Below are 54,396 nucleotides of genomic sequence, written 5' to 3'. Positions count from 1 at the left end.
ACTGGACGCCCGGAGTCGAGCGTGCGCAGGTCGAGCGCCAGATCGCCGGTTCGCATTGCCTGGGCGCCTATCTGGCCGATGGCACGCAAGTGGGCTTCGCGCGGGTCATTTCCGACCGCGCGAGCTTCGCCTGGCTGGCCGATGTATGGGTGGACGAAAGCGTGCGCGGACAGGGGCTGGGGCGCCGGATGGTCAGTTGGTTCCTCGATAACCCGGACTATGCGGACATTCGCCGCTTCATGCTGGCCACCAAGGACGCGCACGGCGTCTATGCGCGGCTCGGCTTTACCCCGCTGGTGCGGCCGGACCGGCTGATGGAGAAGCTGTCGGGGCCGTTCGCCGCGATCCTGGAGGCGGGTTCGTGAGCCTGCTGCGGCCCGATCTTGCCGTCATCGCCGCCAATGTCGCCCCCGGATCGCGCGTGCTGGACGTGGGCTGCGGCGACGGCACGCTGATGCTGGCCTTGCGCAACAAGGGCTGCGACGCGCGCGGCATGGAACTCGATTCCGCCAATGTCGGCCTTTGCGTGGGCAAGGGCCTTTCGGTGATCCAGGGCGATGCCGACAGGGACCTTGCCTTCTATCCTGACCAGTCGGTGGACTATGCGATCCTGTCGCAGACCCTGCAGACGACCATGCGACCCGACAGGGTGCTGGAGGAACTCCTGCGGATCGGCCGCCGCGCCTTCGTCAGCTTTCCGAATTTCGCGCACTGGCGCGTGCGGCTCTCGCTGCTCTGGGGCGGGCGAATGCCGGTGACGCGCCTGCTGCCGGTCGCCTGGTACGAGACGCCGAACATCCACCACCTGACGGTCGACGATTTCCGGGAACTGGTGCGCTCGCGCGGGATCACGGTGGAGGGCGCGTGGTTCCTCTCGGGCGACCAGACCTGCAGTCCGGCAGCGGCCAATTTCCGCGCCGAGCATGCGGTGTTCCTGCTGACGCGCTAGGCCGGGGGGCGTTTCGACCGCCGGTCCCGGCCGCGGTCACTTCCGCGGCGCGGTTGCCGCCGCCCCGGTCAGCCGCCCATCGTCAGCCCGCAGTAGATGCCGAGCTTGTTGCCGTCCGGATCGCGCATATAGGCGCCGAAGGCGTTCCGGGCCTGGGGCTTGGGTTCCGGCTGGCCCTCGCTGGTGCCGCCATTGGCAAGGCCCGCTGCGTGCCAGGCGCGGACGGCGTCTTCGTCGGGCGCCTCGAAGATGATCGTTCCGCCATTGGCATGGGTGGCTGGCTGGCCATCGCGGGCGGGGCCGAGGAGAAATTTGAAGCCGTCGAGGTCCCACAGCACGATCGGATATTCGCTGGACGCGGCGCAGGGCGCGACGCCCAGAGCGGCGAACGTCGCATCATAGAAGGCACGGGCCTTGCCGAGATCGTTGGTGCCGAGGCGCAGGCTCTTCAGGATCATCTTCTTCCTCCTCCGGTTGTCGCACCGAGCCGGGTCGGTGCCGCCAGTTGGGCCTTTTTACCCTGAACTGGCCGTCCGGCCGGCCGCGTCACGATGGGCGCGGTGCAGCGAACGCCAAGGGTGTGGATCGCGGCCCGCGCCCGGTCAATCGCGGCTTCTCCGCCGCCACGATGATTGCGGGCGATGCGGCGAAGGCGGGACTTATCCACGCGTTTCGCCCCCCTCTCCGGGCGGGGCCTGTGCTTCGGGTGGACGCTCGCGGGCAGGTTTGGCATTCGAAATCGCCATGTGGCACATCTTCCAGTTTCCGCTCTGCCCCTTCAGCCGCAAGGTCCGGCTGCTCATGGCCGAAAAGGGCATCGCCTACGAACTCCAGACCGCGCGTCCCTGGGAAGGCGAGGACCGGCTGTTCGAGATGAACCCGGCAGGCCGCACGCCGGTGGTCAAGGAAACCGAACGCGGCACCGTGGTCGTCGACAGCCGCGCCATCTGCGAATATTTCGAGGAAACCGTCGATCGTAACCCGCAGATCAGCGGCACGGCCGTCCAGCGCGCGGAAATCCGCCGCCTGATCGCGATGTTCGACGAGAATTTCTACAACGACGTGTCCGGCCCGCTGCTGCATGAGCGGATGAAGAAGCGTCTCGTGCTGCGCCAGTCGCCCGACGCCAAGATCCTGCGCGAATCGATGAAGCTGGCGCACGACTATCTCGACTACATCGATTACCTGATCGACAACCGCCCCTGGCTGGCCGGTGCGACCATGACGCTGGCGGACCTGGCCGCCGCAGCGCAGATCTCGGTGGCGGATTACCTGGGCGGGCTCGACTGGTCGAGCCACGAACAGGCGCGCGGCTGGTATCTGGTGATGAAGTCGCGCCCCTCGTTCCGGCCGCTGCTGAGCGAGCGCATGGAAGTGATCCAGCCGCCCAGCCATTATGCCGAAGTGGATGCCTGAGGCTTTTTGCTACCGTCGTCCCGGTTCAAGTGCGGGACGACGGTAGAATTATCCCTCAGGACGCGGCGCGGTAGCTTTCCAGAATGTCGCGGCGCAGGGCTGCGCCGCTGTCAGTGCGGGAATAGAACATGTGCCCGCCGGGATAGACGTGCAGGCGCACGCGGTCCGGGCGGCCGAACTGCGGCATCTGCGCCATGATCAGCCGCGAGCCGAAGTAGGGGCACGAAAGGTCGTCCCAGCCGTGGACGATGTCGACGGTCATCTTCGGGTCGATGGAGATCGCCTGGCGCAAGTCCTTGACCGGGTTGTCGCTGTCGTCGCGGGTCCAGGCCTCGTTCACTTCGTAGGACAGCGCATTGTAGCGCGCGTCGATCTTCCAGCCGACCTGCCGGGTCACGAAATCGACCATGGCCGAGGTCGTCGGCGCGATCAGCGTGGTCAGCAGCGGGTCGCTGTACTGCGGACGGGCGCTGGCCGGGAAAGGATCGTAAGCGGTGTAGTTGGAATCGTAGACCGACCCCACGAGGCCCTGATCGCGGCGGATTTCGCGCAAATACGTCGCGATGTCGACGCGGCCGTCCATGCGGCGCACCAGCGCGGGGTCGAGGCCGGTCAGTTCCGCGACTTTGGCGGAAAGGCGGTCGGTGGCTTCCTTGTCCTGCGGGCCGGCGAGGAAGTCCTGCACGTATTGCGTGCGGATATACTGCTCGACCGGGGCCATGGTGGCCTCGCTCAGGTTGCCCTGGCGCTCGAAGTGGCCGGCGACCATGGCCGGCAGGTTGATCATCCAGGGCAGGGGCGAGAGCGCATCGTCCTCGCCGATGGCCGGCGGATCGAGATAGGGCGAAACCAGCGTCATGCCCGAAATGCCCACGCCCATCTGCGTCTGGAGATTGTAGGCCAGGCGCGGCACGCGGTAGCCGCCGTAGCTTTCGCCGGCGAGATACTTGCGGCTGGTCAGGCGGCCGTTCTGGTTCAGCCAGTCATAGACCACGCGGCTGAGGTACTTGATGTCGTTCTCGGAGGTGTAGAACGCCTTCTTGGTCGCTTCGGCATCGACGCGGCTGCGCGAGAAGCCGGTGCCGATCGGGTCGATGAAGACCAGGTCGGTGAAGTCGAGCCACGAATTGGGGTTGTCGTGCAGCACGGCGGGGTCGGACGGCGCATCTCCCTGCGCGCCGAACTGCACGCGCTTGGGGCCGATGGCGCCGAGGTTCAGATAGACCGAGGCTGCGCCGGGGCCACCGTTGAAGGCGAAGGTGACGGGCCGCGCGGTGGGGGCGCCGGGCACGGTATAGGCGGTGTAGACCACCTCGCCGATGGTCTTGCCCTTCTCGTCCTTGATCGGCAGCGCGCCGACGGTGGCCACGTAGTTGACGGTCTTGCCGCCGATCACCGCGCTCTGCTTGATCGACTTGGCCGCGGGCAGCAGCGGGATTTCGTCGCCCTCCGCGTCCTTCTTCGCTTCGGCGCTGTCGGCAGGCTTGTCGGCAGCGAAGGCCGGGACGGAACAGGCGGCGAGCACCATGGCCAGGCAGGCCAGCGAAACTTTGCGCATGGAAGGAACGACCCCTTTTATCGATGCGTCCGAACGGACGTCAGGGGCGATCAGTAGAACCTTGAAATAGTATACGACAAGGGTCCGAGCCGGAAAAATGTGGTGCCTGGCCCGTCCTGCCTTCCGGAGATCGGGCCATGGGAATGGTCCATCGGAAGGCAGGGCAGGTCAGGCGTTCGGACGGCTCGGGGGTGCCGCCCGAATTCTTCAAGGCAGCATCGAACCCGTATCGATGAAGCGCTGGTGCCAGGATAGCGCCTCGCCCGGCAGCGAGGGCGACTGCAAGCCGTAGGAGCCCTTCAGCGCGCGGGCGTAGTAGTCTTCCAGCAGCGGGCGATAGTCCGGGTGCGCGCAGTTGGCGATGATGACATGCGCGCGCTCCTTGGGGCTTAGGCCGCGCAGATCGGCCAGGCCCTGCTCGGTGACGATCACCTGCACGTCCTGGTTGATGTGATCGACGTGGCTGGCCTGCGGCACGATGGCCGAGATCTTGCCGCCCTTGGCGGTGGAGGGCGTCATGAAGATCGAGATATAGGCATTGCGCGCAAAGTCGCCCGAACCGCCGATGCCGTTCTGGATGCGCGAACCCATGACGTGGGTGGAGTTCACCGCGCCGTAGATGTCCGCCTCGATCAGTCCGTTCATGGCGATGCAGCCCAGGCGGCGGATCAGTTCGGGGTGGTTCGAGATTTCCTGCGGGCGCAGGATCATCTTGTCGCGGTAGCGGTGCATGTCGGCATTGACGCGCGCGGCGGCCTCGGGGCTGAGCGAGAAGGCAGTGGCGGAGGCCATGCGCAGCTTGCCGGAATCGAGCAGGTCCAGCATGCCGTCCTGGATCACTTCGGTATAGGAGGTCAGGCTGTCGAACGGCGAGTCGACCAGGCCGGTCAGCACGGCATTGGCGATATTGCCCACGCCCGACTGGATCGGCAGCAGCGCCGAGGGCAGGCGGCCCAGCTTCACTTCGTGGTTCAGGAATTCCAGGATGTGGCCGGCGATGGCCTTGGCTTTCTCGTCCGGCGGGCTGAAAGGCGCGTTGCGGTCCGGCCGGTCGGTTTCGACGACGGCGACGACCTTGGCGGGATCGACCTTGAGGTAAGGCTCGCCGATGCGGTCATCGGGCTTCACCAGCGGGATCGGTACGCGGCTCGGCGGCAGGGCAGTGCCGTAGTAGATGTCGTGCATGCCTTCCAGCGCCTCGTTCTGCCACGAATTCACTTCGAGGATCACCTTGGAAGCGCGGTCCAACCAGGTCTTGTTGTTGCCGACCGAGGAGGAGGGGATCAGGCTGCCGTCGGCGCGGATGCCCGAGACTTCGATCACCGCCGTGTCGAGCGGACCGAGAAAACCCTGCCAGGCCATCGGTGCCACCTGCGAAAGGTGCATGTCGAAGTAGTTCATCTCGCCCTTGTTGATGCGTTCGCGGGCGATGGGATCGGAGTTGTAGGGCAGGCGGAACTCGATGCCGTCCGCTTTCGCCAGCGCGCCGTCGAGTTCGGGGCCGGTCGATGCGCCGGTCCACATGCGTACCTTGAAAGCGCGGCCGGCGGCGTGCTCGGCCTCGATCTGCGCGGCCAGAGCCAGCGGCACGGCCTTGGGATAGCCCGATCCGGTGAAACCGCTCATGCCCACGGCGGTGCCGCTTTCGATCAGGCGCGCGGCCTCTTCTGCGGGCATGACCTTTGAACGAAGCTCAACACTCTCGATGCGCATGGCAACCTCATCCTTTCTGACTGACCTTTGCTGCGCCAGTCGGCCTCCGGGGGCGGCGAATCCAGTGCAAAGTCCAACCAGACGGTTGCGGCGGATGCATGACAAAATGGCCCTGCGGCCGATGCTCCGCGCCCTTTTCCGGCCTTATCGCGAGGCCATTTCTATCACCGTTCGGGCGATCGCCACCAGTTCCGCCTCGCGGTTGACGCCGCACTTCTGGAAGATGGTGCGCAACTGCGCGACGACGGTCTGGACGCTGACCTTGCGCATCTGCGCCACGGTCTGGCGCGAATGGCCCTGGGCCAGCAACATCACGACTTCCGCTTCGGCCGTGGTCAGGTGCAACGCCTCGGCCAGTCTCCGCGCAGGGACGTGGCTGGCAGCAAGCGGTGCGCGCAAGGTGACCAGCACCCGCGGGGCGAAGCCGAAGGACCAGTCCTGCCGCGGCAGGGTGCGCACGTCGATGAGGATCAGGCTGTCCTCGCTCCGCAGCCACAGATCGGCGGGGCCGGTGTCCAGACCGGCGAGCGCGGCGGCGATCCGGGCCTGGAGCCGCTGGTCGATATCCTGCCGCACCGCGTGGAGCGCGGCGGAGCGGACCTGGAGCGTCCAGGGCCCGAGCAGGGCCTGCGCGGCCGATGTCATGCCGCAGACCTTGCCGACCGCGTCGAGCAGGATGGCCGCGCTGCTCATCGATTCGAGGGAGCCCTTCAACAGCGCGGCGCCCTGGTGCTCGATCGCGTCCTGCAGCCGGATCGCATCGAGCACGGTTGGTCCGATCCGGCGGAATACTTCGCGCTGGGCCTCGGTCGTATGCCCTTCGGCCTGGCCATGGAGCGCGGCAAGCCCGAAAAGCACGCCGGGGCGCTGGCTGAGCACCATCTGCACCCCGAATTCGGCATCGTGGCGGCGCACGTAATCGAGGTAGGCCTCGTTCGTCGAAATGGCGCGTGCTGCGGTGTAATGAACTTCCCAAGTCAGTTCGAGCGGCGCGCGCGTGGTGGCGACCCGGTAGTTAACGTCAGGCCGATATCCCCCGATCGTGTCGAATTCCGTCAGGAATGTGGGATTGGCGTCCGTCACCCAATTGAATGCGGCGTGCCGTTCGCCCAGCGCCAGCAATTGCGCGCGGGCCGAGCCGGTGTGGCTGGCGAGCGCTTTCAGCGCCGTGTCCCAGCCATTGGCCTCGAACGGCGCGCGCGCGAAAAGGCCAGCCAGATCGTCCGCGCGCGTCTCGTCCCTGTCCCTGCCCACGAATCCGTCATGGAACGGCCGGGCGTGCTTAACAAGTCCTGTTATCGAACGCAGCTTCCGGGCGGCTACCATGAACATGGTATGCCCTTGATCCGAAACGGGTCCACAACCGAATCGCGACCCGAGGGATCGGCGACAAGCCATCCTGAGATAACTGCCCGAGACCTGCACCGCAGGTCTCGGGCTTTTCTTTTCGCGGGGAAGGGCGCGAGGCCGCCAGATCGGCCGGCCGCGTGGATGGACGGGTGGCAGCGCGGCTCGGGATCGGCATGCCGTGTTCGGCCGAAGCCTTCAGGCAGCCTTTGGCAGCCAGCTCGACATCTGGAGCTGTTTTACGCCCGGAAGCCGGCTACTTGCCCCACTTTCGCTGCACTTTCCCATAGCGCGTCTTGCGGGTTCCCGGCTTGCCTTCGTTGCTGCGGCCGACGATCGGTGCTTTCTTGTGCTCGTCGGGGATGCCCAGTTCGCTGGCTTCCATCTTCCTGATCTCGTCGCGCAGGCGGCCGGCTTCCTCGAATTCGAGGTCGGCAGCGGCAGCGCGCATCTTCTTTTCGAGGTCCTCGATATAGGCGCGCAAGTTGTGGCCTACGAGGTTGTTCTGGCCCTCTGCGTCGATGTCCACCAGCACGCCGTCGCGGCTGGCGGTGTCTGCCACGATGTCGGCGATGCGGCGCTTGATCGTCTGGGGAGTGATGCCGTGCTGGGTGTTGTATTCTTCCTGGCGGGTGCGGCGGCGGTCGGTTTCCGCGATGGCACGCTCCATCGATCCGGTCATGCGGTCGGCATAGAGGATCACCCGGCCATCCACGTTGCGCGCGGCGCGGCCGATGGTCTGGATCAGCGAGGTTTCGCTGCGCAGGAAGCCTTCCTTGTCGGCATCGAGAATGCAGACCAGCCCGCATTCGGGAATGTCGAGCCCCTCGCGCAGGAGATTGATGCCCACCAGCACGTCGTAGACGCCCATCCGCAGATCGCGGATCAGTTCGATGCGCTCCAGCGTCTCGACATCGCTGTGCATGTAGCGCACGCGCACGCCGGCCTCGTGCATGAACTCGGTGAGATCCTCGGCCATGCGCTTGGTAAGGGTGGTGACGAGGGTGCGATAGCCCTTCTCGGCGGTGGCCTTGCACTCGACGATGCAGTCCTGCACCTGATCCTCGACCGGGCGGATCTCCACCGGCGGGTCGATCAGGCCGGTGGGGCGGATCACCTGTTCGGCGAAGACGCCGCCGGACTGGTCCATTTCCCAATGGCCGGGCGTGGCGGAGACGGCAATCGTCTGCGGCCGCATCGCGTCCCACTCGTTGAAGCGCAGCGGGCGGTTGTCGATGCAGCTCGGCAGGCGGAAGCCGTATTCGGCCAGCGTGATCTTGCGGCGGTGATCGCCTTTCGACATCGCGCCGATCTGGGGCACCGTCTGGTGGCTTTCGTCCACGAACAGCAGCGCGTTGTCCGGCAGGTATTCGAACAATGTCGGCGGCGGCTCGCCCGGCAGGCGGCCGGTGAGGAAGCGGGAATAGTTCTCGATCCCCGCGCAGCTGCCGGTGGCGGCGATCATCTCAAGGTCGAAATTGGTCCGCTGTTCCAGCCGCTGGGCTTCGAGCAGGCGGCCTTCTGCTTCCAGTTCCTTCAGGCGCTCGGTCAGTTCGAAGCGGATCGCTTCGCTGGCCTGCTTCATCGTCGGGCCGGGCGTCACATAGTGCGAATTCGCATAGACCCGCACCTTTTCGAGCGCGGAGCCCTTCTTGCCGGTGAGCGGATCGAACTCTGCGATTTCCTCGATCTCGTCCCCGAAGAACGAGATGCGCCAGGCGGTGTCCTCCAGGTGCGAGGGGAACAGTTCCAGATTGTCGCCGCGCACGCGGAAGGTGCCGCGGGTGAAGGCGGCGTCGTTGCGCTTGTACTGCAGCGCGACGAGCTTGCGGATGATCTCGCGCTGGTCCTGCGTGTCGCCGGTCTTCAGGTCGAAGATCATCGCGGAGTACGTCTCGACCGAACCGATGCCGTAGAGGCACGAGACCGAGGCGACGATGATCACGTCGTCCCGCTCCAGCAGCGCCCGCGTGGCCGAGTGGCGCATGCGGTCGATCGCCTCGTTCACCGAGCTTTCCTTCTCGATGTACGTGTCGGACCGGGCGACGTAGGCTTCGGGCTGGTAGTAGTCGTAGTAGGAAACGAAGTATTCCACCGCGTTCTCGGGGAAGAAGTCCTTCATCTCGGCATAGAGCTGGGCGGCCAGGATCTTGTTCGGCGCCAGGATCAGCGCCGGGCGCTGCAATTCCTCGATCACCTTGGCCATCGTGAAGGTCTTGCCCGATCCGGTGACGCCCAGCAGCACTTGCGTCTTCTCGCCGTCGCCCGCCGTGGAAACGAGATCGGCGATGGCCGTCGGCTGGTCGCCGTTCGGTTCGTATTCGGAAACGACCTTGAAGGGCCGGCCGGGCATCGACTTGTCGGGTCGCTGCGGCTTGTGGGGGACGAACGTGCCCGAGGTGTCCGGTTCCTCAAGGCCCCGGCGAATGATCAGCTCTGCCATGGCAGAACATATGGGGTATGTGCCACGGGCCCGCAATGGGAGTCGGGTTCTATGCGGATCCGACCCGGAAGTCGGGCGAAAACGGCGGTTCGGCTGTTTTTGTACGGCACCGGCGCGCGCCCCCGCCCTGAACCCCCTCCGGTATGGTGGCGGCGAAGGGCCGGTGATACGTCTTGCGTCACGAAACGGTGCGAAGGAAGGTGCTGATATGAAGCCATTCATGACCCTTGCAGCGATGGGCCTGGCGTTTCTGGCGGCCGGCTGCGGATCGAAGGAGAAGTCCGGCGAGGCGGCGGGCGCACCGGGCAAGTCGCAGGAAGAAGTACGACAGGAAGCCGCCAAGCTCGACAAACCGCGCCCCGGACAGTATGCGCAGACCAGCGAAGTGAAGCAGATCGACGTTCCAGGGCTGCCCAAGCAGATGGCAGACCAGATGAAGTCGACGCTTCAGAAGTCTCAGGTCAGCAACTTCTGCCTGACGTCCGCCGAAGCCGAAAAGGGCTATCGCGACATGTTCCACGATGTGGGGCAGGGCCGGGAATGCACTTATTCGCGCTTCGACGTTGATGGCGGGAAGCTGGATGCCCAAATGGAATGTGCGTCGAAGGAAGGCGGCAAGGCCGTTCTGACGCTCGACGGCACGGTGGCCGAGGACAACTCGGACATCACCGTGAAGATGGATATGAGCGGTGGGCCCCAGATGGGCTCTCAGCCCGGTGGGCAGATGAAGATGACGATGCATGTCACCACGAAACGCATCGGAGATTGTCAGGGATAAGGCCCCGTTTCGGCAGGGCCCGACCGTACAGGAGTTAGAAGGGTAAAGTGAACGGTCAGGCCCCGCGCCAACTCGACATGATGCGCAGCGCCATCGTGCGCCGCGCTGCGCTTGCGCGCGAGCCGCATCCGGAGGGTGTCCGCAAGCCGTCGCTGCGGCTGTTCTTTGCCGAACTGGCCTCGCTGCGCCGGGGCGGCAAGAAGCTGCTCGGGATCGAGACCGCGCTTCACCCGCAGCCCGTCATGCTCCTGCCCGGTTTCGGCGCTCATCCCAACCGGATGAAGCCGATGGCCGAGGCGCTGACACAGGCTGGGCACGAAGTTCACGAATGGGGCCTCGGTTTCAACTTCGGCCCCAACCAGCACAATTTCGAGTTCCTGATGCGCCGGGTCGGCGCGCTGGCCCGGCGGCACCGCGCCCCGATCACCCTGGTCGGCTGGAGCCTCGGCGGGCTGTTCGCGCGCGAAATCGCCCGCCGGCAACCCGCAAGCGTGGGCAAAGTGGTGACGATGGGCACGCCGTTTTCCGGTGATCCCAGGGCCAACAATGCCTGGCGCGCCTATCAGGTGGTGACCGGGCACTCGGTGGACGCGCCGCCGATCGACTGCGACTTCGCCGAGAAGCCGCCGGTGCCGACAGTGGCGCTGTGGAGCCCGCGCGACGGGGTGATCCACCCGCGCTCGGCCTGCGGCTGGCCGCATGAACGCGACCGGGCCGTGCCGATCCGCTGCTCGCACCTGGGTTTCGCCAGCGATCCGCGAGTCATCGCCGAAGTGCTCCGGCAACTCGACATCGAGGACTGAGCGGGTCGACGCTGGCTTGCGAATGCCCCGATGCGGGCTTCCGTTCAGGCCATCACGTCGTCGCGCGCCTTGGCCACTGGCGCTCTTGCGCCGAGGGAGCACCCGGCGCTTGCCGCGATCATCATCACCACGGCCAGCCATTGCAGCGCCGTCAGCCGCTCGTCCAGCACCAGGAACCCCACTATGGCGCCGAGCGCGGGGGCCATGCTGCTCAGAAGGCCGACGATTCGGCTGGAGAGCTGCCCCATCGCGCGCATCTCCAGCATGTAGGGCAGGGCGCTCGACAGGATCGCGACGACAATGCCCAGGCCGAGCGCGTGGAGCGGCAGGCTTGCGGGTGCCGAGGCGATCCCGAACGGCACGGTGACGAGACAGGCCACGGTCATGCCGATCGAGACCGCCGTCGTGCTGCCCACTTCGGCGGCGCGCTTTCCGCAGAGAATATAGAGTGCCCAGCAAGCCGCGGCGGCCAGGGCGAAGCCGATTCCCGCCAGGTCGAGCGGCTGCGCCCGGCCGGGCCAGGGTATCAGCAAGGCCAGTCCGCCAAGCGCCAGGGCGAGCCAGAGGAAGTCGCGCAGCGACCGCGAGGTCGCCAGGACCACGGCCAGCGGTCCGCAGATCTCGATGGCGACGGCGATGCCGATGGGGATGCGGCGGAAGGCCCAATAGATCATCAGGTTCATGCCGCCGAGCACGAGGCCATAGACCAGCAGCCAGCGAAGCTGCCGCCCGGTCACGCGGCTGCGCCAGGGGCGGGCCAGGGCCAGCAGGATCACGGCCGAAATCGTCGTGCGCAGGGCCGCGACGCCTTCCGGCCCCACGACCGGAAACAGGCTCTTGGCAAAGGCGGCGCCCAGATTGATCGAGGCTTGCGCCACGACGATGGAGAGGCCGGCAAGAAGTACGGTGCGGTCGGTCGTCGCGGTCATGCCCCGCGCGATGCCTGCACTGGCGACGCGGGGCAAGCCGATAGTGGGGAGGGCAGGATTTCCGCTGCTCTCTTTGTGGTGTTGCCTATCGCTGCTCCGGTGGATCCGCCCGAACTTGAGGCGCAGACCCGTGGACCGATCCCAGCCAGAAAAAGCCGTCGAAGCCTGCTATCGGCGCTTCTCCCGGAAAGGCTCCCAGTTGCATGAAGGGTGCGCGTTTCAGATCGACGTCGCTTTTGGCGGGATGGTTGCCGCACTCGATCGCGTCCTTGGGAATGGCCTGTCCAGGTTCGAAACGACTGCCGGGCTTGGCAATGCAGTTCCATGCGCTGCCGGCAGCGAAGCGCATTTCCAGGCTGACCACGCGGCCGGTCCGGGCGAGGCGTGCTGCCATCGGGTCGAAGCTCTTTGCGCCTTCGCCGTAAGGAACCGTTTCGGCATGAAACCCGCCGACCAGAACCAGGACGCGGTCATAGCTGCCGTTGCTCGCGGCATCGTGAATATTCTCCGCCTGGGCGGCCTCATGCGGACCTTGCCCCGCAAGATGGGCGACGCGCTTGCGCTGGGATTCGTCGCGCGGGCCGTTGAACGCCGCCACGTCGATCGGGCGGCCTGCATCCTTCAGCCGGTGAAGACGAACCAGCATGGCGAACATCGCCTCGCTGGCGACGCCATCCGTGCGGCCCTTCCATCCGAACTTCTGCAAGGCTTGCGCGAACTGGTTCGCAGGTAATCGCCAAGCGTCCTGCAAGGCGGCATCGGCGCCCGAGTCAAATTCGATGGCAAGGAGAACGCGCTGGTCTTGCGAGGCGAGCGCGCACGCCAGATCACCGACGAATGCCGGGCTTTCCTGCGTTCCATGAAGCTCCCCGAAGACGATATAACGCGGCTGCAGATTCGCGATTTCGGCCCAACCCTCCGGCACCGGGCAGGTCTCGGCAGCAGGTGTGATCGAGGGCGGTTCGCTTCGCCCGGGCGTTGCTCCGAGCGATAGGGCCAGGCAAGAAACCAGGATTGTCGGCATCGAAGGCATGCGTCATCCTCTTGCTCAGCCCGTCGGTGGCCGCCGACGATAGCTGAGCGCCTCCGCAACGTGGATACGTTTTACCTGTTCCTCCCCCGCCAGATCGCCGATCGTGCGCGCAACCCGAAGGATGCGCGTGTAACCTCGTGCAGAGAGATGCATCGCCTCGGCCGCTTGCATGAGGAGCTTGCGGCCGGCCTCGTCCGGCGTTGCGTATGTCTCCAGAAGGTCGCCGTCGAGTTCGGCGTTGGTGCGGTTGCCTGTTCCCGCCAAGCGCGCGGTCTGGACCGCCCGGGCCTGGCCGACCCTGGCGGCAACTTGCGCGCTGCTCTCGCTGGGCGGAGGAAGCGCAAGGTCTACCGCGCGCACCGGGTCCACCTCCACATGAAGATCGATACGGTCGAGCAGGGGGCCGGAGACCTTGCTCTGGTAGTCGGCCGCGCACTTGGGCACGCGGGAACAGGCGAGCGCGGGATCGCTGAGATAGCCGCAGCGACAGGGGTTCATGGCGGCGATCAACTGGACCCGGGCCGGATAAGTGACATGGGCATTGGCCCGCGCGACGGTGACTTCTCCGATCTCCAGGGGTTGGCGCAGCGAATCGAGCACGGCGCGCTGGAATTCCGGCAGTTCGTCCAGGAACAGCACGCCGAGATGGGCCATCGAGACTTCGCCGGGGCGCACTTTGAGGCCGCCGCCGGTCAAGGCCGCCATCGAGGCGGAGTGATGCGGCGATCGAAACGGCCGGGCACGGCTGATGCGGCCTTCCTCCAGAGTACCCGCGACGGAAGCGATCATCGAGACTTCGAGCGCCTCTGCGGCCGTAAGTTCGGGCAGGATTCCGGGCAGGCAGGCGGCGAGCAGCGACTTTCCCGCGCCCGGAGGGCCGCTCATCAGCAGGTTGTGCGACCCGGCCGCAGCGATCTCCAGCGCGCGGCGAGCGACCTCCTGCCCTTTGACCTGTTTCAGGTCCGGTCCGCGCTTGGGCGGATCGGCGCGGCCGGGCTCGGGCTGCGGCAGCACTTGCGTGCCCTTCAGGTGATTGAGCAGGCTGACCAGGTTGGGCGCGGCCACCACTGGAATGCCGTCGGCCCAGCGTGCCTCGCTGCCCTGCGCCGCCGGGCAGATCAATCCGAGGTCGCGCTCACTGGCGTGAAGCGCGGCCAGCAGGACGCCGGGAGAAGGGATCACCCRGCCATCGAGTGCGAGTTCGCCCACCGCCACGAAGTCGGCCAATTGCTCGCTGTYGACGATGCCCATGGCCGCCAGCAGGGACAGCGCGATGGGCAGATCGTAGTGCGAGCCTTCCTTGGGTAAATCGGCCGGGGACAGGTTGATGGTTATACGCTTGGGCGGCAGGGCCAGGCCCATGGCCGTCAAGGCCGCGCTCACGCGCTGGCGGCTTTCTCCCACCGCCTTGTCCGGCAGTCCGACCAGCGCGAAACCCGGCATTCCGGGCGCGACCTGGCACTGGACCTCAACCGCACGCGCTTCCAACCCCAAGTAGGCGACAGTGGAAACGAGAGCGACCACGCAAGCAATTCCTTGATGCAATCGTAATCAGAGCGGCGGTCGTAATCAAAATATTAAGCACGTTGTATAACGAAATTTGACCCAAGTAATTGCAGTTGTCCATTAGGTTAAAGTGTTTTAACCTTAGCTTTAGTGACTTGAGTAAGCAGATGGACTGCATCTCATGGACATGCGCGCATTTGCCTCCATTTCCGCTCTGGCGATCCTGACCTCCGCCTTGTTCGGAGCAGGCTCGGTCGCGGCGCGGGATGGCAGGATTTCCTACGAATTGGTGGAGGCCGGGACCGGCTCCGGCCCCGCCGGGCTGGTCGATCCCAACTATGTCGAACAAGTCGCTCTGGCGGCGGCTGACGAGGAACAGAGCCTTGCGCAGGATGCGCAGCAGCAGGCTGCGTTCTGGCAGTCCGCGCCTGCCGGCATTCCGCGCGGGATCGCCCGCTACGGCCCGTTTCGCGTGATCGACGGCACGCATGCCGCACTCGTGGATGCCACGGATTCGCGCAGCCCCGAACAGTTTGCGGCGCTGCTGCGGGACTATCCGAATATCTCCGAACTGGAGATGATTGAGTGCCCGGGGACCGAGGACGATCTTGCCAATCTGCGGCTGGGACGCCTGATCCGGGCGCGCGGGCTTACGACTCATGTACCCACCGGTGGCTCGGTGCGATCCGGCGCCGTGGAGCTGTTTCTGGCTGGGCGGCTCCGCTATGCCGATCCGGGGTCGGAATTCGCCGTTCATGCCTGGCTCGACGATACCGGGCGCACCCCGCGCGACTATGCGGCCAATGCACCGGAAAACCGCCGATATTTGGACTATTACCAGCAGATGGGAATGGATCTTCGCGAAGCGCAGGCATTCTATGCGATGACCAATGCCATTCCCTTCGAATCCGCGCGCTGGTTCGGGGCGGAAGAGATGGCGCGCTGGGTCAAGCTGGACCGGACGCGCAGCTGGACCTCCACGCAACTTACCCTGTTGCAACGATAACGGACCTGTCTTCTTTTGGAGGAGAGCTGAGATCCACAGCATGATCGATCCGTTGCGCGGGCGGGGGGCTGGCGCGGAATGCGGGTCGATGCAATGGATTTGGCGGAGAACGGCGCGGGCAACCGACACGGGCAAAAGCGTCTGAACAGGACCGACGCGGCCGATAGCGGCGCTTCGGGTTCGCTGGTCGGGCTTCAGGTGGCAAGGGCGCTGGCCGCCCTGTCGGTCACTTTTCACCATGCGCTGGAAACGTCGAACGGCGTCCCTGGCGCTTTCAGTCCGGACTGGCTCACTACGGGGGGAGCCGGCGGAGTCGACATCTTCTTCGTCATCAGCGGCTTCATCATGGCTCATACCAGCCTTGTTCCAGGGCGCCCCGCGCCTTCGCCAGCCGCTTTCCTGCAAAGGCGCGCCACGCGGATCTATCCGCTCTACTGGCTTGCCTGCCTGGCGATGCTGTCGCTCATGGCCCTGGGGTTCTTCCAATCGCGCACGCTCTCGGCCGGAGACATCGTGGCCGGCCTGGCGCTGCTCCCCGGCGGACAGCCGATCATCGGGGTGGCCTGGACGCTCGTCTACGAAGTGTACTTCTATCTGGTCTTCGCGGTCTGCCTGATGGCGGGCTCTCGCAGGGCCACGCTGCTGGGGACGGGCGGGATCATCGTCTCGGTCCTGCTGCTGGCTCATGGCCTGCCGGAAAGCGAGATCCGGCGCTTCCTTACCGATCCGATCCCGCTCGAATTCCTGCTGGGCCTGGGGTTGGCGCAGTTTCATTCGGGGCTGATCGCGGGCCTGCGCGCAACCCGACTTGGGGCTTTGCTCGTCCTCTGCGGTTTCGCCCTGCTCTATGTCGCGCCGCTGTTCGTAGCCCACGAGACGACGCATGGCCTCAGCGGATGGGGCAGGGTTGCTACCTGGGGCACGGCGGGAGCGGTGATCGTTGCCGGCCTGCTGGGGGTGCGGGAAAGTGGTGGCCGCGGCTGGATTGGGCGTGTCGTGCAGGCGCTCGTTGCCTTGGGCAATGCTTCCTACGCCCTCTATCTCTCTCATTTCTTCGTCTTGATGGCTTACGGCCTGGCCCTGAGATCTCCGGAAGTGGCGCGGATACCGCAGTATCTGCTGGTGCTGCCCGTGGTCGTCCTTGCCTGCTTCGTAGGCGGCGTGACGCACCTCATGGTCGAGCGGCCCCTGCTGCGATTCTGCCGCCGCCTGACGGGATCTGCAGAAGGAAAGCGGGCAATGCCCTTCTCACGCCGGAGCGAATCGAATCCCCTTGCCCGAGCGCCTTGGCGCTGACCGTTCGCGCGCAAGGGGGCGGATCCGAGCGAATTGGCAGAAGGTGCGGCCTGCGAGGCGTTCTATTTGAAGAGCGAGCCGAGCCAACCGCTGCGCCGCGCGGGCCGCTGTGCCCCGCTGACCTGAAGCAGGTGATTCGCCAGGACCGCGGCCTGGCTGCGGGTCAGGAAGAATCGGGCGTTGTCGGGCTCGTCGCCGGAGTCCCAGCCTTCCTTTTCGAAGGTTTGAAGTTCGAGCAGGATGTTCGGGCCAAGGTCGCGCGAGGCCCATCCTACCAGCACGCTGATACGCTCTTCCATCGCCATCGCTTCGCCGCACCCACCGTTTCTGCCGCCGAAAACCGGCCTTCGGCCGCGATGCTAACATGGATGGGGAGGCTCGGGACGTGGCGCTCCAGTAGACGCGCAGGGGCATTGTGGGTAATGGCGAAGGCGATCCAGGCAGGGCAGCCTCGGTGCGCCGGAGGCCTCTTCGGATCTGCCGTTTCATGTGCCTTTGCCTTGACTCTCCCGCACCGGTCCAGTAACGGCGCGCTTCTGTTTTGCGGTCGACCTTCTTTGGGCGGCCCTTTTTGTTCGGGTCCTTCGGGGCCGTATTTGAATTTCGAGGACCGTCATGAAGCGCACTTTCCAGCCCAGCCGCCTTGTTCGCGCCCGCCGTCACGGCTTCCGCGCCCGCACGGCGACCGTCGGCGGCCGCAAGGTGCTTCGTGCGCGCCGCGCTCGCGGCCGTTCGAAGCTTTCGGCCTAAGTCTTCCAGCCTCACGGCTGGATGCGGCACGGCCCGTGCCGCCATCCGAGTTCCCCTGCCTTCGGGGATTCGGGTGGCGGCACGGGCCGCCGCCGTATGGGCGGCCGCAATCCGGCGCCGCGCGCGGCTCACGATCGCTTGTTCTGGCGATCCCTGCCATTTGCGAAGGGCGCCGTTTGTGATCGAGAGCCGTCGCCCCTATCTTCGACCGCAATGACCAGCGCCTATTCCACGATGACCAGAAGGGCCGACTTCGTTGCGGCCAACGGCGGTCTTCGAGTCGCGCGCGCCGGTTTCGTGCTCCTGGCCAAGCCGAATGGTGGGCAGGGCATGCGGGCGGGGATTACCGTCACCAAGAAGATCGGCAATGCCGTCGTGCGCAACCGCATGAAGCGGCGCTTTCGGGCGTTGCTGCGCGAGATGCTGCCGGAGCACGGCCTGGCCGATACCGATCACGTCCTGATCGGGCGCGAAAACGGCGTCGAGCGGGACTTCACCTTGCTTCGCGACGAATTGCTGGCGGCGCTCGGCCGCGCCCATGCCGGCAAGGGCGATCCGCCCCGCAGCCATCGCGGCCGCAAGCGTGGCCCGGGCGGCAAGGGCAGCCCGCCCAAAGGCGGCCCCGGCAAGATGGGCGGCAGTAACGGGCGCGGCACTGGCGGGGGCTCGGACGCCTCGAACAAGGACGCGCGGCCGTGAAAAGGGTGCTCGCCATCCTGGCTTCCGTGCCCGGGCTCCTGCTGATTCTGGTGGCGCGGGCCTGGCAACTCGGCCCGTCGCGCCTGATGCCGCCGACCTGCCGCTATGCGCCGTCCTGCTCGCAGTACGCCATCGTGGCGGTCCGCAAGCATGGTGCGATTAAGGGTGGCTGGCTGGCGTTCAAGCGTATATTGCGCTGCCAACCTTGGGGTGGGCACGGCTACGACCCCGTCCCTGACTGAATGAAATCGAGGCAGCCCTGGTCGCTGCCGCGGACGCGAATACGACAGGAAAACCTTCGTGGATAAGCAGCGCAACATCATCCTGGCGGTCGTCCTGACCGCGCTCGTGCTCTTCGGCTGGGAAGCCGGGATGGGGTACTTCTATCCGCAGGCCAACAAGCCGGCGCCGGTCGCCCAGAATGCTGGAAACCCGACCGATGCGGCCGCCAGTGCCGGCAAGCCCACCCGTGAAGGCGGCCTGCGCGATGCGGCCGACCTGGCGCTGGAGCAGAAGGACCTGAAGACCGCGCTCGCCGCTCCCGGCCGCGTTCCCATCGCCGCGCCCGGCGTCTCGGGCTCGATCAACCTTACCGGCGCGCTGCTCGACGACCTCGTCCTGAATCGCCACCGCGAAACGGTGGAGAAGGATTCGGGTCCGGTCCGCATGTTCTCGCCCTCGGGAACCCCGGCGCAGCAGTATGCCCAGTTCGGCTGGGTCGGCGAAGGTGTGGCCGCGCCGACCGCGCAGACGGTATGGACCGTGGCGCAGGGCGCCCGGCTCACGCCGTCGACGCCTGTCGTCCTCACCTGGGACAACGGCCAGGGCCAACTCTTCTCCATCACGCTCAAGGTGGATGAAAACTATCTGATCACCGCCGACCAGCAGATCCAGAACCGTGGCTCGGGCGCCGTGGCGATCCAGCCCTTCGCGCTGGTGAACCGTACGGACCGTACCGCGGCGGCCTATGCCTGGACGCTGCGTACCGGCGGCGTGGGCGCGTTCGACGGTTCGGTCGCTTTCGGTCCGAAGTATGACGCGCTCGCCAAGGACGGCACGATGCCGCAGCCGGGCAATACCGACTGGATCGGCTTCACCGACGTCTACTGGATGTCGGCCGTCATCCCGGTCAACGCCAAGGCCCAGGGCACGTTCCGTTCGCAGGGCAACGGCATTTTCCGCGCCGACGTTGTCTATGACAAGTCGGTGATCCAGCCGGGCCAGAGCCTGACCCGCGAAACCAAGCTGTTCGCCGGCGCCAAGGAGCACAAGGTGCTCGACGCCTACGAAAAGTCGGGCATCGCCAACTTCGGGCTGGCGATCGACTGGGGCTGGTTCCGCTGGTTCGAAAAGCCGATCTTCTGGCTGCTCACCAAGCTGTTCAGCCTGGTCGGCAACTTTGGCGTGGCCATCATCCTGCTGACCGCGATCGTTCGCGGCATCATGTTCCCGGTGGCCCAGCGCGGTTTCGCCTCGATGGCCGCCATGCGCGCGATCCAGCCGAAGATGAAGGCGATCCAGGAGCGCTACAAGGACGACAAGCAGAAGCAACAGCTTGAGATCATGGCGCTCTACAAGCAGGAAAAGGTGAACCCGCTTGCCGGCTGCCTGCCCATGTTCCTGCAGATCCCGGTGTTCTTCGCGCTTTACAAGGTGCTGATGCTGGCGATCGAGATGCGCCACCAGCCCTTCGTGTTCTGGATCAAGGACCTTTCCGCGCCCGATCCGCTGCACATCCTGAACCTCTTCGGCCTGCTGCCGTTCAACCCGCCGGGCTTCCTTGCCATTGGCGTGCTGGCCCTGCTGCTGGGCGTGACGATGTACTTCCAGTTCAAGCTGAACCCGGCCCAGATGGACCCGGCCCAACAGCAGGTCTTCGCGCTGATGCCGTGGTTCATGATGTTCGTGATGGCGCCGTTTGCCTCGGGCCTGCTGGTCTACTGGATCACCTCGAATATCCTGACCATTGCGCAGCAGCAGTTCCTTTACAGCCGTCATCCGCAACTGCGGGCGCAGGCCGAAAAGGACGCGCAGGACAAGGCGCGCACCGCCGGACGCAAGGCCTGAGACTGACATGGAAGAAGAAAACACAGAATTGATGGAGCAGGCGCGCAAGCTCTTTTCGGGACCGGTAACGTTCCTGAAGAGCGCGCCCGCGCTCAAGTTCCTACCCGATGGCGATTCGCCGGAGATCGCCTTCTGCGGACGGTCGAACGTCGGCAAGTCATCGCTGCTCAATGCGCTGACCGGCCGCAAGTCGATCGCGCGCACCTCGGTGACGCCGGGGCGCACGCAGGAGCTGAACTTCTTCGAAGTGGGCGAGCCGCTGCAGTTCCGCCTTGTCGACATGCCCGGCTACGGCTTCGCCAAGGCGCCGCCTGCGGTCGTCGAGACCTGGCGGCGCCTGGTGCGCGACTATCTGCGCGGCCGCGTGGCGCTGAAACGCACGTTGCTGCTGGTCGATGCGCGCCACGGCGTGAAGACCGTCGATGCCGAAATGATGAAGATGCTGGACGAAGCCGCCGTCGGCTATCGGATCGTCCTGACCAAATCCGACAAGATCAAGGCGAGCGAACTGGAAAAGGTTCACGCCGAGACGATTGCCGAGGCGCGCAAGCACCCGGCGGCCTATCCTGAGGTGCATGTCACTTCTTCGGAGAAGGGGCTGGGCATCGCCGAGCTTCGGGCCGCAGTGCTCTCCGATTCGCAGACCTGAACCGAACGGGCGGGATCGGGGCCTTCACGGCGCCGATCCCGCCCGTTCTTGTCGATACCCCTCTGTCGCCCGGCTTGTTTCGCGGCAGAGGTAGGCGTGATCCGAGGGGCGCAATAGGCGCCTGCCGATGCCCCGGTCCCGCTTCGGGACATGCGGCGATAGCTCCGCAATGACCCTTTTCTCCTTTGATATTCACGGCTTGCCGGGCGATGATCGTTGCGGACCGGACGGACTTGCACGAAGCATCCGGAAAAGTGCGAATGTGACGATTGCGTGACGGTGATGGTTCGCCTAGAGGCGCTCGGTCGCGTCAATGAGAAGAAGGAGTCTCGCCATGCGCCAGATTGCCGTTCTTCCCTATCGCGCCACCGGGCCTTCGGTTGATGCGCCGATTCAGATTCTTCTGATTACCTCGCGCCAGACGCGCCGCTGGGTCATTCCCAAGGGCGGGCTGATGAAGGGCCTCCCTCCGCACGCGGCGGCTGCCGTGGAAGCAGAGGAAGAAGCCGGCGTTCGCGGCGCGGCCTGCCCCATTCCGCTCGGCTCCTATCGCTATCGCAAGCGGCGCGCCTCGGGCGCATCGGTGTGGGCGGATGTGGATGTATTTCCCTTTGCAGTCACCGAGGAACTTGACTCCTGGGACGAACAGCATCAGCGCGAACGCCGCTGGTTCTCGATGGCGGAGGCCGCTAAGGCGGTCGACGAAGAGGACCTGCGCGCGCTGATCCGTTCGTTCGGCGCGCGCGAGTTTCGCGCCGCGGCCAGTCCCGCCCGCCTCATCGGCGCGGTGGCTGACCGGATGGCGGACAAGACAGGGATCAATACCATGTTTGCCTGGTTCCAGAAGTTGCTGCCGCAGCAGGGCGACTTCTTTGAGTTGTTCGAGCGGCAGGCCGCCACGCTTGTGGCCGGTGCCGACGCTCTCGCCCGCCTGGCGCAGGGCGGGGCCGGCCGCGCCCAGCACATCCGCGAAGTGGGTGAGCGCGAGCACGATGCCGACGAAATCACCCGCGAAGTGCTCCAGACGGTGCGCCGCACGTTCCTCACCCCGTTCGACCGCTCGTCGATCACCAGCCTCATCACCACGATGGACGATGCCATCGACGAGATGCAGCAGGTGGCGAACGCCGTGAACCTCTATGAGGTCGCGGAGTTCGAACCGGAGATGATCGACATGGCGGCGATCATCGTCGACGCCGCGCGTCTGACGGCAGAAATCATGCCGCTCCTGCGCAAGATCGCGGACAACGGCAATCGCCTGCACGAGCTGACCGAGCGCCTGGTGCGCATGGAAGGCCATGCCGACGAAATCCACGCGGCCGGCCTGAAGCGCGTTTTCAAGGCCGATACCGGCCCCAATGGCGAAAAGGGCGATGCCCTGCACTTCATCGTGCGCCAGGAAATGTTCCGGCGCCTCGAACGCGTGGTCGACCGTTTCGAGGACATCGCGAACGAGATCGACGGTCTCGTGATCGACCACGCCTGACCGGCGGCCTTTCACCATGGATCATACGCTCGCACTGCCGCTGTTGATCGGCCTCGTCGCGCTCGCGCTGGCGTTCGACTTCCTCAACGGCCTTCACGATGCCGCCAACGCCATCGCCACCGTGGTGGCGACGCGCCTGCTTTCGCCGGTCGTCGCCGTGCTGTTCGCCGCATTCGGCAACTTCGCGGCTTACTGGATCATGGGCCTTCATGTCGCCGAGACGGTGGGCAAGGGCATCATCGACAAGGACGCCGTGACGCCCGCCGTGGTGTTCGGAGCGCTGGTAGGCGCGATGTTCTGGAACGTGCTGACCTGGATCAAGGGCATCCCTTCCTCGTCCAGCCACGCGCTGATCGGCGGCCTGCTGGGCGCCGGTGTGGCGGCGGCGGGGCCGGGGGTCATCGAATCCGAAGGTACGGTGAAGACGGTGATCGCCATCGTCGCCTCGCCCGTGCTCGGTTTCCTCATTGCCATGGCGATGATGCTGCTGACCTCCTGGCTGTTCAAGGGCACCACGCCGCGCGCGTCCAACGGGATCTTCAAGACCCTGCACTTGTTCTCCTCGGCCGCCTATTCGATCAGCCACGGCGGTAACGACGCCCAGAAGACGATGGGCATCATCGCCGTCCTGCTCTATTCGACCGGGCATCTGGAGGGCGGTTTCCACGTTCCCGATTGGGTTGTGATCAGCTGCTACGCGGCCATTTCCATCGGCACGCTCTCGGGCGGCTGGAAGATCATCAAGACGATGGGGTCCAAGCTGACCAAGCTCAACCACCACTCGGGCTTCTGCGCCTCGACCGCGGGCTCGATCGTGGTCTTCGGGGCGAGCGCGATGGGCATTCCGGTCTCGACCACCCATGCCATCACCGGCGCCGTCGTCGGCACCGGCGCCGCGCGCAGGGCCAGTGCCGTGCGGTGGTCGGTCGCGAGCCGCGTGATCGTGGCCTGGTTCGTGACGATCCCGGCCAGCGCGATCGTCGGCGCCCTGTTCTTCGAACTGACGCGGCTGTTCTGACCGGACAGGAGCGGTCCCGGGGGGTGACCCCCAGGGGCGCGGAACGGCGATGCTGCTCGCGGTCCGGCGCCGTGGGCGCCTTCCGGGGCTGCCGATAAGTCCTGCGGTGCAAGGCGCGAGACTAAGGTATTGGCGGCGCAGGAGGTCGGCGATCTCCGGCCGTCATCCTCGCTCTCCTGCGACATCTTGCGACGCCGTTCATCCTCGACTTTGCCAGTCTGAACCGATAGGCCCGATGATCGACCTACGGGGAACTGCGCAGTGAAGCTTATTATCGGCAACAAGAACTACTCGAGCTGGTCGCTGCGCGGCTGGCTGGCCTGCAAGCAGTCGGGCCTGGCCTTCGAGGAGATCACGGTGCCGCTGTTCGGAGACGACTGGGAGGCCAAGCGCAGCTCCGACGATCTCGCGCCCAGTCACGGCAAAGTGCCGATCCTGTGGGACGGCGAAGCCGTGGTCTGGGACAGTCTGGCCATCATCGAATATCTTGCCGACAAGGTCGGCCGCGACCGGTTCTGGCCCAAGGACGATGCCGCGCGCGCCATGGCCCGTTCGATGGTGGCGGAAATGCACTCCAGCTACATGCCGCTGCGCCGGGCCTGCCCGATGAACATCCGCAGCCGGGTGCAGGGCGTCTCGCTGGGCGACGACGTGCGCGCCGACGTGGTGCGCATACTCACGCTCTGGGCCGAGGCGCGTGCGCGGTTCGGCAAGGGCGGTCCTTTCCTGTTCGGCACGTTCGGTGCGGCCGACATCATCTATGCGCCGGTCGTCAGCCGGTTCCTCACGTATGGCATCGGCGTTCCCGGCTTCGCGCAGGCCTATATGCAGGCGGTGTGGGAGCACGAATGGATGCAGCAGTGGATCAACGCTGCCGAGGCCGAGGACTGGGTGATCGAACAGTACGAGAACCCGGTCGAATAGCCGATCAGCGGCCGATCAGCGGGTACGAGCCGTGCGATACGGCCTGCCGTCCCGGTGATGATAGCCCTCGGCATCGAACGTCATGTCGATGTCCGGATAAGCGCCGGAACCGTCCGGGTTGCCGGCGCTGATGGCCACGAACACGCAGTCCGCGTCGCTCTCGTTGATGAGGTGATGGCCGTTGCGGACGCCTTTGGGCCAGGCGCAGATCTCGCCCGCGCGGACCGGGGTGCGGCCGCCGTCCTCCACCAGTACGGCTTCGCCGGCGATCATGACCAGAAGCTCGTCCTCGTCTTCGTGCCAATGGCGCTGGCTCGACCAGGCGCCGGGCTTGAGCACGACATGGCTGGCGCCCATCTCGCTGAGTCCGCCGGCCGGAGCGAGCCGCCGCCACCATCGTCCTGCGACCGCCGCATCGAACGGCTCCGGATATCCGGTGCGATTGGACGCGGCGATGGTCTCGACATCGATCTTGGGCATGGCGATCACTCCCCGAAACGGCCGTTCCGCTATGGTCTTGGGCGCGGTCCTGTGCAATGGCCCGCGGCATGACCGAAGCCGTTGAGACCCCCGCGAGTGTCCTGGCACTCACCGAAGCCCTGCTTGCCTGCCCCAGTGTGACGCCCGCCACCGGCGCGGTGTTCGATTGCCTGGAGGGCCAGCTGGCGCCGCTCGGCTTCCACGTCCACCGTTTCCTGGCGGGAGAAGCGCCGGATGGCCCGGTCGAAAATCTCTTCGCGATCCGCAAGGGCCCCGAGGGCTCGCGCCACTTCGCTTATGCCGGGCACCTCGATGTGGTGCCCCCGGGCGAGGGCTGGAGCAGCGCGCCTTTCGCGCCCGAAGTGCGCGGCGAACTGCTCTACGGCCGCGGCGCGGTGGACATGAAGGGGTCGATCGCCGCGATGGTCGCGGCGGCCGCGCAGATCCCGGCGGATGCGGGCACGATCAGCTTCATCATCACCGGTGACGAGGAAGGCCCCGCGCGCTTCGGCACCCTGGCGCTGATCGATCATATGCGCGCGGTGGGCGAAATCCCCGACCTTTGCCTCGTCGGCGAGCCGACTTCGGTCCACCGCCTCGGCGACATGATGAAGATCGGCCGCCGCGGTTCGGTGAACATCTGGCTGGAGGTCGAAGGCGTGCAGGGCCACGTCGCCTATCCGCACCTGGCCGACAATCCGATTCCCAGGCTGGTGGCCATGCTGGCCGAACTCGATGCGCTTGTGCTCGACGAAGGCACCGACTGGTTCCAGTCCAGCAACCTGGAGGTGACCGACCTCACCGTGGGCAACGTCGCCACCAACGTGATTCCGGCCCGGGCCTCGGCGCGTATCTCGATCCGGTTCAACGATCTCCACACTGGCGAGAGCCTCTCGGCCCGCGTGGCCGAGATTGCGGAGCGCCACGGCGGCACCGCGCGTCCGGTGATCTCCGGCGAGGCTTTCCTCACCGAGCCCGGCGCCTTTTCCGCCATGCTAGCCGAAGCGATCCGCGCCGAGACCGGGGTGGAACCCGAGCTTTCGACCAGCGGCGGCACCTCCGACGCGCGGTTCCTCAAGGACCTATCCCCGGTGATCGAGTTCGGCCTCTCGAACGCGACGATGCACAAGCGCGACGAGGCCGTGGCGATCCCCGATCTCGAAGTGCTGGTCCGCATCTTCCGCCGCGTGACCGAAGCGGCGCTGGCGAAGGGCTGAACGCCGGCTCCTGCGGGAGCGGCCCGGTGGCTGGAACTGACGGTAAGTCCGGCCGGCGACGTTGACCGCACGGGTCACGCTGTTAGTCTTGCCAGCAATTTTGTTGCGAGGTGGGAATGGGCAGGCGCCTGACGCTTTATATCTTGGTCGGCATGGTGCTCGGCATTCTCGTGGGCTGGGCGCTTCATGCCACCCTGGCTGCCGACGATCCACGCCTGGTGCAGTGGTCGGACTACTTCCGGCTGCTGCCGGACGTCTTCCTCAAGCTCATCAAGATGATCATCGCGCCGCTGGTCTTCGCCACGATCGTCACCGGCATCTCGGGCATGGGCGACAGTGCGGCACTGGGCCGCATCGGCGGCAAGGCGCTGGGCTGGTTCATCTCGGCTAGCCTGATCTCGCTGGGCCTCGGCCTGGTGCTGGTCAACCTGTTCAAGCCAGGCGTTGGCGCCGGGCTGGATACCGGAGCCGACCTCGGCAAGCTGGACGTGGGCGAACTGACGCTGCGCCACTTCATCCTGGAGATCTTCCCGAGCAGCGCCGTCGACGCGATGGCCGAAAACAACATCCTGCAGATCCTGGTCTTCTCGCTCTTCGTCGGCGTGGGCCTCACGGCCATCGGCGAGCGCGGGGCCATCATCGTCAAGGTGAGCGAAGCGTTGTCCGAGCTGATGCTGCAAGTGACGGACTACGTGATGCGCTTCGCGCCTTTCGCGGTGTTCGGCGCGCTGGCCAGCGTGATCGCCACGCGCGGCCTTGGCATCATCGTCACTTACGGCGTGCTGGTCAGCGAATTCTACTTCGCGATGCTGCTGCTGTGGCTGCTGCTGTTCCTGATCGGCGGGATCTTCCTGCGCGGGCGGATCGTCACGCTGTTCCGCTATATCCGCGAGCCGCTGCTGCTTTCGTTCTCCACCGCCTCTTCTGAAGCCAGCCTGCCCAAGCTGTTCGAGCAGCTGGACCGCTTCGGCGTGCCGCGCCGTATCTCGGGCTTCATCCTGCCGCTGGGCTACAGCTTCAACCTTGACGGCTCGATGATCTACATGAGCTTCGCCTCGATCTTCATCGCGCAGGCTTACGGCATCCATGTGCCGATCGGGACGCAGATCCTGATGCTGCTGACGCTGATGGTCAGCTCCAAGGGCATTGCCGGCGTTCCGCGCGCCAGCCTGGTGGTGATCGCGGCCACGCTCACGCAGTTCGGCCTGCCGGTGGAAGGCATCGCGCTGCTGCTGGGGATCGACACTTTCCTCGACATGGGCCGCTCGGCCACCAACGTGGTGGGCAATGCCGTGGCGACGGCGGTGATTACCCGCAGCGAAGGCATGCTGCAGCCCCTGGTCGATCCTGAAGAGGAAATGCCCAGGGCGCCGACGCATTCGTCGTCCGAAGGACGCCGGGGCCTGAATATCGACCCCGAGCAGTACGAAGGCTGACGGGGCGCGGAGGGACGCGGTTTGCGTCCCCCGCACGTCGCCGCTCTACTGCGCCAGCTTCACCGGGGTGAAAGGTGCCAGTCCGCACCCGGCTCCGCGCTGGAATCCGCCCCCCACGCGGTTGAGCGGATAGACGATGTCATTCCGGCAGAGCTGCGAGAGCGAGGTCGCATACGTAAAGCTGTCGGCCGATTTCAGCCCCGAACAGCGGTTCGGCAGCGTCACCCGCCAGACGCGGTTACCGGCGCCGCCGATGAAATCGATGGTCCAGTCGTCGCGGATGCGGGTGTTGGAGAACTGCACGAGCGACAGGCAGTCCTGCGCAGGGCCGATCGCCTCGGCCGCGGGGCTGACCGGCGGCGGCGGTTTGGCCGGTTGCTGCGAGCAGGCGGCGAGGGCGAGCGGCGCCGCGGCGAAAGCGAGGGCAGGGGCAAAGCCAATGCGACGGCGGAGCATGTACGTCCTCCCGATCAGGCAGCCTTGCGAGCGGCTCCCTTTTGCAGAACCTTGTCCTTGTAGTCGCACAAGTCAACGACCGGGCAGCGCCAGCACTCCGGCGTGCGCGCCTTGCAGATGTAGCGGCCGTGCAGGATCATCCAGTGGTGCGATCCCACGCGGAACGGCTGCGGCACGCGCTTCTCCAGCTGCTTCTCCACCGCCAGCGGCGTCTTGCCCTTGGCAATGCCGGTGCGGTTGCCGACGCGGAAGATATGCGTGTCCACCGCGAAGGTCTCCGCCCCGAATGCGCAGTTCATCACGACATTGGCGGTCTTGCGGCCGACACCGGGCAGTTCGACCAGCGCATCGCGGTCTTCCGGCACTTCGCCGTCATAGCGCGCGACCAGAATCTCGGAGAGGGCGATGACGTTCCTGGCCTTGGAATTGAACAGGCCGATCGTCTTGATGTGCTGTTTGAGGCCTTCCTCGCCCAGCTCGACCATCTGCGCGGGCGTCTTCACCTCGCGGAACAGCGCGCGGGTGGCCTTGTTGACGCCCACGTCGGTGGACTGCGCCGAAAGCACCACGGCGACCAGCAGCTGGTAATTGTTGCCGAATTCCAGCTCCGTCTCGGGCGAGGGATTCAGCTCGGCGAGACGGCGGAAGAACTCGAAGATCTCGGCCTTGTTCAAAGGTCCAGAACCTCGGGCATGGTGTAGCGGCCGGCGGGCTTGTCCTTCAGCCACTGCGCGGCCTTGACCGCGCCCTTGGCGAAGATCGTGCGGTTTTCGGCCATGTGCGAGAACGAGAGCCGCTCGCTGTCGCCCAGGAAGTGCACGGTGTGATCGCCTGCCACGGTGCCGCCGCGCAGCGCCGCGAAACCGATCGTGCCGGCTTCGCGCTTGCCGGTGATGCCGTCTCTTGCGCGCACGGCGGTTTCGGCCAGGCCGACCTCGCGGCCCTTGGCGGCGGCTTCGCCCAGCAGCAGGGCGGTGCCGGAGGGGGCGTCCACTTTCATGCGGTGGTGAGTTTCGACGATCTCGATATCCCAGTCCTCACCCAGCTTGCTGGCGGCTTCGCGCACGAGATGGGCAAGCAGCGTGACGCCGAGCGAGGTGTTGCCGGTCTGAAGCACGGGAATGTGCTGCGCGGCCGAATCGATCAGCCAGTGATGGCGTTCCTCCAGCCCGGTGGTGCCCACGACGATGGGAATGCCCGCATCCACCGCCGCATCGAGGTTGGCTTCGAGCGCGACGGGGGTGGAGAAGTCGATCAGCACGTCCGAATGGGCCGACAGTGCGCCGAGGTCTCCGTCGCGGCCGATACCGCCGGAAAGGTTCTCGCCGGCAGCCTCGATGGCCTGTGCGATCGCCTGTCCCATGCGCCCTGCGCTGCCGATAATTCCGATTCGTGCCACTTGCCGTCTCCGTTGAAGGCTGGTCTCATGGCGGGGATGAAGGACATCCGCAACATCGTCATCCTCACCGGCGCGGGCGTGAGCGCCGAAAGCGGCATCGATACCTTTCGAGACGGCGGAGGGCTGTGGGAGCAACACCGCGTCGAGGACGTGGCGACGCCCGAGGCTTTCGCGCGCGATCCCGATCTGGTGCTGCGCTTCTACGACATGCGGCGAGAGGCGATCCAGACCAAGGAACCCAATGCCGCCCATCTCGCGCTGGCGCGCCTCGATCGCGAATGGGAGGGCGAATTGCTGATCGTCACGCAGAATGTGGACGACCTGCACGAACGGGCCGGGGCTAAACGCGTGCTCCACATGCATGGCGAGCATCTCAACGCCTGGTGCACGGCCTGCGACGTGCGCTCGCCTTGGACCGGACCACTGCTCGATCGCCCCGCCTGCCCCGAATGCGGCGCGGCGGAGCTACGGCCCGACATCGTCTGGTTCGGAGAAATGCCCTACCGCATGGACGAGATCTTCGAGGCTCTGGAGCAGGCGGACCTGTTCGTCTCCATCGGCACGTCCGGCGCGGTCTATCCCGCAGCCGGTTTCGTGCGCAATGCGCGCGAATTCGGGGCGGAGACGCTGGAGCTGAACCTCGAACCTTCGCAGGGGACCGCTTGGTTCGATGAGGCGCGCCATGGGCCGGCCACCGCACTGGTCAGCGCCTGGGTAGATGAAGTGCTCGGCCTATGACGATGCACAAGGGGAGCTGTCATTGCGGCGCGGTCACGCTGGAACTGGCGGATCAGCCGCACGAGGTTTGCGATTGCAACTGTTCGGTCTGCCATCGGCTGGGGGCGCTATGGTCCTATCACAGCCCCGCGAAAGTGCGGATCGAGGGTCCGCTGGCGGGCTACCAGACCGGCGATAAAGTGCTCACCTTCTGGCACTGCCCGCACTGCAGCTGCACCACGCATTGGAGCCCGGTCGATCCCGCGCAGGACCGCATGGGCGTGAACATGCGCCTGTTCGATCCCGCACTGCTCGCGCAGCTATCGGTCTACACTTACGACGGCAGATCGGCCTGAACGGACGCTGCGGTCCCGCAGGCGCGGCAGCCGGGATCCTTGGCGATCCTGAGCGGCCGTAGCGAGGGCGCCATGCCGTCGATCAGGTGAAGCGTGCCATATTGCGGAACACCCAGCGCAGCCTTGCCTTCCAGCAGGACGCGCATGGCATGCATGGCCGCAAACGTGCCGACCATGCCGACCATGGCCCCCAGCACACCGTCCGCTGCACAAGTATCGCAGTCCTGCGCATCGAAGGCATCGCCCACGAAGCAGCGGTAGCAGGGCTGCTCCGGCAGGTGCCCGGCGAAATTGGCGACCTGGCCCTGGAATCGGCCAACCGCCCCGCTGGTGAGGGGAATGCCGAGTTTCACACAGGAATCTGAAACCAGCAGCCGAGTCGCGAAGTTGTCACACCCGTCCAGTACCACGCTCGCGCCGGAGAGAATCTCTGCCGCGTTGTCACCCCCGAGACGCGTTACGGTCGGCAGGACCTCAAGGCCAAGATCAAAGCGCCGCACCCATTCGGCCGCCGCTTCCGCCTTGGGCTTGCCGATATCAGATGGCGTATAAATCGTCTGACGTTGCAGATTGCTGACGTCCACCGTGTCGTCATCGATCAGTGTCAGCCGTCCTATGCCGGCTGCGGCGAGATATTGAAGGGCAGGACTGCCTATCCCGCCGCAGCCGACAAGCACCACATGCGCCTCCGCCAGGCCGACCTGGCCGGCGCCGCCCACTTCGGGCAGCACGATGTGGCGCGCAAAGCGCTGGAGGCGTTCGGGGGAGAGGCTCATTCGCGGCCTGCTTCGCCGCCGGTCGCGCCGCCCGACACTCCATCGGGCTCGGCCGGGATCGGCATGGGTTCCGGCCGTTCCTTGCGGAAACCGTGCATGCCGAACCACCACTGGGTAGCGATCACCGCGCCTTTGGCGGGCTGGAGCATGCCGATCATCATCGCCACCGCCAGGGGAATCAGGATCGCGAACATGGCCGCGGGGCCAAGGTGGAAGTCCTTGGACAGGGTGATGATCAGCGGCGCCATCAGGTGGCCGGTGACGATCATGGCGATATAGGCCGGAAAATCGTCCGCCCGCTGCGGCGTCAGATCCAGCATGCAGACCGGGCAGCGTTCCAGCGGCTTCAGCCATTTGCGGAAGAGGCGGCCTTCGCCGCAGCGCGGGCAGCGGCAACGCACGCCGCGCAGGGCGGCTTGCGAATAGGCTGCGGGAAGGGCGGGGCTCATGGCCGGGGCCTACAGCATCGGGGCCGGGTGGGGCAAGGCGGGCCAGCCTGTCTGAAATGCCTTGCCGGGCCGGCCGCGACCGGGCTTTGGCGCAGCGGCTATTCGTCCTTGGAGATCTGCACGCGGTTGCGCCCGCCGTTCTTGGCGGCATAGAGCGCGCCGTCGGCATTACGCGTCGCCTGGTCGAGATGGGCGAAATTGCGGATCGGGGCGAGTCCGCAGGAGAAAGTCACCGGCCATTCGTCTCCGCGCAAGGTGGGGTCGAGCGCGATGCTGGCGCGCAGGCGCTCCATCACCACGCGCGCTTCTTCCAGCAGGGTATCCGGGAAGAGAATCGCGAATTCCTCGCCGCCCCAGCGTGCCACCACGTCCGACCGCCGCACGCCGTGTTCCAGCCGCAGCGCCACTTCGCGCAGCAGTGCGTCGCCGGTGGCATGGCCGAAGCGGTCGTTGATCGCCTTGAAGCGGTCGATATCGACCATCGCGAAGACCGAATTGCAATCGGCCGCGAGGATCCGCCGCGCCGAATCGAGGAAGCCGCGGCGATTGCGCAGGCCGGTCAGTTCGTCGCGTTCGGAAGCCTCGATCAGGCGCTCGATCCGTGCCGCCGATTCGTTGGCGGCCACGGCCACCCCGTGGAGCAGGCGGCCGACGAGGTCCTGATTGCCCACGGGAACCATGCCCACGCGCTCCCCGGCCTGGATCGACCGGAGCATCTCCGTGGCGGTGGTGATCGGGCTGAGCAGCGCATGGATCGCCGCGATGCCGAACAGGGTACCCAGCAGGGTGGCGGCCAGCAAAATCAGCAGGATCGCCGGCTGCCACTGCCCGGTAGCGGCCTGATAGGCGACGCAGGCGAGCAGCGGAACGTGCACCGCCCCGAAGCAGACGAGGAGGATGCGCCATTCGTAGCGCCGGGGGAACAGGAAAGTCGTGGCCTGATAGAAGCGCATGGGGAGCCTCTTCCGTCGGGCGAAGGCCGCCCGGGTCGCATGGAGACTACATCACTACGCTTATTCAGTGGTTAAATTTTTGCATCCCAGCCGGATAGAGCAGGTTGCGGGCCGAGAACGACAAGTCGGCAGTGCCGCAAGCCAAGACCGGCAGGCCCTTGTACTCGTGGTTTTACTTGTCGCTCGTCATCGCCGGGGCCATCCGGGTGAGGCAGCGCCTGTGCGTCTTGCAGCGGCCGCCTGTGGGCAAGTTTGCGGACAAGCCCGCGGACAAGTTGGTGGGGCGCCGGGGGATAAGCCCCCGGCCACCTCTCATGCTTCGGACCGGATCAGGATTCGAGCTGGCGCAGCAGCGAGCGGACGTCGCCGTCCATGTCGGCATCGCGCGTGCGCAGCTCTTCGATCAGGCGCACGGCGTGAATCACGGTGGAGTGATCCCGCCCGCCGAACTTGCGGCCGATCTCCGGGTAGGAGCGCGGCGTCAGCACCTTGGCGAGGTACATGGCCACCTGGCGCGGACGCACGACGGCGCGGGCGCGGCGCTTGGAACTCATCTCGGTCCGGTCGATCCGGTAGAACTGGCAGACCGTGCGCTGGATCTCGTCGATCGTGATGCGGCGGCGGTTGGCCGAGAGGATATCGGTGAGCTGTTCCTCGGCAAGCTGGAGCGAGACGGCCTGCCCGGTGAGCTGGGCATAGGCGATCAGCTTGTTCAGGCCGCCGACCAGTTCGCGCACGTTGCGATTGATGGTGCGGGCCAGGAACTCGATCACATCGGCCGGCACGTCGACCGAGGCGAAGCGGCCAAGGCGGTTTTCGAGAATCGAGCGGCGCAGTTCGATGTCGGCCGGCTGGATGTCGGCGACGAGGCCCATCGACAGGCGCGACAGCAGGCGCGGTTCGACGCCGTCGAGCGCCTGGGGCGCGCGGTCGGCGGCGAAGACCAGCCGCTTGCCTTCCTGGAGCAGGGCATCGATCGTGTAGAGCAGTTCTTCCTGCGCCGAAGCCTTGCCGATGATGAACTGGATGTCGTCCACCAGCAGCAGGTCGAAACCGCGCAGGCGCGACTTGAACTCGATCATCTGGTTCTGGCGCAGGGCCTGGACGAATTCGACCATGAAGCGCTCGGCCGAGCAGTAGAAGATCCGCGCGTGCGGGTGGTTCGCCAGATAGGCGTGGCCGATCGCGTGCAGCAGGTGGGTCTTGCCCTGTCCCGTCGCGCCCTTGAGGTAGAGCGGCGAGAACTGCGGCGTCTCGGTGGCGGACATGCGCTGGGCGGCATTGCAGGCCAGCACGTTGCTCTGGCCGGTCACGAACGAGGTGAAGGTCTGCGAGGCGTCGATGCCGACCGGGCCCTGGCCGAGCGCGGCGAAAGCCTCGCCCTGAAGCACGGCCGCGATCGAATCCGCGGAACCCTGGGCCGAATCGTTGGCCGGCGCGCTGTTCGGGCGGCCGCCGCTGCCGAGGCGCAGCTCGGGCAGCTGCCGGCGACCGGGGTGCACCAGGATGCGGACGTGGCGGACGTCGGGACGGGCGATCTTCCAGGCCAGCGACAGGCGATCGGCAAAGCGATCCGCCACCCAATTGGCCGAGAACTCGGTGGGCAGGTACAGATCGAGCGTACCGGTTTCCTTGCAGTAGTTGCCCGGCTGGATCGGCTTGATCCACTGGCTGTGCGCCTGATGGCCGAGATCCTTGCGCAGGCCCTGGCTGATGTCAGCCCAGTCTGCCGCCAGATTCACGGCTTCCTGATCCTCTTCCATCGCCACTCGTACCGCCTTCGATTTCTTAATCACGCCGTTTGCGCCCTGACTTGCCGGAGACCGACCCGCTGTTGAACCTGACACTGGACCAACTCCCCTCTGTTGGCAGCTACCCCGAATGTGGCCCAGCGGGCCGCGAAAATTGAATGCCATGCGTGGAACCGGTGCCCACGGGAGGTGAATCCCGATGTGAGCCCCCGTACGGAGCCGGAAAACGCGGACAAAACGACCCTCGACTGCAGGAGTGCCTGCAGCAGGAGTCTCGTCGCTGTCGATGTTCCCCAGCCGGTTTCCGCTCCGGCCTGTGGACTTCTTTTAGGAACGGGTTTGGCCGCCGTGCAAGACAGCACTCCCCAAATAAAAAAAAATATGGCGGTTGACTCGCCTTCAGTGCCCAATTTCCGTCATGATCTAAATTATCGCATAAAAACAGATAGTTAGCGACGCTTTGCGATTCTCTTGCATGCGAATCGCAACGTTTCCGCGCCTTTCGCCCGCAAGGCGCGCAGCACCCAGTCAGGGTCCCGAAATGGGGCACCCATGGCCTCGCTCCAGGCGTTCCTGTTACGTACTCACCGAAGCGGCAAGTCTTGCCGGGCAGGGGGCGAATCGCTCCCGCGAATCCCTTCTGTGACATCTGCACGACTCACGCGGGCGATTCTGGATCAGCAGATCGGGCCGGCAGATCGGGGGCAGCAAAGTGAGGTCAGCAGAGTGGGTCGGCAGGCCGGCCATGAACTGGCCGGAGGGCACGGGAGGCCTATGCCGCTTGCTCAAAGCGAGGGCCGTGCTGGGCCCAAACGGGCGCGGCCCGCGCGGCTGCCTGAAATCTCGTCCGGCGGGACGGGAGTTCAGATAGCTGCGCGGGCCGGTGCCGCACGGTCGGCGCGCCTCAGGGGCACGCCTGCCGGGTATGATCAGCCGAGCGAGGCGACGCGCTTGGTGAGACGCGACATCTTGCGCGAAGCCGTGTTCTTGTGAAGCACGCCGCGAGCCACGCCGCGAGCCAGTTCAGGCTGGGCTTCCTTGAGAGCAGCCGTCGCGGCGCCCTTGTCACCACCGGCGATCGCCGTCTCGACCTTCTTCAGGAAGGTGCGGATGCGGCTGATGCGGTTCGTATTGATCTCCGCGCGGCGCTCGTTACGGCGGATGCGCTTGCGGGCTTGCGGCGTATTGGCCATCGAATTTCCTCTGTCTGGCCCCCCCACAGCGGTGATGGCGGCCCAATTGCCTGATCGAATCTCTAGGCGAGCGGACTCGCCGGAAAGCGCGCCCCTTAACGGTGAAGCGCCGTTCCGTCAACCCGTGAGAGGCGCTGAAAACGGCCCGTTTCCGGGTTTCCGGGCGCGGAAAGGCGCTGTTTGAGCCATGCGGGCCCCGTCTATCTCTGGCAGCGGGCGCACCAGAACGTGCTGCGCCCGCCCTGGGCGAATCGCTGGACCGGGGCGCCGCAGGTACAGTCCTGCCCTTCGCGCCCGTATACTTGCCATGCGGCGGCGAAATATCCCAGTTCGCCGTTGGGCTGCGCGTAGTCGCGGATCGTCGAGCCTCCCGCCGCGATCGATTCTGCCAGGACCTCCCGGATCGCCGGCACCAGCTTGCGCAAGGCAGGCAGGGTGACGAGCCCGGCCTGCTTGTCGGGCCGGATGCCGGCCCGGAACAGCGCCTCGCATACGTAGATATTGCCTAGGCCCGCCACGATCGACTGGTCGAGCAGCATCTGCTTGATCGGCGCAATGCGGCCGGCAAAGGCCGCCTTGAGGTGCGCGGCGGTCAGGTCTTCGCCCAGCGGCTCGGGGCCGAGCGCCGCGAAAGGACCCCAGGTATCGAGCGCCGGGGTGGCCACGAGGTCGACCGAGCCGAACCGCCGCGCATCGTTGAGCGCCAGGACATGGCCGGCCCCGGTTTCCATGACGAGATGGTCGTGCTTCTCGGCTGTTTCGGGTTCGATGCGCCAGCGGCCGGACATGCCGAGGTGGAAGACCATCGTCTGTTCGCGGTCGGTATGGATGAGGCCGTACTTCGCGCGGCGGCCGAGACCGGTGACCGTGGCGCCGGTGAGCACTTGCACCAGATCGGGCGGAAAAGGACGGCGCAAATCGGCGCGGTTCAGAGTGATGCGGGCGATCCGCTCGCCGTCCAGGTAGCGGGCGAGGCCGCGAACGGTGGTTTCTACTTCGGGAAGTTCTGGCATCGTGGAAAGGAGATAGGGGATGGGGGGAGGAAGAAAAGGGGAAGACCTGCAGGTAAGCACGGTGCCTGCATTTTCCCTTTTCTTCCGTCCGCTTCCGAAGCAAGCCAAGCGCATGGAAAACAACAGGTCTCACACGCGCGCGTTCCTTATGCTGGGGCTGGTCATGCTGTTCTGGGCAGGCAACTCGATCGTGGGACGGGCGGTGCGGGCGGATGTCCCGCCTTTCACGCTGGCCTTCGGGCGCTGGATGATCGCGGTGCTGATCCTGCTCCCCTTCGCGGCGCGCCAGCTCTGGAAAGAGCGGGCCGAGGCGCTGGCCGCCTGGCGATGGGTGCTGGCGCTCGRCTTCTTCGGGGTCGTGTGCTTCAACGGCTTTATCTACAAGGGGCTGCATTTCACCACGGCCGCCAACGCCCTGCTGCTGCAGGCAGCGATTCCGGCGACGGTCATGCTGCTGGACTTCGCGATCTTCAGGGGGCGTCCGGGGCGGATGCATGTGCTGGGAGTGGTCGTCTCCACGATCGGGGTCGCGGCCATCGTGTTCCGGGGCGATCCGGCGGCACTGGTGCAGCTGCGTTTCGGACCCGGGGACGGGCTGATCTTCTGCGCGGTAGCGGCTTGGTCGCTCTACACCGTGTTCCTGCGCAAGCGCCCGGCGATATCGGCCCCGAGCTTCCTGCTGCTGACGTTCACGATCGGCGCCTGCGCAATGGCGCCGCTGGCGGCGATGGAAACCATGCAGGGGCAGGTCGTGGCCTGGAGCCCGAAAGTCCTGGCCGCCTATGCCTATATCGGCGTGTTCCCATCGGTGATCGCGTACTTCATCTACAACCGCGCCACGCATGAGCTGGGCGCGGCGCGGGCGGGGCAGGCGATCACGCTGATGCCGCTGTTCGGCGCATTGCTCTCGGCTCTGCTCCTTGGCGAGGCGCTGCATCGCTATCATGTGGCGGGCATGGCCCTGATCCTGGGCGGCATCGTTCTTTCGGCTGCCGCCGCGCGTAACGCGGACATCGAGACCGACCCCGCGCGCAAGAGGGCAATGGGCACCAGTTAGGGGCGCCGGGCGGCGCAGCCGGCGGACGGCCCGCGCAACCCGGCCCCCTCGGCAAAATAACCAAATCACCGGGTGGCGCAGGCGCGGCCGGACGGCTAGAGGACTGCGCCATGAGCGAAACGGTTTCCTTCGGCTACGAAGAGGTCAGCCCCGACGAGAAGGAAGGGCGCGTCGGCGCCGTCTTCTCCAGCGTCGCACGCAAGTACGACGTGATGAACGATGCCATGTCCGTGGGCATGCACCGGCTCTGGAAGGACAAGTTCGTGCGCCGCGTGAAGCCGCGCGAAGGCGAACAGATTCTCGACATGGCCGGCGGCACGGGCGACATCGCCTTCCGCATGGCGGCGCAGGGCGCCTCGATCACCGTGTCGGACATCAACCAGGACATGCTGGACGTCGGCATCGAGCGCGCGATGGAGCAGGGCATCGATGGCCTGGTCTGGTCGCGCCAGAACGCCGAGGTGCTGTCTTTCGGGGACCGGTTCTTCGACGCCTACACGATCGCTTTCGGCATTCGCAACGTCACCCATATCGACAAGGCGCTGGCCGAGGCGCACCGCGTGCTCAAGTTCGGCGGACGTTTCTTCTGCCTCGAATTCTCGACCACCGAATGGCCGGGCTTCAAGGAAGTCTACGATGCCTATTCGCACCACCTGGTGCCGAAGATCGGGCAGGCCATTGCCGGTGACGCCGAATCGTACCGCTACCTGATCGAATCGATCCGCCGCTTCCCGCCGATGCCGGAATTCGAACGGATGATCCGCGCGGCCGGGTTCAAGCACACCAAGGTCGAGCCGATCATGGGCGGCCTCGTCGCGATCCACTCGGGCTGGAAAGTGTAACCGGACAAGTGACGGGTTCCACGACGCACGTCCTGCGCCTCCTCAAGTGGGGGCGCGTCCTCGCACGCCATGGCGCGCTGCGCGGGATCGAGAACGACCGCAATGCCCCGGCCCAGGTCAAGCGCCTCTCCCGGATCGCCCGCTTCGGCACCCGCCAGCCCGCCGAGCCGGACTATGCCGGCGCCTTCCAGGAAATCGGCCCGGCCGCGATCAAGCTCGGCCAGGCGCTGGCGACACGGCCCGATCTCGTGGGCGAGGGGCCTGCGCGCAATCTGCTGACCCTGCAGGACAGCCTGCCGCCGGTGGCTTTCTCCGAGATCCGCCAGGTGATCGAGAGCAGCTTCGGCCGCCCGCTGGAGCAGGTCTTCGCCTCGATCGAGGAAGACCCGGTCGGCGCCGCTTCGATCGCCCAGGTGCACCGGGCGATCACGCCTGACGGCCGCACCGTGGCGGTGAAAGTGCTGCGCCCCGGCATTCGCGAGCAGTTCGCCCGCGATGTGGAGACGTATGAATGGGCCGCCGCCCATCTTGAGGCGCTGGGCGGGGAAGCCTCTCGCCTGCGTCCGCGCGCGGTCGTCGCCAACCTCAAGCGCTGGACCCTGCGTGAGCTGGACCTGCGGCGGGAAGCCGCCTCGGCATCGGAACTCTCCGATGCGATGAAGGGCATCCACGGCTACCGCGTGCCGCACATCGACTGGGACCGCACCAATGGGCAGGTCCTGACGATCGAGTGGATCGGTGCCACCAAGATGAGCGACCTCGCCGGTCTGCGCGCGGCGGGCCACGATCTGCCCCGGCTGGCGCACAAGCTGGTGATCACGTTCCTTACCCAGGCGATCTCCAGCGGCTTTTTCCATGCCGACATGCACCAGGGCAACCTGTTCGTGGAGGACGACGGCACCATCGTCGCCATCGACTTCGGCATCATGGGCCGCATCAACCGGCAGGCCCGGCTCTGGCTGGCGGAGATCCTCTACGGCCTCACCACCGGCAACTATCGCCGCGTGGCCGAAATCCATTTCGAGGCGCAATACGTCCCGAGCTACCACACCGTCGAAGAGTTCGCGACGGCGCTGCGCGCGGTGGGCGAGCCCATGCGCGGCAAGCCGGTCTCCGAACTGTCGGTCGGCCAGATGCTCGACGGGCTTTTCGCGATCACGCGCGATTTCGACATGGCGGTGCAGCCGCACCTGCTGCTGCTCCAGAAGACCATGGTCATGGTCGAAGGCCTGGCCACCGCGCTCGATCCCGACATCAACATGTGGGACGTTTCGGCGCCCTTCGTGAAGAGCTGGCTGCGCGACGAACTCGGCCCCGAGGCGGTCATTGCCGACCGCCTGCGCGAGGATCTCGGCACGCTGCTGCGCCTGCCGGCGCTGGTGCGGCGGATCGAGGAGAAGTTCCCGCCCAAGGGCGGCGCGCCCGAACAGGCGCCGCTGCCCGATGTCGACCTCATCTGGGAGCGCCGCAGCAAGCACAAGCCCGAGGGCAACCCCTGGCTGGGCCGCGGCCTTGCAGCGGTGCTGGGCGGTGCGGCGGCCTGGGGGCTGACATATTGGGCGCTGATGGGATGATGCGCCGTTTTTGAGGCCGGCATTCCCAAACTGATTGCGCCCTCCGGCGCGGTGTTGCACAAGCCCCGAGCATGAGTGGATCACGCATTCTCCTGGTCGTGGGCGGCGGTATCGCCGCTTACAAGTCCTGCGAACTCGTCCGGCAGATCCGCAAGGAAGGCGGCGAAGTCACTTGCGTCCTGACCGAGGGCGGAGCGCACTTCGTCACGCCCATGGCGCTTGCGGCCTTGTCCGAAAAGCCGGTCTACACCACGCTCTGGGACCTCAAAAACGAAGCCGAGATGGGGCATATCCAGCTCAGCCGGGAGGCGGACCTCGTCGTGGTCTGCCCGGCGACGGCGGATCTGCTGGCCAAGATGGCGTCGGGCATTGCCGACGATCTCGCCACGACCATGCTGCTGGCGACGGACAAGCCGGTCATGGCGGTCCCGGCGATGAACGTGCGCATGTGGCAGCACGCCGCCACCACGCGCAACGTCCAGGTGCTGCGCGACGCCGGGGTGGACGTGATGGAGCCTGACGAAGGCACCATGGCCTGCGGCGAATACGGCCCCGGCCGGCTGCCGGATCCGCTGGCGATCTGGCAGCGCATCGCCTGGGCGCTCGGCCTCGGCCCGGTGGAAGTCGCGCCGTTGCCGGGGGGCGATCCTTTCAGCTGGCAGCCGAAGTTCGCGACGCCTGAGCCCGAGCATTCCGAACCCGACGATATCGGCCTGGGCGGCCTTTCCGGCGGCCTGATCGCGCGCGGGCGGCAGAAGGGCAAGCAGGCCATCACCTTTGGCGACGGCGGAAGCGACGGCCGGGACGCAGGCCTTGCCGCCAGCCATGAAGATCTCGGTTTCACGCCGGAAGAAGCCGCGCTGGCGGCCCGCAAGGGCGAGGCGCGCGCCGCGCCCGCCACCGATCCCGAAGCGCTGCATCTGGCACAGGCGCCTTTCGAGGGGCCGCTTTCCGGGCGCCACGTTCTGGTCACTGCCGGGCCGACCTGGGAGCCGATCGACCCGGTGCGCTACATCGCCAACCGTTCCTCGGGCAAGCAGGGCTTCGCGATCGCTGCCGCCGCTGCCGAGGCGGGCGCGCGGGTCACCCTGGTGGCGGGGCCGGTCCACTTGCCCACGCCGCCCGGTGTCGACCGCGTGGATGTGGAAAGCGCCTTGCAGATGGCCGAGGCGGTAAAGCGCTCCATGCCGGCCGACATCGCCGTCATGGTCGCGGCCGTGGCCGACTGGCGCGTCGCCCATACGGCCGACCAGAAACTCAAGAAGCGCGGCTCCGCGCCGCCGGCCCTCTTGCTCACCGAAAATCCCGACATCCTGGCCACGCTCGCGACCAGCCCCGAACGGCCACCGCTGGTGATCGGCTTCGCGGCGGAGACGCAGGACGTCATTCGCTACGCCACCGAAAAACGCAAACGCAAGGGTGCCGACTGGATCATCGCCAACGACGTGTCGGGCGATGTCATGGGCGGCGATGTGAATGCGGTCCACATCGTGCGCGCGGACGATGTGATCAGTCTTCCGGAAATGCCCAAGGAGGACGTCGCGCGCGCCCTCGTCGAAAGGTTCGCAGATGCACTCCCCCGCTGACGTCCCCGTCCCCGTCAAGATCCTGCCTCACGGCGAAGGGCTGGACTTGCCCGCTTACGCTACGAACGGCGCGGCGGGCATGGACGTGGTCTCGGCGGAAGACGTGACGCTGGCACCGGGCGGCCGTCATGCCGTTGCCACCGGCCTGGCCATGGCGATTCCGCCGGGCTTCGAGATCCAGGTCCGTCCGCGTTCGGGCCTGGCGCTCAAGCACGGGATCTCGGTACCGAATTCGCCGGGCACGATCGATTCGGACTATCGCGGCGAGCTCAAGGTCATCCTGATCAACCACGGCGCGCAGGCTTTCGAGATCCGCCGCGGCGACCGTGTGGCGCAGCTCGTGCTGGCGCCGGTGACGCGGGCCGCCTGGCTGACGGTGGATGAGCTGGAATCCACTGAGCGCGGCGAAGGCGGGTTCGGTTCGACCGGCGGGGTCGTCGCCCTGGGAAGCTGAGGGACGTCCCGGGGGTTATCCCCCGGACCCTCGATATTTCAGCTTTCTTGCGCGTTTCCTGCGCCCTGCCTGTCGGTCCCTGGAGGACGCGATGGGCGCGCCGGCGCCTGACTTTGGCCGTTTTGAAGCGGCAGGGGCAATGCTCCCCTGTTTTCCGTCAATCCTTGCGATCGAGTCGCGCGCGCTTGTCGCGGCGGCGCTTCAGCGAATACCAGCCCACTCCGCCGATCCCGGCGATCGCCGCGAGCCCTTTGGCAAGCGTTGAAAAGGCTGCGGAAAGGGCGCCCACGGTCACGCCCCAGAAGAGCTGCGACATGATGGCCATGAAGGTGTTCATTAGGCGGCGAGCATTCCCGTGCGGTTGGCGGCGGTCAACCGGAGCGGCTGCGATACGGGCCGGACCGGCAAAAAGAAAGGACGGGCCCGCATATTTCAGCGGACCCGCCCCTCGGTGCCTCCCTCTTCGCAGGGGGAGCCAATCAGCTCATTTTAAAGATCACTTCTTTTCCGGCGCGACGGTAATGCGCACGGTCTCGCCCGAGTTCCCGGGGAAATTCGTGAACATCGATTCGACGAGGTTCGGAATGAGGTACTGCAGGTGGTTCGAAGCCGAAACGGCCTCGGCCTTGCCTTCGAACAGGCGCTGGTTGTCGGCCGCACGGTCGATCTTCAGTGTGATGCCGCTGGTGTAGACGGTGTAGGAATCCACGCCGCCATCGAAGAACGGATCGTACCAGCCATAGCGCCACGGGCCGCCCCAGCCCCAGCCGCCGCCCCAGCCGCGACCGTAGTAGCCACGGCCGCCCCAGCCGCCGCCATACCACGGGCCCCAGTAGCCGCCGCCCATTGCGGGCGTCGAACGGACGCGCTCACGGCCGGTGTCGACGCCGTAGTCGAAGCGGGCGATCAGGGTTGCCTTCGAAGGATCGTCCACGGTGGCATAGCCCACCTTCTGCAGGCGATCGCTGACCAGACGGGCGTAAGTTGCGAATTCGAGGCCGCCCGCAAGCTTGGGATCGTCCGCCACGACGGCGACGGTCTGGCCGGACGGTGCCGGAAGCTGCGACTGGAAACGCGAAACGTCGGCCTTGAAGGGCGTTGCGCAGGCGGCGAGGGCCATCAGCATGAAAGCCGCGGCTGCTAGCCTCAGCTTTCCGAGATGGGTTCCGGGATGTTCTGTCATCGGTTTCACTCCACGAACCTGCCAGGTCCGAAACGCCCTTCCCAAGCGCGGCCTGTGATTCCTTGCGACTCTGCCTTAATATCAATGCCCTGAATAGCGGTTGAATGGAGGCTAACCGGCGATAAGCCGTTTGATGTGGCCTTTGTCCATTCAGCCGTGAGTCACGGCCTGAGATCAGGGTAATCATGTAGGAAGCGCCGGCGATGTTGAACAGTTCCCCCGAGACGAATTCCATCGCGATTCTCTCCGTGCAATGCGGAAAAGTCAGCCCTTTTCGCGGCGCGGACGAACCCAGCGCCATCGGCAAGCTGGCGGTGGAGGGAGCGGTTCGCGTCCGTCGGCTGGGACTGGAGGGCGACGAGCAGGCGGATCTTGCGGTCCACGGCGGGCCGGACAAGGCGGTCCACCACTATCCGCACGATCACTATGCCTTCTGGCGCGACTCGATCGGCGCCCATCCGCTTCTCTCGGCCTATGGCGCTTTCGGCGAGAACATCGCCACCGAGGGCCTGACCGAGGACATGATCTGCGTGGGCGATCGCTGGCGGCTGGGCACGGCCCTGGTCGAGGTGTCGCAGGGGCGGCAGCCCTGCTGGAAGCTCGATCACCGCTTCGACGGCTCGGCCGTCAACGCCGGCGTGGTGAAGTCGCGCCGGTCGGGCTGGTACTACCGGGTTCTGGAGGAAGGCGAAGTCGCCGCCGGGGACCGCATGGTGCTGGCCGAGCGGCCTTGGCCCGCATGGAGCGTCCGCCGGGTCTTCGGCTTACTGATCGCCGGCGAGCACAAGAAGGACCGCGAGGGGCTGGACGCGCTGGGCGAGGTCGACGCGCTCGCGGCGACGTGGATGCGGCGCCGGGCGAAGCTTCTGGGACTGGATTCCTGAGCGAAGCGTCGTCCCGGACTGGATCCGGGACGACGCCATGCTGTCCTCAGCGCACCAGGCCGAGCGCCTCGTAGGCTTTGTCCAGCGTCGGCACGGCGAGCGCGCGGGCCTTTTCCGATCCCTTGCGCAAGATGGCGTCGAGCGCGCCGCGGTCGCTGCGCAGTTCGACGAAGCGGGCGTTGATCGGTGCCAGCTTTTCCACCAGCAGCTCGCCCAGCGCCGGCTTGAATTTGCCGAAGCCCTCGCCGCCGAAGTCGGACAGGACCGCCTCCATCGTGGTGCCGGCCATCACCGCATAGATGCCCACGAGGTTGCGCGCCTCGGCGCGGCCTTCGAGGCCTTCCTTTTCGGAAGGAAGCGGCTCGGGGTCGGTCTTGGCCTTCTTGACCTTCTGCATGATCGTGTCGGCATCGTCGGTCAGGTTGATGCGCGCCATGTCCGAGGGGTCCGACTTGCTCATCTTCGACGAACCATCGCGCAGCGACATGATGCGGGCGGCCTCGGGCGGAATGATCGGCGCGGGCAGGGTGAAGACGGGGACGTCTTCCCCGTTTTCGTCCTTGGGCGCGAAGTCGTTGTTGAACTTCTGCGCGATGTCGCGGGCGAGTTCGAGGTGCTGCTTCTGGTCCTCGCCCACGGGGACGTGAGTGGCCTGGTAGAGCAGCACGTCAGCGGCCTGGAGCACCGGATAAGTGAACAGCGCCACCGAGGCGCCTTCGCGGTTCTTGCCCGCCTTGTCCTTCCACTGGGTCATGCGGTTCAGCCAGCCCATGCGCGCGGTGCCGTTGAGCAGCCATTGCAGTTCGGCATGCTGGGGAACCTGGGTCTGGTTGAACAGGATCGAGCGGTCGGGATCGACGCCGCAGGCGACCAGGGCCGCGACCATCTCGCGCGTGTTGGCGGAGAGGGTGGCCGGGTCGTGCGGCATGGAAATCGCGTGGAGATCGGCCAGGAAGTAGAGGCTGTCACCGCCCTGCGCGGCGACTTCGTCCTGCATCGAGACCCAATTGCGGATCGCACCGAGATAGTTGCCGAGATGCAGGTTGCCGGTGGGCTGGATGCCGGAGACGATACGCATGGACGCGTCCTTCGCGAGTTGTGAGTGGTCGGGGATCTAAAGGTGCGCCCGGGAGGGCGCCGATGCAGGCGGTGTCGGCGCGGCAGGCGCGCCCCGGTTCAGCGCGTCTTGCGCGCAGCGCCCCGCCATCGCCACGAGAGGCGACGGGATTCGGCAGACTTCGTGTGCGAAAGGCCGTGCATGGGCAGGGCTCATAGCACAGCTTTGCCGGGATGGAAGAGGGGGGCTCGGTCCCGGCGCGCCGCTGCTTGCCCGCGGGCGGCGGCGCTGGATTCGCGGATGCTGCGGCCCAGGGCGCCCATCGCCGGCTCAGCCAGCCTTGCGGCGGCGCAGCAGGGCGAGATCGTCGCGCGTGAAGGCGCCGGTCGCCAGGGTCGCCAGCGCATAGACCAAGCCGCCCGCCGAAACGAGCGCGGCCAGCGCGAGACCGCGCACCAGCCAGGTGCCGTGGAGATAAGGTGTCAGCAGGTCCTGCCCGAACCAGAGCACCACGCCCATCGCTCCGGCCGCAAGTGCAAGGCGCGGGGCGCGGCGCTTCAGGCGGGCATCGGACTGGAAATGCCCGCGCTTGACCAGCGTCCAGTAGAGCATGGCGACATTGGCGGTGGAGGCGATCGCGGTCGCCAGCGGCGGGCCCATGTGCTGGAGCGGCACGATCAGCGCGAGGTTGAGCACGAGGTTCACCGCCATCGACATCATCGCGTAGCGCACCGGCGTTTTCGTGTCCTGCCGGGCGTAGAAGCCGGGGGTGAGCACTTTCACGAGGATATAGCTGGGAAGGCCGATCGAGAAGGCGGCGAGTGCCTCCGCCGTGCGCGCCACGTCCACGGCGTCGAACTTGCCGTAGCCGAACAGCGCGGCGGCGATCGGCTGGCCGCAGACGATCAGGGCGACCGCCGCGGGCAGGGTGAGCAGCAGGGCCAGTTCCATGCCGCGGTTCTGGGTGTCCATCGCCGCGGCCTCGTCACCGCCGCCAAGCTGGCGCGAGATCGTCGGCAGCAGCACGGTGCCCAGGCCGATGCCGATGAGGCCGAGGGGAAGCTGGTTCAGGCGGTCGGCCATGTAGATGTAAGTGACCGAGCCGTGCGCCAGCAGCGAGGCGGCGAGCGCGGTGGAAATCACGAGGTTGATCTGGACGGCACCGGCGCCGGCCGCCGCGGGCAGGATCAGCTTCATCAGCTGCTTCACGTCGGCATTCCACACCGGCATGCGCAGGCGCATCGACACGCCGTTCGCGCGGCAGGCCCACATCAGCCAGAGCAATTGGAGCGCGCCGGACACCGAGACGCCGATGGCCTGGTTACGCGCGGTCACCAGCGCATCGGCGGAATGGAAGCCCAGCAGCGCCACGATCAGCGTCAGGTTCAGCAGGATCGGTGCGGCCGCATTGACCCAGAACTTGTTCAGCGAATTGAGGATGCCGCCCAGAAGCGAGACCAGGCTGATGAGCGCCAGATAGGGAATCGTCAGGCGGCTGAGCTGCACCGCGAAAGCGAACTGCTCCTGCGAAACGCCGTTGAAATTGCCCGAAAGCAGGAACGTCACTGGCCAGGCGAAGACTTCCAGCACCAGCGTCATCGCCAGCAGGATGGGCAGGAGCACGGCGAGCGCCTGTTCGGCGAAGGCGATCCCGGCGGGCAGGCCCGGACCGTCCCGGTTGGCGACCTTCTGGTTGAACATCGGGATGAAGGCCGAAGCGAAGGCCCCTTCCGCGAAGAGGGCGCGGAACATGTTGGGCAGGCGGAAGGCGATCAGGAAGGCGTCCGAGGCGAAGCCCGCGCCCACGAAGCGGGCGAACAGGCTGTCGCGGACCAGACCGAGCACGCGGCTGGCCAGAGTGAGGCCGCCGACACTGGCGAGCGCCTTGGTAAGGTTCATGCCCGGAACTTCCCGATGATCGCCTTGGTCCCGGTTCCAGAAATGCCGGTCCCGGAAAAACCAACGGCCCACGTCTCCAGGTCGGAGGCGCGGGCCGATAGTGCAGAAACGCGCGTCATGCGCCTTTCAAGCTGTGGCCTCAGGCGTGGCCGACCGGCTCGCCCTGGGCGGCGTCGGCCTGCTGCTGCGCCTGGATCTGCTGGATGTAGAGACCGTTGAAGTCGATCGGCTCCAGCATCAGCGGCGCGAAGCCGGCATCGCGCACGGCGTCGGCAACGACACGGCGGGCGAAGGGGAACAGGATGCGCGGGGCTTCGGCGTAGAGGAACGCGTGGGCCTGGCTCTCTTCCAGGTTACGCATGCCGACGAGGGCGGCATAAGCGAGATCGACCACGAAAGCGGTGCCCTGCGGGCCCTTCGAGGCGCAAGTGATCTTCAGTTCGACTTCATGCACTTCGCCGTCGATCTGGCGGGCGCCGATGTTGAACTGCACTTCGATCTGCGGCTCGTCCTGCCAGGAGAAGCTCTGCGGCGCGTTCGGATTCTCGACCGAGAGGTCCTTGACGTACTGCGAGATGACGCCGGCGGCCGGCGCGGAATCCTCGCCGTTGCCGAGGTTGAGATCGGAGATGACGTTGCCTTCGTCGGCCATTTGGTGATTCCCGATAAATTGGCCCGTTACGGGCGCACGGATTGAAGTCTGGCCGCGCGCCTAAAGCATTTTGCGGGCCGGTGGAACACCCGAGAAGGGGTAAATTGTTGCAAACCGCCCTTGAGCGGGGGTGCAAAGGCACGCCGCCGGCCGATTCGCGGGCATAGCGGCACAACCGGGCATGGGGCGCGCGCGGGGGCGGCGCAGGGAGGACAGGGAACGCTTGCGGGCCGGGGGCGTTGGTCCGTTTGTAGCACTCGTAACGGCGGAAAAATCCCAGATACCGTTGCTCACGCGTTGTTCATTTGAAAACCGTACCTATCTGGGTCTATGATGGCGCCTTCGGGCGGATGGCGTGAAACGCTCCACCCGTATCCCAGAAGCGTCCAACACAAGGATGGACAAAGGAACGTGACACCGGAAATCGTGATCCTGGCCATGATCGCAGCCTTCCTTGGCCTGCGGCTCTATTCGGTACTCGGCCGCCGCGCCGAGCATGAGGAAGAGCCGATCCAGGGGCGCTTCGAAGGCCGCCAGGGCCAGCCCGGTGCGCCGCGCGTCCCTGCCCCCAAGGCGGACGGCAAGCCCGATGCGAAGGGTGATGCCAAGGGAGACGAACGCGGCCGGGTCGGCCAGCCCCAGCGCCTGCGCGAAATGCCGCTTGCGCCGCCCTCCGTGGAGCGCGGCCTGGCGGAGATTTCCGGCGCGGATCGTCGTTTCGACGCTTATGCCTTCCTCGAAGGCGCGCGCAGTGCCTATCGCCTGATCCTGGAATCGTTCTGGAAGGGCGACAAGGCCGAGCTTCGCGCCCTCTGCGAAGGCGATGTGTATGACAGCTTTGCCGCCGCGATCGACGCGCGCCTTGCTGCCGGCGAGACCATGGACAACCGCCTCATCCGTATCGAGGATGTCGCGATCGTCTCGGCCGGGGTGGAAAGCGACCTTGCCCGCATCACCTTGCGCTTCCGTTCCGATATCGCTGCCGTCACGCGCGACGCCGAAGGCCATGTGATCGCCGGTTCGCTCGACGATGCGATCGAGGCGGTGGACGTCTGGACCTTCAGCCGTCAGCTCAATTCGTCCGGTCCCGACTGGCTGCTCGACGAAACCGACGCCGGTTGATCGCCCCGCGCGGTTGATTTCGCGCCGATGATCCCACAAGGATCGACAGGCCGGGCCGAAAGGTCCGGCCTTGTTGTTATCAGGTTTCGGAGATCGATTTTGCGGGGAGGGAGCGTGTCGCGCCATCGGAAGTCGCGTTTTCCATGGCGCCGTATATCTGCCTTCGTCTTGCCGGCGCTGCTGGCCGCCTGCGTGCAGGTCGTGCCCGGACCCAAGGGGCCTTCGCGTCCGCCCGCCCGGCCGCCGGCACAGCAACCCCGACCGACCGCCCCGGCCCAACCGGCTGTGCCGCAGCCCGTCAGCGCTGTCGCTGCCGGGGTCAAGCAAGGGCCTTCGGTTTCTTCGCTGCCGATGAACGCGACCGATGCCGCCGCGGCGCTGGCCTCGTTCCGCGAAAGCTGCCCGCGCGTCACCGTGCGCACCGATGCGAGCGGGCTGACTCGTCCGGCCGACTGGCGCCAGGCCTGCGTCGCCGCTGCGGCGTGGAGCGGCAAACCGGCCGCGCAGTTCTTCGCCGCCTATTTCGAAACCGCACGCGTGGGTGACGGCAAGGGCTTTGCCACCGGCTATTTCGAGCCGGAGATCGCCGGCTCCCGCTTGCCCGTTCCAGGCTACGCCGTTCCGGTCTATTCGATGCCGGGCGATCTGGTGCGCGCGAAGGCGGGCGATGCCGCGCCGACCTCCAGCGGGCGGATGCCGCTGGGGCGCTACGATGTCAGCGGCGTCTTCGTGCCCTATTACGACCGCGCCGCCATCGAACAGGGCGTGCTCGCGGGCAAGGGGCTGGAGATCGCCTGGGTCGCGGATCCGATCGAGTTCTTCTTTCTCCAGGTCCAGGGATCGGGCCGCCTCCGCGCGCCGGACGGCAGCGTGATGCGGATCGGTTATGCCGGGCAGAATGGCCTGCCCTATACCGGGATCGGCGGCGTCATGCGCGATCGCGGCCTCGTGGGTTCGGCGCCGGGCCAATATTCGGGATCGATGCAGGGCATCATCCAATATATCCACGACCGGCCCGCCGATGGCGCAGCGCTGATGCGCGAGAACAAGTCGTGGGTGTTCTTCAAGGAGCTCAAGGGCGATGGTCCGCTTGGCGCGCTGAACGTGCCGGTGCGTGCCCATGCCTCGGTGGCGGCCGACCCGCGGTTCGTGCCGCTGGGCGCTCCGGTGTGGCTGCGGCTGGACCGACGCGAGGCGACCGGCCTGTGGGTGGCGCAGGACACCGGCGGGGCGATCAAGGGCGCCAACCGCTTCGACACGTTCTGGGGCTCGGGCGAGCAGGCGCGGCTTACCGCCGGCGGCATGAGCGGCCGGGGCGAGGCGCTGATCCTGGTGCCGAAGGGCACCCTGTCGCGCCTCGGCGTGCGGTAGAACGGCGATGCGGCGACCGGGGCGGCGACTGACAGCGGATGAAGCGGAAATCTGGGCGCAAGTCGCCCGGACCGTGACGCCGCTCGAAAAGCGCAGGCCCGTCGCCATTCCCACGGCTCTCATGGCCGCACCGGTGCGGACGGTGGTGCTTCCGCCCGCCTCGCCGCCCAAGAAAGTGAAAGGCCGAATACCGGCGCCCCTGCCGCCGAAGCCGGTTGCGGCCAAGCCGAAGGCGGACGCGCCGCTGCACCTCGATGGCTCTTGGGAGAAGCGCATTTCCAAGGGGACGCTGGTTCCCGACTTCAGCCTGGACCTTCACGGTTCCAATCTCGACCAGGCCTATGTGCGGCTGATGCACGGGCTCACGCAGGCGAAGGCCATGGGCGCGCGGGTCGTGCTGATCGTCACGGGCAAGCCCCGGCCGGTCGATGCAATGGACCGCGGCACCGCGCGGGGCGCGATCCGCGCCAAGATCACGGACTGGCTCGCAGCCAGCGACCACGCGCTCGACATCGTCGCCATCCGCGGCGCGCATCGCCGCCACGGCGGACAAGGCGCGATCTACGTCGTTCTCAAGAAACGCAGGTAGCGTTCGCAGGCGGCGTCCCGGGGTTCAGGCCGCCTTCCCAGCGCCGGCAGATCGGCCCGGTCAGCCGCATTGCCCCCGGTGCAGCAGCTTGTGGTCCGCCAGGACCAGCGCCATCATCGCCTCGACCACCGGCACGCCGCGAATGCCCACGCAGGGATCGTGGCGACCCTTGGTGAGCAGTTCGGTGGCTTCCCCTTCGCGGTTGATCGTCGGCTGCGGGGTGAGGATCGAACTGGTGGGCTTGAAGGCCACGCGCACCACCACCGGCTGGCCGGTGGAAATGCCGCCGGCAATGCCGCCCGCGTGGTTAGCGCTGAATTCTGGGCCACTAACGCCCGGATGCATGGGATCGGCATTCTGCTCGCCGGTCAGGCGCGCGGCGGCGAAACCGTCGCCGATCTCCACGCCCTTTACCGCGTTGATGCCCATCATGGCAGCGGCAAGGTCGGCGTCCAGCTTGCCGTAGAGCGGCGCGCCCCAACCAGCAGGAACGCCGGTCGCCACGCATTCGACTACCGCACCGACCGAGGAACCGGCCAGGCGTGCATCGTCGACGATCTTTTCCCAGCGCTTCGCGGCTTCCGCGTCGGGGCAGAAGAACGGGTTGTTGCCGATTTCCGCCGCATCGAACTGCGCCATGTCGATCGCATCGCCGCCGATCTCGGAGACATAGGCCAGGATCTGCACTTCGGGGATCACCAGCCGCGCCACGCCGCCGGCCGCCACGCGGCTGGCGGTTTCGCGCGCGGAACTGCGCCCGCCGCCGCGATAGTCGCGGAAGCCGTACTTGGCGTCATAGGCATAGTCCGCATGGCCGGGGCGGTAGGCCTTGGCGACATCCGAATAGTCCTTGGAGCGCTGATCGACGTTCTCGATCATCAGGCTGATCGGCGTGCCCGTCGTGCGTCGCACGCCATCCTGGCCCTCGAACACGCCTGAAAGGATGCGGACCTGGTCCGGTTCCTGGCGCTGGGTCGTGAACTTCGACTGGCCGGGGCGGCGCGCGTCGAGGAAGGGCTGGAGCGTGCTTTCGTCTATCGCCAGGCCCGGCGGGCACCCGTCGACGACGGCGCCGATGGCCGGTCCGTGGCTTTCGCCCCAGGTGGTGAAACGGAAAAGGCGTCCGGATGTGTTCACGCTCATGGGGGCGCTTTGTCGCGCAAGGATCGGTTTGTCCAGCCTCGCGCACGCGACAGATGACTTCTCGCGCACGGGGCAGATGACATCTCGCGCACGGGGCAGATCGCTCCTTTCGGATCGTGCCGATCCCTCCGCGGGGGCGAAATTCAGCAGAAGTGGTTGTTCCTGCGCTTGAATGGTGCGGGCGGACGGCTAGGAGCGGGGAAAATCGATAAGGGGTGCGCCATGTTTCTCGTCGTCTTCCGCAACCGAAAACGCGTCGACATCGATGCCGAGGCCTATGTCCACGATGCCGACCATATGGAGGAGCTCGCCCGAAACCAGCCGGGCTTTCTCTCCTTCAAAAGCTACCTCAGCGACGACGGGGAAGTGATCGCCATGTCCGAATGGGAAGACGAGCCCTCTGCACGGGGCTGGGCGCGCCATGCCGAACATATCGTCGTGCAAAAGCGCGGCCGGGAAGGCTACTACGAGAGCTATACCCTCTTCACCTGCGATTCGCCGCGGGTGCACCGCTTCCAAAGGACGTGAAGACGTGAGCCTCGAATTCTACGGCATTCCGAATTGCGACACCGTCAAGAAGGCAAGGAACTGGCTGGACGCCCGAGGCAGCGAATACACTTTCCACGACTACAAGAAGGAAGGCGCCGAAGCGGCCCGACTCGAGCGGTGGGTGGCGCAGGCCGGCTGGGAAAAGCTCCTCAATCGCGCCGGGACCACATTCAAGAAGCTGCCCGAGGCCGACAAGGCCGACATCGATGGCGCCAAGGCGGTTGCAATCATGGCGGCGAACCCAAGCTGCATCAAGCGGCCGGTCGTGGAATATCCCGGCGGACTGCTGGTGGGCTTCAAGGCGCCCGATTGGGAGGCGGCGCTGGGCTGACGGGCCGGCGGTGATGACCATGATGCAGGCCGGCTGAAGCGTCGCGATGGATCCGATCGAATGGGCAGCGGCGGCCCTCGGGCTCGCCAATATTGCGCTCCTCGTGCAGCGCAGCGTGTGGAACTACCCGTTCGGTATGGCCATGGTCATGCTCTACTTCGTCGTGTTCTGGGACGCGAAGCTCTACGGGGAAGCGGGGCTGCAACTGTTCTTCTTCGCCGCGCAGATCTGGGGCTGGGTGCTCTGGGTGCGCGCGGGGGGCGGCGAAAGCCGGGTTCCGGTCCGCCGCCTGGGCAATTTCGCGCGGCTGCTCTGGCTGATGGGCACGGCGGCGCTGGCGCTGAACCTGGGCTGGGTCATGCACAAGTTCACCGACGCGTCGCTGCCCTATGCGGATTCCGCCATCGCCGGGGCCAGTATCGCCGCGCAGATCCTGCTGGGCTTCCGCCGGATCGAGAACTGGGTGCTGTGGATCATGATCGATGTCGCCTCGATCGGGGTCTATATCTACAAGGGGCTTTGGCCGACGACGGCGCTCTACGTGGTGCTGCTGGCGATGTCGGTACTGGGCCTGCGCGAGTGGATAGCGGCCGAGAAAGCCGAAGCGGCGTGATCGCCTTGTGCCTCCACGGCGCGGAAAGCACCGGGAAGTCGGTGCTGGCGGAGCGGCTGGGCTATCCCTGGGTGCCGGAATACGGCCGCACGTATTGCGAGGAGCACGGCACCGACCTGACGATGGCGGACCTTCTTGCCATTGCCGAGGGCCAGGCCGAGGAAAATCGCAAGGCCATGGCCGCGCGCCCGCCGGTCCTGCTCCTCGATACCGACCAGCTCATGACCGCCGCCTGGGCGCAGATGCTGTTCGGCGACGTGCCGCCGGCGCTGCTGGCCTATCCCAAGGCGGACCACTACCTGCTCTTCGCGCCCGATGTGCCATGGCGTGATGACGGCACCCGTTTCTTCGGCACGGACGACAGGCGCGCACGCTTCTCTGCCCTCGCGGAAGAAATGCTGGTGCGCGCAGAGGTGCCCTTCACGCGGATCGGCGGGTCGTGGCAGGAGCGCGAGGCGCAGGCCCGGCTCGCCATATCGGCTTTGGCGAGGACGCTTTAGCCGACATGGCGTCCTCGCCGGAGCGGCGGCCTATTTCTTCCGTGCGGTCGCGATGAAGTTCAGCGAGAGATCGTCCGAAAGGTGCAGTCCTGCGGTCGGCGACCAGGCGATGCCCTTGGGCTCGCCCAGCACCAGCCCGGCGCCTGCCGCCAGATCGCGCAATTCGTCGGGGGTGGCGAATTCCTTCCAGTCGTGCGTGCCGCGCGGCACTTTGCCCAGCCGCTCGGCCGCCTCGACCAGCAGCAGGCGGGAGGCCGGGGTGCGGTTGGGGCAGGAAAGGAACATCAGCCCGTCGTCCGCCATCGCCTCGGCAAGCTGGCCGATGAACAGCGCTTTGTCAGTGACGTGCTCGATCACTTCCAGCGAGCAGACGAGATCGAAGCCCGAGAGGCCGAGCTGGCCGAGTTCGCCGTGCCGGTACGCG

At 66.3% G+C, this 54,396-nt stretch carries 58 protein-coding genes (2 of these 58 cut by a window edge); 32 read left to right on the top strand and 26 right to left on the bottom strand.

Annotation, left to right across the window (positions count from 1 at the left end; all coding sequences use genetic code 11):
- Positions 1-365, top strand: the 3' portion of a protein-coding gene (locus tag AB4Z00_RS03680) for a GNAT family N-acetyltransferase (protein ID WP_442044977.1). Its footprint begins 82 nt before the window's first position; 365 of the gene's 447 nt are visible here — the last part of the coding sequence; its start codon lies off the left edge, out of view; it ends in the stop codon at positions 363-365.
- Positions 362-949, top strand: coding sequence for a methionine biosynthesis protein MetW (metW, locus tag AB4Z00_RS03675; RefSeq protein ID WP_134094630.1), 588 nt, complete (start codon positions 362-364; stop codon positions 947-949). Before AB4Z00_RS03680 ends, metW begins: the two co-directional genes overlap by 4 nt.
- A gap of 68 nt (positions 950-1,017) precedes the next feature.
- Here the strand turns inward: metW and AB4Z00_RS03670 are convergent, their stop codons facing one another.
- The gene (locus tag AB4Z00_RS03670; RefSeq protein WP_132264845.1) at positions 1,018-1,407 is read right to left on the bottom strand and encodes a VOC family protein; all 390 of its coding nucleotides are present in this window, start codon (positions 1,405-1,407) and stop codon (positions 1,018-1,020) included.
- Between the two features lie 286 nt (positions 1,408-1,693).
- On the opposite strand from AB4Z00_RS03670, the gene AB4Z00_RS03665 reads away from it, so the two are divergent.
- Complete coding sequence (locus AB4Z00_RS03665) at positions 1,694-2,365, top strand: glutathione S-transferase family protein (protein WP_132264847.1); 672 nt, start codon at positions 1,694-1,696, stop codon at positions 2,363-2,365.
- Positions 2,366-2,420: 55 nt separating this feature from the next.
- Here the strand turns inward: AB4Z00_RS03665 and AB4Z00_RS03660 are convergent, their stop codons facing one another.
- From AB4Z00_RS03660 to uvrB, 4 genes are all read right to left on the bottom strand, one after another.
- Positions 2,421-3,923: a S10 family peptidase gene (locus AB4Z00_RS03660; protein WP_442044976.1), complete on the bottom strand. Its 1,503-nt coding sequence runs from the start codon at positions 3,921-3,923 to the stop codon at positions 2,421-2,423.
- A gap of 207 nt (positions 3,924-4,130) precedes the next feature.
- Positions 4,131-5,636 (bottom strand): acetyl-CoA hydrolase/transferase family protein, encoded by a 1,506-nt coding sequence (locus AB4Z00_RS03655; RefSeq protein WP_132264851.1) that lies wholly within the window; start codon positions 5,634-5,636, stop codon positions 4,131-4,133.
- Positions 5,637-5,780: 144 nt separating this feature from the next.
- Complete coding sequence (locus tag AB4Z00_RS03650) at positions 5,781-6,890, bottom strand: helix-turn-helix transcriptional regulator (RefSeq protein WP_243841053.1); 1,110 nt, start codon at positions 6,888-6,890, stop codon at positions 5,781-5,783.
- Positions 6,891-7,239: 349 nt separating this feature from the next.
- Positions 7,240-9,426: an excinuclease ABC subunit UvrB gene (gene uvrB, locus AB4Z00_RS03645; protein ID WP_132264852.1), complete on the bottom strand. Its 2,187-nt coding sequence runs from the start codon at positions 9,424-9,426 to the stop codon at positions 7,240-7,242.
- On the opposite strand from uvrB, the gene AB4Z00_RS03640 reads away from it, so the two are divergent.
- Both AB4Z00_RS03640 and AB4Z00_RS03635 read left to right on the top strand, forming a co-directional pair.
- A complete protein-coding gene (locus AB4Z00_RS03640; RefSeq protein WP_442044975.1) occupies positions 9,410-10,204 on the top strand; it encodes a DUF3617 domain-containing protein in 795 nt (264 codons plus the stop codon). The genes uvrB and AB4Z00_RS03640 overlap by 17 nt on opposite strands.
- A gap of 77 nt (positions 10,205-10,281) precedes the next feature.
- Positions 10,282-11,007 carry an esterase/lipase family protein gene (locus tag AB4Z00_RS03635; protein WP_132265334.1) on the top strand — a complete coding sequence of 242 codons (726 nt, stop codon included), beginning with the start codon at positions 10,282-10,284 and terminating at the stop codon, positions 11,005-11,007.
- A 44-nt stretch (positions 11,008-11,051) separates the two neighbouring features.
- Here the strand turns inward: AB4Z00_RS03635 and AB4Z00_RS03630 are convergent, their stop codons facing one another.
- The 3 genes from AB4Z00_RS03630 to AB4Z00_RS03620 all read right to left on the bottom strand — a co-directional run bounded on the left by AB4Z00_RS03630 (position 11,052) and on the right by AB4Z00_RS03620 (position 14,493).
- The gene (locus AB4Z00_RS03630; protein ID WP_442044974.1) at positions 11,052-11,936 is read right to left on the bottom strand and encodes an EamA family transporter; all 885 of its coding nucleotides are present in this window, start codon (positions 11,934-11,936) and stop codon (positions 11,052-11,054) included.
- Between the two features lie 85 nt (positions 11,937-12,021).
- Entirely contained in the window at positions 12,022-12,861 is an 840-nt protein-coding gene (locus AB4Z00_RS03625; RefSeq protein WP_442044973.1) for a hypothetical protein, read from the bottom strand.
- 123 nt (positions 12,862-12,984) lie between these two features.
- Positions 12,985-14,493, bottom strand: a complete 1,509-nt coding sequence (locus AB4Z00_RS03620) for a YifB family Mg chelatase-like AAA ATPase (RefSeq protein ID WP_442044972.1) — start codon at positions 14,491-14,493, stop codon at positions 12,985-12,987.
- Positions 14,494-14,656: 163 nt separating this feature from the next.
- Here AB4Z00_RS03620 and AB4Z00_RS03615 point away from each other — a divergent pair, with 163 nt between their 5' ends.
- Positions 14,657-15,481 (top strand): alpha/beta hydrolase, encoded by an 825-nt coding sequence (locus AB4Z00_RS03615; RefSeq protein ID WP_442044971.1) that lies wholly within the window; start codon positions 14,657-14,659, stop codon positions 15,479-15,481.
- Between the two features lie 78 nt (positions 15,482-15,559).
- Positions 15,560-16,777: an acyltransferase family protein gene (locus AB4Z00_RS03610; RefSeq protein WP_442044970.1), complete on the top strand. Its 1,218-nt coding sequence runs from the start codon at positions 15,560-15,562 to the stop codon at positions 16,775-16,777.
- A 62-nt stretch (positions 16,778-16,839) separates the two neighbouring features.
- Here AB4Z00_RS03610 and AB4Z00_RS03605 read toward each other — a convergent pair whose 3' ends face one another.
- Positions 16,840-17,082: a hypothetical protein gene (locus AB4Z00_RS03605; RefSeq protein WP_243654159.1), complete on the bottom strand. Its 243-nt coding sequence runs from the start codon at positions 17,080-17,082 to the stop codon at positions 16,840-16,842.
- A 310-nt stretch (positions 17,083-17,392) separates the two neighbouring features.
- On the opposite strand from AB4Z00_RS03605, the gene rpmH reads away from it, so the two are divergent.
- The 8 genes from rpmH (at position 17,393) to AB4Z00_RS03565 (ending at position 24,370) form a co-directional block, all read left to right on the top strand.
- Positions 17,393-17,527, top strand: coding sequence for a 50S ribosomal protein L34 (gene rpmH, locus AB4Z00_RS03600; RefSeq protein ID WP_086494189.1), 135 nt, complete (start codon positions 17,393-17,395; stop codon positions 17,525-17,527).
- 213 nt (positions 17,528-17,740) lie between these two features.
- The gene (gene rnpA / locus AB4Z00_RS03595) at positions 17,741-18,226 is read left to right on the top strand and encodes a ribonuclease P protein component (RefSeq protein ID WP_442044969.1); all 486 of its coding nucleotides are present in this window, start codon (positions 17,741-17,743) and stop codon (positions 18,224-18,226) included.
- Entirely contained in the window at positions 18,223-18,468 is a 246-nt protein-coding gene (yidD, locus tag AB4Z00_RS03590; protein WP_442044968.1) for a membrane protein insertion efficiency factor YidD, read from the top strand. Before rnpA ends, yidD begins: the two co-directional genes overlap by 4 nt.
- Positions 18,469-18,526: 58 nt before the next feature.
- Entirely contained in the window at positions 18,527-20,293 is a 1,767-nt protein-coding gene (gene yidC / locus AB4Z00_RS03585; protein ID WP_132264864.1) for a membrane protein insertase YidC, read from the top strand.
- A 7-nt stretch (positions 20,294-20,300) separates the two neighbouring features.
- Positions 20,301-20,942, top strand: a complete 642-nt coding sequence (gene yihA / locus AB4Z00_RS03580) for a ribosome biogenesis GTP-binding protein YihA/YsxC (RefSeq protein WP_132264866.1) — start codon at positions 20,301-20,303, stop codon at positions 20,940-20,942.
- A gap of 334 nt (positions 20,943-21,276) precedes the next feature.
- Positions 21,277-22,428, top strand: a complete 1,152-nt coding sequence (locus AB4Z00_RS03575; protein WP_132264867.1) for a DUF47 family protein — start codon at positions 21,277-21,279, stop codon at positions 22,426-22,428.
- 16 nt (positions 22,429-22,444) lie between these two features.
- Positions 22,445-23,446, top strand: a complete 1,002-nt coding sequence (locus AB4Z00_RS03570; protein ID WP_132264869.1) for an inorganic phosphate transporter — start codon at positions 22,445-22,447, stop codon at positions 23,444-23,446.
- 261 nt (positions 23,447-23,707) lie between these two features.
- Complete coding sequence (locus AB4Z00_RS03565; protein ID WP_132264871.1) at positions 23,708-24,370, top strand: glutathione S-transferase family protein; 663 nt, start codon at positions 23,708-23,710, stop codon at positions 24,368-24,370.
- A gap of 15 nt (positions 24,371-24,385) precedes the next feature.
- On the opposite strand, the gene AB4Z00_RS03560 is transcribed toward AB4Z00_RS03565, so the two are convergent.
- Entirely contained in the window at positions 24,386-24,850 is a 465-nt protein-coding gene (locus tag AB4Z00_RS03560; RefSeq protein WP_442044967.1) for a cupin domain-containing protein, read from the bottom strand.
- A 68-nt stretch (positions 24,851-24,918) separates the two neighbouring features.
- Here AB4Z00_RS03560 and dapE point away from each other — a divergent pair, with 68 nt between their 5' ends.
- Together dapE and AB4Z00_RS03550 are read left to right on the top strand one after the other, a co-directional pair.
- Positions 24,919-26,067 carry a succinyl-diaminopimelate desuccinylase gene (dapE, locus tag AB4Z00_RS03555; RefSeq protein WP_442044966.1) on the top strand — a complete coding sequence of 383 codons (1,149 nt, stop codon included), beginning with the start codon at positions 24,919-24,921 and terminating at the stop codon, positions 26,065-26,067.
- A 116-nt stretch (positions 26,068-26,183) separates the two neighbouring features.
- Positions 26,184-27,503, top strand: coding sequence for a dicarboxylate/amino acid:cation symporter (locus tag AB4Z00_RS03550; protein ID WP_314464865.1), 1,320 nt, complete (start codon positions 26,184-26,186; stop codon positions 27,501-27,503).
- Between the two features lie 45 nt (positions 27,504-27,548).
- Here the strand turns inward: AB4Z00_RS03550 and AB4Z00_RS03545 are convergent, their stop codons facing one another.
- From AB4Z00_RS03545 to dapB, 3 genes are read right to left on the bottom strand one after another with little or no spacing between them, the layout of a single operon-like run.
- On the bottom strand, positions 27,549-27,959 hold the full coding sequence (locus tag AB4Z00_RS03545; RefSeq protein WP_132264878.1) for a hypothetical protein: 411 nt from the start codon (positions 27,957-27,959) through the stop codon (positions 27,549-27,551).
- Positions 27,960-27,973: 14 nt separating this feature from the next.
- Positions 27,974-28,633, bottom strand: coding sequence for an endonuclease III (gene nth / locus AB4Z00_RS03540; RefSeq protein ID WP_314464863.1), 660 nt, complete (start codon positions 28,631-28,633; stop codon positions 27,974-27,976).
- Positions 28,630-29,358, bottom strand: a complete 729-nt coding sequence (gene dapB, locus AB4Z00_RS03535) for a 4-hydroxy-tetrahydrodipicolinate reductase (protein WP_132264881.1) — start codon at positions 29,356-29,358, stop codon at positions 28,630-28,632. The genes nth and dapB overlap by 4 nt, the downstream gene beginning before the upstream one ends.
- Before the next feature lie 36 nt (positions 29,359-29,394).
- Between dapB and AB4Z00_RS03530 the strand changes: the two genes are divergently transcribed.
- The gene (locus AB4Z00_RS03530) at positions 29,395-30,096 is read left to right on the top strand and encodes an NAD-dependent deacylase (protein WP_442045070.1); all 702 of its coding nucleotides are present in this window, start codon (positions 29,395-29,397) and stop codon (positions 30,094-30,096) included.
- Positions 30,093-30,431, top strand: a complete 339-nt coding sequence (locus AB4Z00_RS03525) for a GFA family protein (protein WP_442044965.1) — start codon at positions 30,093-30,095, stop codon at positions 30,429-30,431. The genes AB4Z00_RS03530 and AB4Z00_RS03525 overlap by 4 nt, the downstream gene beginning before the upstream one ends.
- On the opposite strand, the gene AB4Z00_RS03520 is transcribed toward AB4Z00_RS03525, so the two are convergent.
- The 6 genes from AB4Z00_RS03520 to mutM form a co-directional block, all read right to left on the bottom strand.
- Positions 30,410-31,207, bottom strand: a complete 798-nt coding sequence (locus AB4Z00_RS03520) for a HesA/MoeB/ThiF family protein (RefSeq protein ID WP_442044964.1) — start codon at positions 31,205-31,207, stop codon at positions 30,410-30,412. The two genes, AB4Z00_RS03525 and AB4Z00_RS03520, sit on opposite strands and share 22 nt — an antisense overlap.
- Entirely contained in the window at positions 31,204-31,656 is a 453-nt protein-coding gene (locus tag AB4Z00_RS03515; protein ID WP_442044963.1) for a DUF983 domain-containing protein, read from the bottom strand. Before AB4Z00_RS03515 ends, AB4Z00_RS03520 begins: the two co-directional genes overlap by 4 nt.
- Before the next feature lie 98 nt (positions 31,657-31,754).
- Positions 31,755-32,609, bottom strand: coding sequence for a GGDEF domain-containing protein (locus AB4Z00_RS03510; protein WP_132264887.1), 855 nt, complete (start codon positions 32,607-32,609; stop codon positions 31,755-31,757).
- A 329-nt stretch (positions 32,610-32,938) separates the two neighbouring features.
- Positions 32,939-34,372, bottom strand: a complete 1,434-nt coding sequence (gene dnaA, locus AB4Z00_RS03505; RefSeq protein WP_132265344.1) for a chromosomal replication initiator protein DnaA — start codon at positions 34,370-34,372, stop codon at positions 32,939-32,941.
- A gap of 917 nt (positions 34,373-35,289) precedes the next feature.
- Positions 35,290-35,553: a 30S ribosomal protein S20 gene (rpsT, locus tag AB4Z00_RS03500; RefSeq protein WP_132264889.1), complete on the bottom strand. Its 264-nt coding sequence runs from the start codon at positions 35,551-35,553 to the stop codon at positions 35,290-35,292.
- 200 nt (positions 35,554-35,753) lie between these two features.
- Positions 35,754-36,566, bottom strand: coding sequence for a bifunctional DNA-formamidopyrimidine glycosylase/DNA-(apurinic or apyrimidinic site) lyase (mutM, locus tag AB4Z00_RS03495; protein ID WP_442044962.1), 813 nt, complete (start codon positions 36,564-36,566; stop codon positions 35,754-35,756).
- Between the two features lie 112 nt (positions 36,567-36,678).
- Between mutM and AB4Z00_RS03490 the strand changes: the two genes are divergently transcribed.
- The 5 genes from AB4Z00_RS03490 (at position 36,679) to dut (ending at position 42,079) form a co-directional block, all read left to right on the top strand.
- Positions 36,679-37,623, top strand: coding sequence for a DMT family transporter (locus AB4Z00_RS03490; RefSeq protein ID WP_442044961.1), 945 nt, complete (start codon positions 36,679-36,681; stop codon positions 37,621-37,623).
- Between the two features lie 110 nt (positions 37,624-37,733).
- Positions 37,734-38,465: a class I SAM-dependent methyltransferase gene (locus AB4Z00_RS03485; RefSeq protein WP_134094607.1), complete on the top strand. Its 732-nt coding sequence runs from the start codon at positions 37,734-37,736 to the stop codon at positions 38,463-38,465.
- Between the two features lie 8 nt (positions 38,466-38,473).
- Positions 38,474-40,039 carry a 2-polyprenylphenol 6-hydroxylase gene (ubiB, locus tag AB4Z00_RS03480; protein WP_431567321.1) on the top strand — a complete coding sequence of 522 codons (1,566 nt, stop codon included), beginning with the start codon at positions 38,474-38,476 and terminating at the stop codon, positions 40,037-40,039.
- 71 nt (positions 40,040-40,110) lie between these two features.
- Positions 40,111-41,625 carry a bifunctional phosphopantothenoylcysteine decarboxylase/phosphopantothenate synthase gene (locus AB4Z00_RS03475; RefSeq protein WP_442044960.1) on the top strand — a complete coding sequence of 505 codons (1,515 nt, stop codon included), beginning with the start codon at positions 40,111-40,113 and terminating at the stop codon, positions 41,623-41,625.
- The gene (dut, locus tag AB4Z00_RS03470; protein WP_132264900.1) at positions 41,609-42,079 is read left to right on the top strand and encodes a dUTP diphosphatase; all 471 of its coding nucleotides are present in this window, start codon (positions 41,609-41,611) and stop codon (positions 42,077-42,079) included. Before AB4Z00_RS03475 ends, dut begins: the two co-directional genes overlap by 17 nt.
- Positions 42,080-42,236: 157 nt before the next feature.
- On the opposite strand, the gene AB4Z00_RS03465 is transcribed toward dut, so the two are convergent.
- A complete protein-coding gene (locus AB4Z00_RS03465; protein ID WP_243654160.1) occupies positions 42,237-42,404 on the bottom strand; it encodes a hypothetical protein in 168 nt (55 codons plus the stop codon).
- A gap of 171 nt (positions 42,405-42,575) precedes the next feature.
- On the bottom strand, positions 42,576-43,262 hold the full coding sequence (locus AB4Z00_RS03460; RefSeq protein ID WP_134094604.1) for a DUF4136 domain-containing protein: 687 nt from the start codon (positions 43,260-43,262) through the stop codon (positions 42,576-42,578).
- 203 nt (positions 43,263-43,465) lie between these two features.
- Here AB4Z00_RS03460 and AB4Z00_RS03455 point away from each other — a divergent pair, with 203 nt between their 5' ends.
- A complete protein-coding gene (locus AB4Z00_RS03455) occupies positions 43,466-44,146 on the top strand; it encodes an MOSC domain-containing protein (RefSeq protein WP_442044959.1) in 681 nt (226 codons plus the stop codon).
- Between the two features lie 46 nt (positions 44,147-44,192).
- Here AB4Z00_RS03455 and trpS read toward each other — a convergent pair whose 3' ends face one another.
- From trpS to secB, 3 genes are all read right to left on the bottom strand, one after another.
- Complete coding sequence (gene trpS / locus AB4Z00_RS03450) at positions 44,193-45,224, bottom strand: tryptophan--tRNA ligase (RefSeq protein ID WP_132264907.1); 1,032 nt, start codon at positions 45,222-45,224, stop codon at positions 44,193-44,195.
- 309 nt (positions 45,225-45,533) lie between these two features.
- Complete coding sequence (murJ, locus tag AB4Z00_RS03445) at positions 45,534-47,102, bottom strand: murein biosynthesis integral membrane protein MurJ (protein WP_132264908.1); 1,569 nt, start codon at positions 47,100-47,102, stop codon at positions 45,534-45,536.
- A gap of 139 nt (positions 47,103-47,241) precedes the next feature.
- Positions 47,242-47,754 carry a protein-export chaperone SecB gene (gene secB, locus AB4Z00_RS03440; RefSeq protein WP_132264910.1) on the bottom strand — a complete coding sequence of 171 codons (513 nt, stop codon included), beginning with the start codon at positions 47,752-47,754 and terminating at the stop codon, positions 47,242-47,244.
- A 411-nt stretch (positions 47,755-48,165) separates the two neighbouring features.
- On the opposite strand from secB, the gene AB4Z00_RS03435 reads away from it, so the two are divergent.
- The 3 genes from AB4Z00_RS03435 to AB4Z00_RS03425 all read left to right on the top strand — a co-directional run bounded on the left by AB4Z00_RS03435 (position 48,166) and on the right by AB4Z00_RS03425 (position 50,836).
- Positions 48,166-48,876: a Tim44/TimA family putative adaptor protein gene (locus tag AB4Z00_RS03435; protein ID WP_442044958.1), complete on the top strand. Its 711-nt coding sequence runs from the start codon at positions 48,166-48,168 to the stop codon at positions 48,874-48,876.
- Between the two features lie 114 nt (positions 48,877-48,990).
- Entirely contained in the window at positions 48,991-50,247 is a 1,257-nt protein-coding gene (mltA, locus tag AB4Z00_RS03430; RefSeq protein WP_442044957.1) for a murein transglycosylase A, read from the top strand.
- A 7-nt stretch (positions 50,248-50,254) separates the two neighbouring features.
- Positions 50,255-50,836, top strand: a complete 582-nt coding sequence (locus AB4Z00_RS03425; protein WP_442044956.1) for a Smr/MutS family protein — start codon at positions 50,255-50,257, stop codon at positions 50,834-50,836.
- A gap of 60 nt (positions 50,837-50,896) precedes the next feature.
- On the opposite strand, the gene aroC is transcribed toward AB4Z00_RS03425, so the two are convergent.
- On the bottom strand, positions 50,897-51,979 hold the full coding sequence (gene aroC / locus AB4Z00_RS03420; RefSeq protein ID WP_442044955.1) for a chorismate synthase: 1,083 nt from the start codon (positions 51,977-51,979) through the stop codon (positions 50,897-50,899).
- A gap of 222 nt (positions 51,980-52,201) precedes the next feature.
- Here aroC and AB4Z00_RS03415 point away from each other — a divergent pair, with 222 nt between their 5' ends.
- Genes AB4Z00_RS03415 through AB4Z00_RS03400 form a run of 4 tightly spaced genes read left to right on the top strand, consistent with a single transcriptional unit; the run spans position 52,202 to position 53,972 of the window.
- Complete coding sequence (locus tag AB4Z00_RS03415; protein ID WP_132264919.1) at positions 52,202-52,507, top strand: antibiotic biosynthesis monooxygenase family protein; 306 nt, start codon at positions 52,202-52,204, stop codon at positions 52,505-52,507.
- 4 nt (positions 52,508-52,511) lie between these two features.
- A complete protein-coding gene (locus tag AB4Z00_RS03410; protein WP_442044954.1) occupies positions 52,512-52,859 on the top strand; it encodes an arsenate reductase in 348 nt (115 codons plus the stop codon).
- A gap of 46 nt (positions 52,860-52,905) precedes the next feature.
- Positions 52,906-53,472, top strand: coding sequence for a nicotinamide riboside transporter PnuC (gene pnuC, locus AB4Z00_RS03405; protein WP_132264923.1), 567 nt, complete (start codon positions 52,906-52,908; stop codon positions 53,470-53,472).
- The gene (locus AB4Z00_RS03400) at positions 53,469-53,972 is read left to right on the top strand and encodes an AAA family ATPase (protein ID WP_442044953.1); all 504 of its coding nucleotides are present in this window, start codon (positions 53,469-53,471) and stop codon (positions 53,970-53,972) included. Before pnuC ends, AB4Z00_RS03400 begins: the two co-directional genes overlap by 4 nt.
- 30 nt (positions 53,973-54,002) lie before the next feature.
- Here the strand turns inward: AB4Z00_RS03400 and ubiG are convergent, their stop codons facing one another.
- A protein-coding gene (gene ubiG / locus AB4Z00_RS03395; protein WP_134094595.1) for a bifunctional 2-polyprenyl-6-hydroxyphenol methylase/3-demethylubiquinol 3-O-methyltransferase UbiG crosses the window boundary here: on the bottom strand, positions 54,003-54,396 show its 3' portion. It continues 356 nt past the right edge of the window; only the last 394 of its 750 coding nucleotides appear in the window; its start codon lies off the right edge, out of view; the stop codon is at positions 54,003-54,005.

The sequence above is a fragment of the Novosphingobium sp. YAF33 genome, from assembly GCF_052113265.1.
Lineage (GTDB): Bacteria > Pseudomonadota > Alphaproteobacteria > Sphingomonadales > Sphingomonadaceae > Novosphingobium.
This window is presented reverse-complemented; position numbering and strand designations above follow the sequence as displayed.

Excerpts from the sequence above, each read along its gene's own strand:
- AB4Z00_RS03670 (WP_132264845.1), bottom strand. The coding sequence starts at position 1,407 with ATGATCCTGAAGAGCCTGCGCCTCGGCACCAACGATCTCGGCAAGGCC.
- AB4Z00_RS03665 (WP_132264847.1), top strand. The coding sequence starts at position 1,694 with ATGTGGCACATCTTCCAGTTTCCGCTCTGCCCCTTCAGCCGCAAGGTC.
- AB4Z00_RS03660 (WP_442044976.1), bottom strand. The coding sequence starts at position 3,923 with ATGCGCAAAGTTTCGCTGGCCTGCCTGGCCATGGTGCTCGCCGCCTGT.
- AB4Z00_RS03655 (WP_132264851.1), bottom strand. The coding sequence starts at position 5,636 with ATGCGCATCGAGAGTGTTGAGCTTCGTTCAAAGGTCATGCCCGCAGAA.
- AB4Z00_RS03640 (WP_442044975.1), top strand. The coding sequence starts at position 9,410 with ATGATCAGCTCTGCCATGGCAGAACATATGGGGTATGTGCCACGGGCC.
- uvrB (WP_132264852.1), bottom strand. The coding sequence starts at position 9,426 with ATGGCAGAGCTGATCATTCGCCGGGGCCTTGAGGAACCGGACACCTCG.
- AB4Z00_RS03635 (WP_132265334.1), top strand. The coding sequence starts at position 10,282 with ATGATGCGCAGCGCCATCGTGCGCCGCGCTGCGCTTGCGCGCGAGCCG.
- AB4Z00_RS03630 (WP_442044974.1), bottom strand. The coding sequence starts at position 11,936 with ATGACCGCGACGACCGACCGCACCGTACTTCTTGCCGGCCTCTCCATC.
- AB4Z00_RS03615 (WP_442044971.1), top strand. The coding sequence starts at position 14,657 with ATGGACATGCGCGCATTTGCCTCCATTTCCGCTCTGGCGATCCTGACC.
- AB4Z00_RS03610 (WP_442044970.1), top strand. The coding sequence starts at position 15,560 with ATGCGGGTCGATGCAATGGATTTGGCGGAGAACGGCGCGGGCAACCGA.
- AB4Z00_RS03605 (WP_243654159.1), bottom strand. The coding sequence starts at position 17,082 with ATGGCGATGGAAGAGCGTATCAGCGTGCTGGTAGGATGGGCCTCGCGC.
- rpmH (WP_086494189.1), top strand. The coding sequence starts at position 17,393 with ATGAAGCGCACTTTCCAGCCCAGCCGCCTTGTTCGCGCCCGCCGTCAC.
- rnpA (WP_442044969.1), top strand. The coding sequence starts at position 17,741 with ATGACCAGCGCCTATTCCACGATGACCAGAAGGGCCGACTTCGTTGCG.
- yihA (WP_132264866.1), top strand. The coding sequence starts at position 20,301 with ATGGAAGAAGAAAACACAGAATTGATGGAGCAGGCGCGCAAGCTCTTT.
- AB4Z00_RS03575 (WP_132264867.1), top strand. The coding sequence starts at position 21,277 with ATGCGCCAGATTGCCGTTCTTCCCTATCGCGCCACCGGGCCTTCGGTT.
- AB4Z00_RS03570 (WP_132264869.1), top strand. The coding sequence starts at position 22,445 with ATGGATCATACGCTCGCACTGCCGCTGTTGATCGGCCTCGTCGCGCTC.
- AB4Z00_RS03560 (WP_442044967.1), bottom strand. The coding sequence starts at position 24,850 with ATGCCCAAGATCGATGTCGAGACCATCGCCGCGTCCAATCGCACCGGA.
- dapE (WP_442044966.1), top strand. The coding sequence starts at position 24,919 with ATGACCGAAGCCGTTGAGACCCCCGCGAGTGTCCTGGCACTCACCGAA.
- AB4Z00_RS03550 (WP_314464865.1), top strand. The coding sequence starts at position 26,184 with ATGGGCAGGCGCCTGACGCTTTATATCTTGGTCGGCATGGTGCTCGGC.
- AB4Z00_RS03545 (WP_132264878.1), bottom strand. The coding sequence starts at position 27,959 with ATGCTCCGCCGTCGCATTGGCTTTGCCCCTGCCCTCGCTTTCGCCGCG.
- AB4Z00_RS03530 (WP_442045070.1), top strand. The coding sequence starts at position 29,395 with ATGAAGGACATCCGCAACATCGTCATCCTCACCGGCGCGGGCGTGAGC.
- AB4Z00_RS03525 (WP_442044965.1), top strand. The coding sequence starts at position 30,093 with ATGACGATGCACAAGGGGAGCTGTCATTGCGGCGCGGTCACGCTGGAA.
- AB4Z00_RS03520 (WP_442044964.1), bottom strand. The coding sequence starts at position 31,207 with ATGAGCCTCTCCCCCGAACGCCTCCAGCGCTTTGCGCGCCACATCGTG.
- AB4Z00_RS03515 (WP_442044963.1), bottom strand. The coding sequence starts at position 31,656 with ATGAGCCCCGCCCTTCCCGCAGCCTATTCGCAAGCCGCCCTGCGCGGC.
- AB4Z00_RS03510 (WP_132264887.1), bottom strand. The coding sequence starts at position 32,609 with ATGCGCTTCTATCAGGCCACGACTTTCCTGTTCCCCCGGCGCTACGAA.
- dnaA (WP_132265344.1), bottom strand. The coding sequence starts at position 34,372 with ATGGAAGAGGATCAGGAAGCCGTGAATCTGGCGGCAGACTGGGCTGAC.
- rpsT (WP_132264889.1), bottom strand. The coding sequence starts at position 35,553 with ATGGCCAATACGCCGCAAGCCCGCAAGCGCATCCGCCGTAACGAGCGC.
- mutM (WP_442044962.1), bottom strand. The coding sequence starts at position 36,566 with ATGCCAGAACTTCCCGAAGTAGAAACCACCGTTCGCGGCCTCGCCCGC.
- AB4Z00_RS03485 (WP_134094607.1), top strand. The coding sequence starts at position 37,734 with ATGAGCGAAACGGTTTCCTTCGGCTACGAAGAGGTCAGCCCCGACGAG.
- AB4Z00_RS03475 (WP_442044960.1), top strand. The coding sequence starts at position 40,111 with ATGAGTGGATCACGCATTCTCCTGGTCGTGGGCGGCGGTATCGCCGCT.
- dut (WP_132264900.1), top strand. The coding sequence starts at position 41,609 with ATGCACTCCCCCGCTGACGTCCCCGTCCCCGTCAAGATCCTGCCTCAC.
- AB4Z00_RS03465 (WP_243654160.1), bottom strand. The coding sequence starts at position 42,404 with ATGGCCATCATGTCGCAGCTCTTCTGGGGCGTGACCGTGGGCGCCCTT.
- AB4Z00_RS03460 (WP_134094604.1), bottom strand. The coding sequence starts at position 43,262 with ATGACAGAACATCCCGGAACCCATCTCGGAAAGCTGAGGCTAGCAGCC.
- AB4Z00_RS03455 (WP_442044959.1), top strand. The coding sequence starts at position 43,466 with ATGTTGAACAGTTCCCCCGAGACGAATTCCATCGCGATTCTCTCCGTG.
- trpS (WP_132264907.1), bottom strand. The coding sequence starts at position 45,224 with ATGCGTATCGTCTCCGGCATCCAGCCCACCGGCAACCTGCATCTCGGC.
- murJ (WP_132264908.1), bottom strand. The coding sequence starts at position 47,102 with ATGAACCTTACCAAGGCGCTCGCCAGTGTCGGCGGCCTCACTCTGGCC.
- secB (WP_132264910.1), bottom strand. The coding sequence starts at position 47,754 with ATGGCCGACGAAGGCAACGTCATCTCCGATCTCAACCTCGGCAACGGC.
- AB4Z00_RS03425 (WP_442044956.1), top strand. The coding sequence starts at position 50,255 with ATGCGGCGACCGGGGCGGCGACTGACAGCGGATGAAGCGGAAATCTGG.
- aroC (WP_442044955.1), bottom strand. The coding sequence starts at position 51,979 with ATGAGCGTGAACACATCCGGACGCCTTTTCCGTTTCACCACCTGGGGC.
- AB4Z00_RS03415 (WP_132264919.1), top strand. The coding sequence starts at position 52,202 with ATGTTTCTCGTCGTCTTCCGCAACCGAAAACGCGTCGACATCGATGCC.
- pnuC (WP_132264923.1), top strand. The coding sequence starts at position 52,906 with ATGGATCCGATCGAATGGGCAGCGGCGGCCCTCGGGCTCGCCAATATT.